At 71.3% G+C, this 57,332-nt stretch carries 48 protein-coding genes and 1 tRNA gene (2 of these 49 only partly in view); 30 read left to right on the top strand and 19 right to left on the bottom strand.

Features of this window, described 5'->3' with window-relative positions; all coding sequences use genetic code 11:
* The 6 genes from QRN23_RS03925 to QRN23_RS03950 form a co-directional block, all read left to right on the top strand.
* Nucleotides 1-322: the 3' end of a GNAT family N-acetyltransferase gene (locus QRN23_RS03925; RefSeq protein WP_056048986.1), read on the top strand. It extends 326 nt beyond the left edge of the window; 322 of the gene's 648 nt are visible here — the last part of the coding sequence; its start codon lies off the left edge, out of view; the stop codon is at nt 320-322.
* Between the two features lie 113 nt (nt 323-435).
* Nucleotides 436-1,488, top strand: coding sequence for a hypothetical protein (locus QRN23_RS03930; protein ID WP_285062637.1), 1,053 nt, complete (start codon nt 436-438; stop codon nt 1,486-1,488).
* 67 nt (nt 1,489-1,555) lie between these two features.
* Nucleotides 1,556-1,631: transfer RNA gene (locus QRN23_RS03935), tRNA-Ala, on the top strand.
* A gap of 126 nt (nt 1,632-1,757) precedes the next feature.
* On the top strand, nt 1,758-1,961 hold the full coding sequence (locus QRN23_RS03940; RefSeq protein WP_056048981.1) for a hypothetical protein: 204 nt from the start codon (nt 1,758-1,760) through the stop codon (nt 1,959-1,961).
* A gap of 130 nt (nt 1,962-2,091) precedes the next feature.
* A complete protein-coding gene (locus QRN23_RS03945; protein ID WP_159827272.1) occupies nt 2,092-3,096 on the top strand; it encodes a YybS family protein in 1,005 nt (334 codons plus the stop codon).
* A 110-nt stretch (nt 3,097-3,206) separates the two neighbouring features.
* On the top strand, nt 3,207-4,805 hold the full coding sequence (locus tag QRN23_RS03950; protein ID WP_200412951.1) for a DUF7059 domain-containing protein: 1,599 nt from the start codon (nt 3,207-3,209) through the stop codon (nt 4,803-4,805).
* A gap of 60 nt (nt 4,806-4,865) precedes the next feature.
* On the opposite strand, the gene QRN23_RS03955 is transcribed toward QRN23_RS03950, so the two are convergent.
* Entirely contained in the window at nt 4,866-5,456 is a 591-nt protein-coding gene (locus QRN23_RS03955; RefSeq protein WP_200412952.1) for a TetR/AcrR family transcriptional regulator, read from the bottom strand.
* 77 nt (nt 5,457-5,533) lie between these two features.
* Here QRN23_RS03955 and QRN23_RS03960 point away from each other — a divergent pair, with 77 nt between their 5' ends.
* Nucleotides 5,534-8,062 (top strand): beta-glucosidase family protein, encoded by a 2,529-nt coding sequence (locus QRN23_RS03960; RefSeq protein WP_285062641.1) that lies wholly within the window; start codon nt 5,534-5,536, stop codon nt 8,060-8,062.
* A 78-nt stretch (nt 8,063-8,140) separates the two neighbouring features.
* On the opposite strand, the gene QRN23_RS03965 is transcribed toward QRN23_RS03960, so the two are convergent.
* Nucleotides 8,141-9,043 (bottom strand): NAD-dependent epimerase/dehydratase family protein, encoded by a 903-nt coding sequence (locus tag QRN23_RS03965; RefSeq protein ID WP_285062643.1) that lies wholly within the window; start codon nt 9,041-9,043, stop codon nt 8,141-8,143.
* 236 nt (nt 9,044-9,279) lie between these two features.
* On the opposite strand from QRN23_RS03965, the gene QRN23_RS03970 reads away from it, so the two are divergent.
* On the top strand, nt 9,280-9,462 hold the full coding sequence (locus QRN23_RS03970; protein WP_056048970.1) for a hypothetical protein: 183 nt from the start codon (nt 9,280-9,282) through the stop codon (nt 9,460-9,462).
* Between the two features lie 21 nt (nt 9,463-9,483).
* Here QRN23_RS03970 and QRN23_RS03975 read toward each other — a convergent pair whose 3' ends face one another.
* On the bottom strand, nt 9,484-9,981 hold the full coding sequence (locus QRN23_RS03975; RefSeq protein ID WP_159827263.1) for a flavin reductase family protein: 498 nt from the start codon (nt 9,979-9,981) through the stop codon (nt 9,484-9,486).
* A 497-nt stretch (nt 9,982-10,478) separates the two neighbouring features.
* On the opposite strand from QRN23_RS03975, the gene QRN23_RS03980 reads away from it, so the two are divergent.
* Both QRN23_RS03980 and QRN23_RS03985 read left to right on the top strand, forming a co-directional pair.
* Nucleotides 10,479-13,049 carry a DEAD/DEAH box helicase gene (locus tag QRN23_RS03980; protein WP_277959653.1) on the top strand — a complete coding sequence of 857 codons (2,571 nt, stop codon included), beginning with the start codon at nt 10,479-10,481 and terminating at the stop codon, nt 13,047-13,049.
* Nucleotides 13,050-13,118: 69 nt separating this feature from the next.
* Nucleotides 13,119-13,880 carry an SDR family NAD(P)-dependent oxidoreductase gene (locus tag QRN23_RS03985; RefSeq protein ID WP_043596555.1) on the top strand — a complete coding sequence of 254 codons (762 nt, stop codon included), beginning with the start codon at nt 13,119-13,121 and terminating at the stop codon, nt 13,878-13,880.
* Between the two features lie 123 nt (nt 13,881-14,003).
* On the opposite strand, the gene QRN23_RS03990 is transcribed toward QRN23_RS03985, so the two are convergent.
* From QRN23_RS03990 to QRN23_RS04000, 3 genes are all read right to left on the bottom strand, one after another.
* Nucleotides 14,004-14,537, bottom strand: a complete 534-nt coding sequence (locus tag QRN23_RS03990) for a ribonuclease H family protein (RefSeq protein WP_056048966.1) — start codon at nt 14,535-14,537, stop codon at nt 14,004-14,006.
* 121 nt (nt 14,538-14,658) lie between these two features.
* Nucleotides 14,659-15,489: an aldo/keto reductase gene (locus QRN23_RS03995; protein WP_285062646.1), complete on the bottom strand. Its 831-nt coding sequence runs from the start codon at nt 15,487-15,489 to the stop codon at nt 14,659-14,661.
* 106 nt (nt 15,490-15,595) lie between these two features.
* On the bottom strand, nt 15,596-16,804 hold the full coding sequence (locus QRN23_RS04000; protein ID WP_056048960.1) for an MFS transporter: 1,209 nt from the start codon (nt 16,802-16,804) through the stop codon (nt 15,596-15,598).
* A 329-nt stretch (nt 16,805-17,133) separates the two neighbouring features.
* On the opposite strand from QRN23_RS04000, the gene nrdH reads away from it, so the two are divergent.
* The 4 genes from nrdH (at nt 17,134) to nrdF (ending at nt 21,103) form a co-directional block, all read left to right on the top strand.
* A complete protein-coding gene (gene nrdH, locus QRN23_RS04005) occupies nt 17,134-17,367 on the top strand; it encodes a glutaredoxin-like protein NrdH (protein WP_043596549.1) in 234 nt (77 codons plus the stop codon).
* Between the two features lie 78 nt (nt 17,368-17,445).
* Nucleotides 17,446-17,865, top strand: coding sequence for a class Ib ribonucleoside-diphosphate reductase assembly flavoprotein NrdI (gene nrdI / locus QRN23_RS04010; protein ID WP_056048957.1), 420 nt, complete (start codon nt 17,446-17,448; stop codon nt 17,863-17,865).
* Nucleotides 17,866-17,897: 32 nt separating this feature from the next.
* Nucleotides 17,898-20,003, top strand: coding sequence for a class 1b ribonucleoside-diphosphate reductase subunit alpha (nrdE, locus tag QRN23_RS04015; RefSeq protein WP_123571747.1), 2,106 nt, complete (start codon nt 17,898-17,900; stop codon nt 20,001-20,003).
* A 98-nt stretch (nt 20,004-20,101) separates the two neighbouring features.
* Complete coding sequence (gene nrdF / locus QRN23_RS04020; protein WP_056048952.1) at nt 20,102-21,103, top strand: class 1b ribonucleoside-diphosphate reductase subunit beta; 1,002 nt, start codon at nt 20,102-20,104, stop codon at nt 21,101-21,103.
* A gap of 78 nt (nt 21,104-21,181) precedes the next feature.
* Here nrdF and QRN23_RS04025 read toward each other — a convergent pair whose 3' ends face one another.
* The 3 genes from QRN23_RS04025 to QRN23_RS04035 form a co-directional block, all read right to left on the bottom strand.
* Nucleotides 21,182-22,444, bottom strand: coding sequence for a kynureninase (locus QRN23_RS04025; RefSeq protein WP_285062651.1), 1,263 nt, complete (start codon nt 22,442-22,444; stop codon nt 21,182-21,184).
* Nucleotides 22,441-23,547, bottom strand: coding sequence for an amidohydrolase family protein (locus QRN23_RS04030; RefSeq protein WP_285062653.1), 1,107 nt, complete (start codon nt 23,545-23,547; stop codon nt 22,441-22,443). The genes QRN23_RS04025 and QRN23_RS04030 overlap by 4 nt, the downstream gene beginning before the upstream one ends.
* 100 nt (nt 23,548-23,647) lie before the next feature.
* Nucleotides 23,648-24,442, bottom strand: coding sequence for a class I SAM-dependent methyltransferase (locus QRN23_RS04035; protein WP_285062655.1), 795 nt, complete (start codon nt 24,440-24,442; stop codon nt 23,648-23,650).
* A 72-nt stretch (nt 24,443-24,514) separates the two neighbouring features.
* On the opposite strand from QRN23_RS04035, the gene msuE reads away from it, so the two are divergent.
* The gene (gene msuE / locus QRN23_RS04040) at nt 24,515-25,231 is read left to right on the top strand and encodes an FMN reductase (protein ID WP_200412891.1); all 717 of its coding nucleotides are present in this window, start codon (nt 24,515-24,517) and stop codon (nt 25,229-25,231) included.
* 32 nt (nt 25,232-25,263) lie between these two features.
* Nucleotides 25,264-25,692, top strand: a complete 429-nt coding sequence (locus QRN23_RS04045; protein WP_056048939.1) for a hypothetical protein — start codon at nt 25,264-25,266, stop codon at nt 25,690-25,692.
* Nucleotides 25,693-25,774: 82 nt separating this feature from the next.
* Here QRN23_RS04045 and arfA read toward each other — a convergent pair whose 3' ends face one another.
* The 6 genes from arfA to hrpA all read right to left on the bottom strand — a co-directional run bounded on the left by arfA (nt 25,775) and on the right by hrpA (nt 35,885).
* On the bottom strand, nt 25,775-27,310 hold the full coding sequence (arfA, locus tag QRN23_RS04050; RefSeq protein WP_123571634.1) for an arabinosylfuranosidase ArfA: 1,536 nt from the start codon (nt 27,308-27,310) through the stop codon (nt 25,775-25,777).
* 87 nt (nt 27,311-27,397) lie between these two features.
* Entirely contained in the window at nt 27,398-28,309 is a 912-nt protein-coding gene (locus QRN23_RS04055; RefSeq protein WP_285062659.1) for a carbohydrate ABC transporter permease, read from the bottom strand.
* On the bottom strand, nt 28,306-29,163 hold the full coding sequence (locus QRN23_RS04060; RefSeq protein ID WP_043593482.1) for a carbohydrate ABC transporter permease: 858 nt from the start codon (nt 29,161-29,163) through the stop codon (nt 28,306-28,308). The genes QRN23_RS04055 and QRN23_RS04060 overlap by 4 nt, the downstream gene beginning before the upstream one ends.
* Nucleotides 29,164-29,389: 226 nt before the next feature.
* Nucleotides 29,390-30,775 carry an extracellular solute-binding protein gene (locus QRN23_RS04065; protein ID WP_123571746.1) on the bottom strand — a complete coding sequence of 462 codons (1,386 nt, stop codon included), beginning with the start codon at nt 30,773-30,775 and terminating at the stop codon, nt 29,390-29,392.
* Nucleotides 30,776-30,909: 134 nt separating this feature from the next.
* Nucleotides 30,910-31,965 carry a LacI family DNA-binding transcriptional regulator gene (locus QRN23_RS04070; RefSeq protein ID WP_285062662.1) on the bottom strand — a complete coding sequence of 352 codons (1,056 nt, stop codon included), beginning with the start codon at nt 31,963-31,965 and terminating at the stop codon, nt 30,910-30,912.
* A 26-nt stretch (nt 31,966-31,991) separates the two neighbouring features.
* The gene (gene hrpA, locus QRN23_RS04075) at nt 31,992-35,885 is read right to left on the bottom strand and encodes an ATP-dependent RNA helicase HrpA (RefSeq protein ID WP_285062664.1); all 3,894 of its coding nucleotides are present in this window, start codon (nt 35,883-35,885) and stop codon (nt 31,992-31,994) included.
* Between the two features lie 154 nt (nt 35,886-36,039).
* Between hrpA and QRN23_RS04080 the strand changes: the two genes are divergently transcribed.
* The 9 genes from QRN23_RS04080 to QRN23_RS04120 all read left to right on the top strand — a co-directional run bounded on the left by QRN23_RS04080 (nt 36,040) and on the right by QRN23_RS04120 (nt 47,504).
* On the top strand, nt 36,040-37,059 hold the full coding sequence (locus QRN23_RS04080; protein ID WP_285062666.1) for a phosphotransferase enzyme family protein: 1,020 nt from the start codon (nt 36,040-36,042) through the stop codon (nt 37,057-37,059).
* 130 nt (nt 37,060-37,189) lie between these two features.
* Nucleotides 37,190-38,482 carry an ABC transporter substrate-binding protein gene (locus QRN23_RS04085; protein ID WP_123571629.1) on the top strand — a complete coding sequence of 431 codons (1,293 nt, stop codon included), beginning with the start codon at nt 37,190-37,192 and terminating at the stop codon, nt 38,480-38,482.
* A complete protein-coding gene (locus QRN23_RS04090) occupies nt 38,482-39,393 on the top strand; it encodes a carbohydrate ABC transporter permease (protein WP_277959643.1) in 912 nt (303 codons plus the stop codon). The genes QRN23_RS04085 and QRN23_RS04090 overlap by 1 nt, the downstream gene beginning before the upstream one ends.
* Nucleotides 39,394-39,406: 13 nt before the next feature.
* Nucleotides 39,407-40,333 carry a carbohydrate ABC transporter permease gene (locus tag QRN23_RS04095; protein WP_233568495.1) on the top strand — a complete coding sequence of 309 codons (927 nt, stop codon included), beginning with the start codon at nt 39,407-39,409 and terminating at the stop codon, nt 40,331-40,333.
* Nucleotides 40,334-40,458: 125 nt separating this feature from the next.
* Entirely contained in the window at nt 40,459-42,066 is a 1,608-nt protein-coding gene (locus QRN23_RS04100; RefSeq protein WP_285062668.1) for a long-chain-fatty-acid--CoA ligase, read from the top strand.
* Nucleotides 42,067-42,205: 139 nt separating this feature from the next.
* Nucleotides 42,206-43,315 carry a cell wall-binding repeat-containing protein gene (locus tag QRN23_RS04105; protein WP_123571627.1) on the top strand — a complete coding sequence of 370 codons (1,110 nt, stop codon included), beginning with the start codon at nt 42,206-42,208 and terminating at the stop codon, nt 43,313-43,315.
* Between the two features lie 25 nt (nt 43,316-43,340).
* On the top strand, nt 43,341-44,258 hold the full coding sequence (locus QRN23_RS04110) for a DMT family transporter (RefSeq protein ID WP_285062670.1): 918 nt from the start codon (nt 43,341-43,343) through the stop codon (nt 44,256-44,258).
* Between the two features lie 85 nt (nt 44,259-44,343).
* On the top strand, nt 44,344-45,528 hold the full coding sequence (locus tag QRN23_RS04115) for a bifunctional 2-methylcitrate synthase/citrate synthase (RefSeq protein WP_056048917.1): 1,185 nt from the start codon (nt 44,344-44,346) through the stop codon (nt 45,526-45,528).
* Between the two features lie 17 nt (nt 45,529-45,545).
* Entirely contained in the window at nt 45,546-47,504 is a 1,959-nt protein-coding gene (locus QRN23_RS04120) for a thioredoxin domain-containing protein (protein ID WP_285062672.1), read from the top strand.
* A 132-nt stretch (nt 47,505-47,636) separates the two neighbouring features.
* On the opposite strand, the gene QRN23_RS04125 is transcribed toward QRN23_RS04120, so the two are convergent.
* The 4 genes from QRN23_RS04125 to QRN23_RS04140 all read right to left on the bottom strand — a co-directional run bounded on the left by QRN23_RS04125 (nt 47,637) and on the right by QRN23_RS04140 (nt 52,429).
* Nucleotides 47,637-48,593: a sulfurtransferase gene (locus tag QRN23_RS04125; protein WP_285062674.1), complete on the bottom strand. Its 957-nt coding sequence runs from the start codon at nt 48,591-48,593 to the stop codon at nt 47,637-47,639.
* A 111-nt stretch (nt 48,594-48,704) separates the two neighbouring features.
* Entirely contained in the window at nt 48,705-49,271 is a 567-nt protein-coding gene (locus QRN23_RS04130; protein ID WP_056048910.1) for a CoA-binding protein, read from the bottom strand.
* A 6-nt stretch (nt 49,272-49,277) separates the two neighbouring features.
* A complete protein-coding gene (locus QRN23_RS04135; RefSeq protein WP_056048907.1) occupies nt 49,278-50,570 on the bottom strand; it encodes an O-acetylhomoserine aminocarboxypropyltransferase/cysteine synthase family protein in 1,293 nt (430 codons plus the stop codon).
* A gap of 119 nt (nt 50,571-50,689) precedes the next feature.
* Nucleotides 50,690-52,429, bottom strand: a complete 1,740-nt coding sequence (locus tag QRN23_RS04140) for a dolichyl-phosphate-mannose--protein mannosyltransferase (RefSeq protein ID WP_285062677.1) — start codon at nt 52,427-52,429, stop codon at nt 50,690-50,692.
* A gap of 46 nt (nt 52,430-52,475) precedes the next feature.
* On the opposite strand from QRN23_RS04140, the gene rsmI reads away from it, so the two are divergent.
* From rsmI to rsmA, 5 genes are all read left to right on the top strand, one after another.
* Nucleotides 52,476-53,303 carry a 16S rRNA (cytidine(1402)-2'-O)-methyltransferase gene (rsmI, locus tag QRN23_RS04145; protein ID WP_285062678.1) on the top strand — a complete coding sequence of 276 codons (828 nt, stop codon included), beginning with the start codon at nt 52,476-52,478 and terminating at the stop codon, nt 53,301-53,303.
* 93 nt (nt 53,304-53,396) lie between these two features.
* Nucleotides 53,397-54,389 (top strand): NADP-dependent oxidoreductase, encoded by a 993-nt coding sequence (locus tag QRN23_RS04150; protein WP_285062679.1) that lies wholly within the window; start codon nt 53,397-53,399, stop codon nt 54,387-54,389.
* Between the two features lie 96 nt (nt 54,390-54,485).
* Nucleotides 54,486-56,054: a methionine--tRNA ligase gene (metG, locus tag QRN23_RS04155; RefSeq protein ID WP_285062681.1), complete on the top strand. Its 1,569-nt coding sequence runs from the start codon at nt 54,486-54,488 to the stop codon at nt 56,052-56,054.
* A complete protein-coding gene (locus tag QRN23_RS04160) occupies nt 56,051-57,028 on the top strand; it encodes a TatD family hydrolase (protein WP_082460596.1) in 978 nt (325 codons plus the stop codon). The genes metG and QRN23_RS04160 overlap by 4 nt, the downstream gene beginning before the upstream one ends.
* Nucleotides 57,028-57,332, top strand: the 5' end (the start) of a protein-coding gene (gene rsmA, locus QRN23_RS04165; protein ID WP_056048901.1) for a 16S rRNA (adenine(1518)-N(6)/adenine(1519)-N(6))-dimethyltransferase RsmA. It continues 598 nt past the right edge of the window; the window shows 305 of its 903 coding nt (coding positions 1-305); its start codon is at nt 57,028-57,030; its stop codon lies beyond the right edge, outside the window. Before QRN23_RS04160 ends, rsmA begins: the two co-directional genes overlap by 1 nt.

Raw genomic sequence — 57,332 nt, forward strand, 5'->3', positions numbered from 1 at the left:
CAACGCGACGCCGATCGCGGTGGCACTCGCGACCGACCACTGCTTCCGGGCGCTTGGGCTCCACCGCATGGAGATCTGCATCCGGCCCGAGAACGCCCCCAGCCTGCGCGTCGTCGAGAAGCTGGGCTTCCGCTACGAGGGTCTGCGGCGGCGGTACATCCACATCAACGGTTCGTGGCGCGACCACTTCTGCTTCGCGCTGGTCGCCGAAGAGGTCCCCGAGGGCGTCCTCCGTCGCTGGACAACGGGCACCGTGCCGGTCGGGCAGGGCAGCGTGCCCGCCGACGCCCTGGCCGAGGCGGGGCGCGCGCTGCCGCTCTAGCGACTCCGCCGCGGGGTCGCCCGTCGGGTCGCGAGGCACATCCGTGCCGCGACACGCGGACACACCTGTCGATCAGCGGCCTCCGGGGCCCGCCCGCTCATACCTTGGTCACCATGAACATCGAGTCGTGGGGTGGAGGCGTCGTCCTCGCTCTCGTCGCCGCGCTCTGGCTCGTCTACCTCGTGCCCACCTGGCAGCGCCGACGCGAGTACCTCGCGACCGAACGCAACGCCGTGCGGCTGCAGCAGACCCTTCGCATCCTCGCCCAGACGGCCGAGGTCCCCGACGAGGTGCGCATCGAGGCGAACGCCCGCTCGGTCGCCGACGCGCAGAAGATCCTGCGACACGAGGAGGCGCGGCGCGAGGCCCTGAGGCGTGCGCACGAGGCGGCGCGGCAGCGTGCCGTCACCCGCGAGCTCGCCGCGGCCGCCCCCGTGTTGCGTGCCGCCGACCGCGACCCGGCCCTCGCCGCCCGTCGGCTCCGACGCTCGCGCCTGGTCTCGACCGTGGTGCTCGCCGTCAGCGTCGTCGCCGTCGTCGGCGGCGTCGCCGCGGGCCTGACGTCGTCGTGGGTGCTCGTCGTCGCCGGCCTCCTCTTCGGCGCCGGCGCGGTCGCGATGCTGACCCAGCTCGCCGCCGTGTCGCGGGCGCGCGCCCGCCGGGCGGTCGTCGCCCCCGTCGCGCAGCCGCTCAAGGACTTCTCCGGCGTCATGGGCGACGGCGTCGTCATCCGCGACGAGCAGGCCTCGGCCGAGTCGCGCCTCTGGACGCCCGTGCCCGTCCCGAAGCCCCTCTACCTGCGGCGCGGCCGCCAGCGCCCCGTCCCCGACGCCTCGGTGGACGCCGCGTCGGCCGACGACGCGGCGGCCGAGCTGCAGCGGGACTCCCGTCGCTCGGTCGAGTCCCTCCGGTCGGCCCAACACGACGCCCTGCGCGAGGCCGCGCGGGCAGAGGCCGCGCTGCAGTCGACGCGACGGGCGTCGGTGGCCCGCGCTGTGCCTCCTGCACCCGTCGCGGCTCCCGCCGTCCCCGCCGAGGAGGCGCGGGTCGAGCCGGTCGCGCCCCCTCGCCCCCCGAGTCGCTTCGCCCGCATGGGCATCATCGACGACCTGCCGCAGTCGGACTTCTCACTCGACGAGGCCCTGCAGCGTCGCCGCGCCGTCTGACCCGCGGAGCGTCCGGCCCGGGTTCATGCGGGTGTCGACGAGGTGCTATCGTGGCAGAGCAGTTTCTGGGGCTATGGCGCAGTTGGTAGCGCGTCTCGTTCGCAATGAGAAGGTCAGGGGTTCGAATCCCCTTAGCTCCACCACATCAGGCCCGGGTCGATCACGACCCGGGCCTTCCTCATGCCGGCGCCGCCGTCGTCGGCCCGGGTGACCTGATGGATCCGCTGTGAGCGGGTGCGGCGGGCCGAGGGCGGTCGTAGCATCCGGGCATGTCACTCGCAGTCAGCATCGTGCAGCACGACGAACACGACCACCCGGTCTGGTACCTGCAGTACTCGTACGCCCGCGCCCTGCCCGGCGCGCCGGCCCGGGGGCCGTACCACTCGCGATCCGAGGCCGAGGAGGCGCTGCGCCACCTGCGCGACGCCGCCCACATGTACGGCGAGTTCGAGATCTCGGTGCTGCCGGCCTGACCACCCCGATTCGGCGCATGACCGCCGAGAGGTTGCGGAGGGTGAATCAATTACGACAGATCGGTAACGAAAACCGGTCGCGCAGCCTGTTCGACCCTCGGGGACGTCGAGATCACGACATGCTTGCCTGATGAGCACTCCGCAGCCGCCCTACGGCTCGTCCGACGAGCCCCGTGACCCTCGCGACGAGAACGGACGCGGCGACCAGACGCCTCCGCCGTCGGCACCCCAGCCCCCGCAGCCGGCCTACGGCACGACGCCCCCGCCGAGTGCTCCCCAGCCCGCCTACGGAGCCCCGCAGCAGCCCTACGGCGGGCAGCCGCAGGGCGACCGCTCGCAGCAGCCCTACGGCGGACAGCCGCAGCAGCCGTACGGCGGCCAGCAGCAGCCCTACGGTGGCGCCCCGACCGGCGCTCCCGCCTACGGTCAGGCCCCGCAGTCGCCGCAGGGCGGCAACGGCCTGGGCATCGCCTCGATCGTCGTCGGCGGCGTCGGACTGCTGCTGTCGTTCGTCGGGTTCGGCGTGATCCCTGCGATCGTCGGCCTCGTGCTCGGCATCATCGCGCTCGTGAAGAAGAAGGGTGCGCGCATGCTCGCCCTGATCGGCACGATCGTGTCGGGGCTGGGCGTCCTGATCGGCATCGCCGTCGTGATCTTCGGTGTCATCGTCGGGCTCGCCTCCGTCCAGGCCATCAACGAGTCCCTGCCCACGAGCGGCTCGATCGACTCGGGTGACACCGGGACGGCCGACGGCGACGCCTCGGCCGAGAACAACGCCTTCGGCGACACCTTCACCTACGACGACGGCATCGCCCTGACCGTCTCGGCCCCCGAGGCGTACACGCCCGGCGAGTACTCGAGCGGCGCCGACCAGGCGGCCTCCGTGGTCTTCACCGTGACGATCGAGAACGGCACCGACGCCAACTTCGACCCGATGCCCTACGAGACGGCCACCTCGGGCGGCGTCGAGGCCAGCAAGGTCTACGACTCCGACATCGAGAGCTCGCCCACGACGGTCGTCCCGGCCGGCCAGTCCATCTCGTACCGAATCGTGTTCTCGGTGGCCGACGCCGACCAGATCGTGTTCCAGATGTCCCCGTCGTTCGACTACGACGACGTGGTGTTCACCAGCTGACGCGTTCCGCGTCCACCGGCCCGTGTCGGGCGGAGCCCCCGTCGTCCGCGACGGGGGCTCCGTGGCGTCCGGGGCGACCGGTGTCGCGCCTCCTGCACCATGATGGTCGGGTGCCTCCGACGACCCCGACCGATGCCCCGACGCCCCACCTCTCGACCGATCCCGAGCTGCTCGCGCGGCTGAGGGCCGACCTGGCGTCGTCCGGGTTCACGGTCGAGCGGCTGCAGGGTGCCGACGCGTGGGGCTCGCACGCCGGGGCCGCACTCTTCCGCGGCGAGCGGGTCGCGGCCCGTCGTGCCCTCGCCCGCAGCGCGGCTCGCGACGAGTCCGTGCGTCCGGCCGCCACCCTCGCGTCGCTCTTCGTGCTCGGCTACCCGCAGGCCGTCGAGGCGGTGGCCGGTGCCCTGCCGACCCTGGGCGCCGAGGGCGCGGTCGCCCTCGGGCTCGTCGCGAGGGAGGGCGACTCGGTCCGTGCGCTCGTCGACCTCCGTCCGTACGCCTTCGTCGACGCCTCGGGCGAGGCGAGCTGGTGGATCGCCTCCGACCTCGGCGAGCTCGTCGTCGAGGGGGCGCTGCGAGAGGACCACGTGCTCGGCGTCGGGGGAGCCTCGGCGACGCTCGCCGGCCTGATGATCTCGCGCCAGGTCGACCGGGCGCTCGACCTCGGCACCGGCTGCGGCATCCAGGCGCTGCACGCGGCCCGGCACGCGCGGCACGTCGTGGCCACCGACATCTCGCAGCGGGCCCTCGACTACGCGGCGTTCAACGCCGCGCTCAACCTGGTCGACGGCATCGAGCTGAGGCTGGGCAGCCTGTTCGAGCCCGTCGCCGGCGAGACCTTCGACCACATCGTCTCGAATCCGCCCTTCGTCATCACGCCGCGAGCCGAGGGCGTGCCCGAGTACGAGTACCGCGACGGCGGCATGGTCGGCGACGACCTCGTCGCCTCGGTCGTCGAGGGCCTCGGGCGACACCTCGCGCCGGGCGGCATCGCACAGCTGCTGGGCAACTGGGAGTCCGGAGGCGCGGGTGCGGTCGCCGGCAAGAAGGGCGCGTACTCGGTCGCCGACTGGGCGGCCCGGGGTGGCGTGCCCGTCGACGTCTGGGTCGTCGAGCGCGAGGTGCAGGACCCGACCGCGTACTCCGAGACCTGGATCCGCGACGGCGGCACCCGACCCGGTTCCGCGGACTTCGAGCGTCTGTACGAGGCGTGGCTCGGCGACTTCGAGGCCCGGGGGGTCGTCGAGGTCGGGTTCGGCTACCTGACGGTGCGTCGGCCCGCAGGCGACGCGAGCCTGCCCGTGGTGCGCACGGAGCGCCTCCTCGGCGGTCTCGGCCAGAACGACGTGGGACTCGGTGCCCACCTGCTCGGCACGCTCGACGCGATCGACCTGCTGCGCGACCTCGACGACGAGCAGCTGGCCGCGCGTCGGCTGGTCGTCGCGGGCGACGTCACCGAGGAGCGCCACTACTGGCCGGGCAACGACGACCCCACGGTCATCTCGTTGCGGCAGGGCGGCGGCTTCGCCCGCACGGTCGACTCGGGCACGGCCCTGTCGGCCCTGGTCGGTGCCTGCGACGGCGAGCTCAGCGTCGGGGCGATCGTCGGTGCCCTGGCCCAGCTGCTCGGGGCCGACGAGGCCGCTCTGCGGGCGGAAGTGCTGCCCCAGGTCCGCGAACTGGTGACGACGGGCATGCTGCGGGCCTGAGCCGGACGGGCGTGTCCCGTCCCGGGCTCGGAAGACGTGCCGGGCGCCGGCCGGACGGGGTCAGGCGGGGGTCGTCACCGTCGCCAGCGCGAGGCGCCAGACGAGCTCGACGTGCTCGGCCATGTCGGTGGCGGGGTCGAGCATCCACTGGATCTGCATGCCGTCGCTGACCGCGAGCAGGACGGTCGCGAGGCGGGTGGGGTCGACGCTCGCCGGCACCTCGCCCCGTCGCTGTCGGGCGGTGATCGCCTCGGCGACCTGGGCGCGGATCGACGCGTAGCGCTCGACGAAGTACGCGTGGGCGGCATGGCTCGGGTCGCTCGTCGCGGCCGTCGACATGCTCGCGAACAGCTGGACCAGCCCGGGCACGTCGGCGTTGTGCCGGATGACGGTGATCAACTGCTCGACGATGTCCGCCTGCGGGTCGGCGAGGGCGAGGTCGACCTCGTCGCGTCGACGCAGGATGGCCGTGAACAGCTCGTCCTTGCTGTCGAAGTAGTGCAGCAGCCCGGCCTGGCTGAGGCCGACCGAGTCGGCGAGTTCCCGGACCGACGTGCCGCGGAAGCCGTTGCGGGAGACCACCTCGAGCGCCGTGTCGAGGATCTCCGTGCGCTTGGCCACACCCTTCGCGTACGAACCCCGTTGTGCCATGCGGTCAGGCTAGCGCGACCGTCGGCGGTCGGGCCCGAAACCCACCGTCACTCGGTTTTCGCTGGTAGCGTCACGTCATGACCCTCCATCACGACGGCGACGCGGCCGACGACCAGTTCCGAGACGACCAGGCCCGGGACGACCAGGCCCGGGACGACCAGGCCCGGGACGACCAGGCCCGACTGACCGAGTTGCTCGGGCGACTCTCGCTCGACGAGAAGGTGCAGCTGCTCACCGGCCGCGACTTCTGGACGACCCACCCGAACGAGAAGATCGGCCTGCGGCGCATCCTGGTCAGCGACGGCCCCAGCGGGGTGCGCGGCGAAGTGTGGGACGAACGCTCGCCGTCCCTGAACCTGCCCAGCGCCTCCTCGTTGTCGTCGTCCTGGGACCCCGACCTGGCCCGTCGTTACGGTGCCGCGGCCGCCGTCGAGGCCCGCCGCAAGGGCGTCGACGTCGTGCTCGGCCCGACCATCAACCTGCACCGGTCACCCCTCGGCGGTCGGCACTTCGAGGCGTTCAGCGAGGACCCGGTGCTCACCGCCGAGCTCGCTGCCGCGTACGTCCACGGCGTGCAGGACAACGGCGTCGGCGCGACCCCCAAGCACTACGTCGCCAACGACTACGAGACGGACCGCTTCACCGCGAGCACCGTGGTGAGCGACCGGGCCCTGCGCGAGCTCTACCTGCTGGCGTTCGAGAAGGCCGTCACCGAGGCGCACGCCTGGCTGGTCATGTCGTCGTACAACTCGATCAACGGCGTGACCGCGACCGAGAACGAGCTGCTCGAGACGCCGCTGAACAGCGAGTGGGGCTTCGACGGCGTCGTGGTCAGCGACTGGACCGGCGTGCGGAGCGTCGAGAGCGCGAAGCACTCGCAAGACCTCGTGATGCCCGGCCCGGACGGTCCCTGGGGCGACGCCCTCGTCGCCGCCGTGCGGGCGGGAGAGGTGCCGGAGGCCTCGATCGACCGCAAGGTGCTGCGCCTGTTGCAGCTCGCCGCCCGCGTCGGAGCCCTCGACGGCTTCGAGCCGATCGCCGCGACGCCGACCACGGTCGAGGACGGCATCGCCTTCGTCCGCGAGGCCGCGGCCGCCGGCACCGTCCTGGCCCACGACCGGGGAGGCGCGGTGCCGGTCGACCCCGCGATCGTCCGGTCCGTCGCCGTCGTCGGCCACAACGCGAGGTTCGCGCGGACCCAGGGCGGCGGCAGCGCCACGGTGCTGCCCGAGAAGGTCGTCACGCCCGTCGAGGGCATCGAGCAGGCCTTCCCCGACGCGACCGTGACCTACTCGGTCGGCGCCGTCGTGCAAGAGGGCGTGGCCGAGCTGCCCCTCGACCGCATCACCAATCCCGAGACGGGCGAACCCGGCGTCCGTGTGTCGTTCCGCTCGGGCGACGACGAGCTGTTCTCGGAGGACCGTCGGGCCACCGCGCTCGTCTGGTTCGGTGGCGACGCCCCCATCGAGCGCAGCGACACGGTGCGCTTCTCGACCCGCTACACGCCGGAGGTCACGGGCGAGATCCTGCTCGGCGTGGCCTCGGTCGGCCACTCGGTCATCCGCGTGGACGGCGAGGTCGTGCTCGACGGCACGAGCGAGGCCGTCGGCGACGACCTCGGCGCGGCGTTCCTCGCACCGCCGTCGCAGTCGGCGGCCGTGGCGGTCGTCGAGGGGCGACCGATCGACGTCGTCATCGACCACACCATCGGGGCGAGCGCACTCGGCGGAGCCCTGAGCTACACCTTCGGCATCGAGCCCGACGACGCCGACCCGTCCGGGCTGATCGACGAGGCCGTCGCGGCCGCGGCGGCCGCCGACCTGACGATCGTCGTGGTGGGCACGAACAGCAAGGTCGAGTCCGAGGGCTTCGACCGCACCTCGCTCGACCTGCCCGGCCGCCAGGACGAGCTCGTCTCGCGCGTGGCGGCGGCCGCGGCGACGACCGTCGTGGTCGTCAACGCGGGATCGCCGGTGACGATGCCGTGGCGTGACGAGGTCGACGCCCTGTTCCTCACCTGGTTCGGTGGTCAGGAGTACGGCCACGCGCTCGGCGACGTCCTCACCGGTGCCGTCGAGCCCGGCGGCCGTCTGCCCACGACGTGGCCCGCCACGCAGGCGGACGTGCCCGTGATCGACGTCACCCCTGTCGACGGCGAGGTCGTCTACGACGAGGGCATCCACGTCGGCTACCGCGCCTGGCTGAAGGCCGGCACGACCCCGGCCTACCCGTTCGGGCACGGCCTCGGCTACACGACCTGGTCGCTCTCGGGCCTCGACGTGACCTCGACGGTGAGCGCAGGAGGCGCGGTGCAGGTGGCCGTCGACGTCACCAACACCGGCGCCCGCGAGGGCAAGCACGTGGTCCAGGTCTACGCCTCGCGCCTCGACTCCGTGGTCGACCGTCCGGTGCGGTGGCTCGTCGGGTTCGCGCCCGTCGTGGTGCCGGCCGGGGGGACGAGCCGCGTCGAGGTGACCGTCCCGGCCCGGGCGTTCGCCGACTGGCGCGACGGGTCCTGGGCCCACGAGCCGGGCGCCTTCACGGTGCACGTCGGGTCGTCCGTCGCCGAGCTGCCGCTCGAGGCGACGGTCGTGCTCGAGGGGTGAGGCGCGCCGCGTGACGCGACCCGCGCCTCCTGGTCCGTCGGATCAGGAGGTGCGGGTCGTCGGTGCGCGGAGCGGGCGTCAGCCGCGGTGGTTGCCCGTGCGCTCGCCCCACTCGCGCCACGAGTACTCGGGCACGAAGCCGAGCAGGTCGCGGGCCTTGTCGCTGCTGAGCAGCGGCTCGACGCCCTCGACCGCCCGGCGCTTCTCGACCTGCGGCCAGTACTGCTCGGCGAGCACGGCCGTCGGCGTGTTCATCACGGTGTCGGACGCCGCGATGATGAACGCCTCGAAGCCGACGAGGTCGCTCTCGAGCGCCTTGCGCACGGCCTGGGCGCCGTCGCGGGCGTCGATGTACGAGAACAGGTTGAAGGTGCGCTTCTCGGGGGTCTCGTCGAAGGGGTACTCCGAGTAGTCGCCGTCGTCCATCACGTTCGAGAAGCGCAGGCCGATCAGCTTGAGCTGACGGTCCCACCGCGTGAAGTGCCGCGCCATCTCCTCCTCGACGGCCTTGCCCAGCGAGTACGACGACTCGGGGCGCACGGCGTACTCCTCGTCGAGCGGCAGGTACGGCGGATCGATGTCGAACGGGATGCCGAGCAGGGTCTCGCTCGAGGCCCAGACGACGTTGCGGATCTTCGCGGCACGGGCGGCCGCGAACACGTTGTAGCTCGACGTCACGTTGTTCGTGAAGAGGGCGGCGTTCGGCACCAGGCCGGGGGCCGGGATGGCGCCGAGGTGCACGACGGCGTCGATGTGGTCGTACCGGTCGTCCACGCTCGTGAGCGCCTGGGCGACCTGGCCGTAGTCGGTCAGGTCGACCTTGACGAAGACGACGCCGTCGACGGGGTCGGGGCTGGGGACGCGGTCGAGCAGGACGACCTCGTAGCCGTGTTCGGCGAGGTCGCGGACGACGGCACGGCCGAGCTTGCCGCTGCCGCCGGTGACGGCGACGCGGGTGGTGGGGGTGCGGGGAGACGACATCGTCGGCCCTTTCTGCCGGACGCCCGGCGGGTCTGGGGGTGCGCGGATCGGGCTCCGCGCCTCCGTCGTTTCTACTAGCCGGCGGGCCTCCGTGGTCGGACGCGGGTGGTCGGGCCGACTCCGTCCCGACGCCCGGGAGGCGCGGTGGGGGTCCGCATCCGCTGGGAGCCGTGTCGGACGTGCCGGGTAGCTTCGGCCTGACCGGGGTCGACCGTCGGCCCCCGAGAGAGGCCCTCATGAGCACGCCCACGAACCCCGCGAACCACGACGCCGACGAGCGCACCGACCCGGCGGCCGTGCACGGCGACAGCCCCGAGGAGGTCGAGCTGAACGGCGAGTCCCCGGCCGACGAGGCCGCCGTCGAAGGCGCCGTCGACCAGGTCGACGGGCTCCTCGGCGGCCCGGGACGCGTCGCCTGAGCCGTCGGGCCGGTCGACGCGTCAGCCGATCGGCTGCAGCGAGTGGAAGGCTGTGCCGTGGTAGACGAGCGGCGCCGCCGTGTCGTCGACCCGGGCGCCGAGCACCTGCAGGATGACCACGACGTGGTCGCCGGCGGGCACCTCGCGGTGCACCACGCACTCGAGCCGCAGCGGGGTGCCCGACACGAGGACGGCCCCGTCGTCGGTGACGACGTGGTCGACGTCGGCGAACCGGGCGGCGCGCGTGCGCGACGAGAGCTGACGGCAGAGCAGGCCCTGGTCGGCGGCGAGCACCGAGACGCCGAGGCGCGGCGCCGTGCGCAGGCGGGCCCAGGTCGCCGAGTCCTGACGTGCGGAGAACGTCACCATCGGCGGGTCGAACGAAGCCCCGACCGTGAAGCTCGAGACGACCATGCCGTCCGGGCCGTCGACCCCGGTGGCGGCGAGCGCGGCGACCCCGCTCGGGAAGGCGGCGAACGCCGAGCGTTCGACCGGGTCGAGCGACGTGGTGCGGGTCATCGGGGCTCCCGTCGAGAGATGTGAACCAGTTGGTTCATCGGGACGTTAGCCGTCCGGTGTTTCATCCGGATTACGAGGTGTTCCAATCACCTGGAAGTCACCCACCACCTCGGGCATCGTCCGAGGTACGGTGTAGTGCGCTCACCGGCTGGTTACCGGGGCGCCCGTTCCCGTCAAGCGGCCGACGAACGCAGCGTGGTCTCCTGATCCGACTTCGTGAGGTCCTCGGTCGTGGGTCCGGTGGGCACGCCCTGGTCCGAGCTTCGCTCGTCGACCGGGGCGTGCCCTCTTCTCGTCCCGGAGGTCGTCGCAGACCGGTCGTCCTCGGGGTCGCGAGTCGCGCCTCCTCGTGATTTACTTGAGGCCCCCTCACCTCGTGGAGGTTCAGGGCACGAGGCGGGGGACCGGCCGCGGGGTCGTCGACGCGCTCCCGCGGCCGGACGACCCGTCCGTGGTCGTCGCCGTCGGACCGGTGGATGGTGCAGGGTTGACTCATCATGTCGCCCGCTCCCGTCGCCCCCCTCGCCGCCCTGCTCCCCTCGACGCCGGGCGCCGACTCGTACGACGCCGACGCGGCGTACACGGCCTTCGCCGAGTGGGCCGAGTCGCGGGGGCTGCCCCTCTACCCGGCCCAGGACGAAGCGATGATGGAGCTCGTCGGAGGCGCGTCGGTGGTCCTCAGCACGCCGACCGGCACGGGCAAGTCGCTCGTCGCGGCCGGCGCCCACTTCGTCGCCCTGAGCCAGGGTGGGCGGTCGTACTACACGGCACCGATCAAGGCCCTGGTCAGCGAGAAGTTCTTCGCGTTGGTCGAGCTCTTCGGGCCCGAGAACGTCGGCATGGTGACCGGCGACTCGTCGGTGAACTCCGACGCGCCGATCATCTGCTGCACGGCCGAGATCCTCGCGAACCTGGCCCTGCGGCACGGGGCCGACGCCGCCGTCGACCAGGTCGTGATGGACGAGTTCCACTTCTACGGCGACCAGTCGCGCGGGTGGGCCTGGCAGGTGCCGCTGTTGCTGCTGCCGCGTGCGCAGTTCCTGCTGATGTCGGCGACGCTGGGTGACGTCACCCGCATCACCGACGACCTCGCGCGGCGCACCGGTCGGCCCGTGGCTCGGGTCACGGGTGTCGAACGTCCCGTCCCATTGCACTACTTCTACGCGCAGACGCCCGTGCAGGAGACGGTCGAAGAACTGCTCTCGACCGGCGAGGCGCCCGTCTACGTCGTGCACTTCTCCCAGGCCGCGGCGCTCGAGCGGGCGCAGGCGCTGTCGAGCATCAAGGTCGCCAGTCGCGAGCAGCGCGACGAGATCGCCGAACTGATCGGCGGTTTCCGGTTCAGCACCGGGTTCGGCAAGACCCTCAACCGCCTGGTGCGCTCGGGCATCGGCGTGCACCACGCGGGCATGCTGCCCAAGTACCGTCGCCTCGTCGAGCAACTGGCGCAACGCGGCCTGCTGCGGGTCATCTGCGGCACGGACACGCTCGGCGTCGGCATCAACGTGCCGATCCGCACGGTGTTGCTGACGGCGCTGACCAAGTTCGACGGCACCCGCATGCGCCAGGTCAGCGCGCGAGAGTTCCACCAGATCGCCGGGCGGGCCGGTCGCGCGGGCTACGACACCTCGGGCACGGTCACGCTCCAGGCGCCCGAGCACGAGATCGACAACCTCAAGCAGATCGAGCGGGCGGGCGACGACCCGAAGAAGAAGCGCAAGATCGTCCGCAAGAAGGCGCCCGACGGCTTCGTGTCCTGGGGCGAACCCAGCTTCACCAAGCTCATCGCCGCCGAGCCGGAGGCCCTGACCTCGCACATGCAGGTCACCCACGCCATGCTGCTCAACGTCATCGGGCGCGGCGGCGACGTCTTCGCCAACGTGCGCTCGCTGGTCTTCGACAACCACGAGCCCCTCGCCAAGCAGTACGCCATGGCCCGGCAGGCCATCTCGATCTACCGCACGCTGCGCACCGCCGAGGTCGTCGTACAAGAGGCCTCGCCCGACGGAGGCGCTCCGACCATCCGCCTGACCGTCGACCTGCAGGCCAACTTCGCCCTCAACCAGCCGTTGTCGCCCTTCGCCCTGGCGACCTTCGAGGTGCTCGACGTCGAGTCGCCCACCTACGCCCTCGACATGGTGTCCGTGGTCGAGGCGACCCTCGACGACCCCCGGCCGATCCTGTCGCAGCAGCAGTTCAAGGCCCGCGGCGAGGCCGTGGCCGCGATGAAGTCCGAGGGCATCGAGTACGACCAGCGCATGGAACTCCTCGAGGAGGTCACCTGGCCCAAGCCGCTCGACGAGTTGTTGACCGCCCTGTTCGAGACGTACGCGGCCTCGCAGCCCTGGATCGGCGACTTCGCGCTCAGCCCCAAGTCGGTCGTGCGCGACCTGTACGAGCGCGCCATGACCTTCGGCGACTTCGTGGCCTTCTACGGGTTGGCCCGCTCCGAGGGGCTCGTGCTGCGCTACCTGTCCGACGCCTTCCGCGCGTTGCGGCAGACGGTGCCGGACGAGGCGAAGACCGACGAGCTGGTCGACGTCATCGAGTGGCTCGGCGAACTCGTCCGGCAGGTCGACTCCAGCCTGCTCGACGAGTGGGAAGAGATGGTGAACCCGAGCGAGCTCGAGGCCCACGACGAGATCGTGCCCCCGACGCTCCGCAACCTCACCGCCAACGCGCGGGCCTTCCGGATCATGGTGCGCAACGAGCTGTTCCGTCGCGTCGAACTCGCCGCCCGCGACGACGCGGACGCCCTCGGGGCCCTCGACGCGGGCTCGGGCTGGGACGCCGACCGCTGGGGCGAGGCCCTCGACCGGTACTACGACGAGTACGACTCCATCGGCACGGACGCCGCGGCCCGGGGCCCACAGATGCTCCAGGTCGAGCAACTGCCCACGGTGTGGCGGGTACGGCAGATCCTCGCCGACCCCGAGGGCGACCACGACTTCGGCATCTCGGCCGTGGTCGACCTCGCCTCGAGCGACGAGCGAGGCGAGGCCGTCGTGACCGTCACGGCCGTCGGGCCGGCCTCCGAGCGGAGCCGACCGTCACCCGTCGAGGGGTAATCTCGTAGGGTCGCGCCCCACCCCGGCAGCCGACCAGCTCCACCCGCGTTCCACCACGAAGAGGTCGCCATGTCTCGTCTGTCCGGCAAAGTCGCCATCGTCACCGGGGCAGCCTCGGGCATCGGCGAGGCGATCGTCCGCCGGTTCGCCGACGAGGGGGCCCGGGTCGTCGCGACCGACATCGTCGACGGGGCGGCCGTGGCCGCCGAGACGGGGGCCGAGTTCGTGCAGCACGACGTCGCCAACGGCGGCGACTGGAAGCGCGTCATGGACCGCATCGCCGAGCACTACGGCCGACTCGACGTGCTGGTCAACAACGCCGGCATCGTCTCGGGGCAGTCGATCGACGTCACCCAGCTCGAGAGCTGGAACCGCGTCTTCGCGGTCAACGTCACCGGCGTCATGCTCGGCACGCGCTTCGCCATCGAACAGATGCGCGCGAACCCCGACGGCGAGGGCGGGTCGATCATCAACCTGGCTCCGGCGACGTCCTTCCTCGGCTTCGGTGACGACGCGGCCTACACGGCGAGCAAGCACGCGCTGGTCGGGCTCACCCGGTCGAGTGCCGCACACGCCGCCCAAGAGGGCTGGAACATCCGCATCAACTCGCTCCACCCCGGCCCGACCGACACCGCCCTGTTCCGCCGTCAGGTCGAGGCCCAGCCGCAGGTGCTCGACGCGTTCCGCGCGATGAGCCCGCGGGGTCGACTCGCCAAGCCCGACGAGGTCGCCGGGCTCGCCCTGCACCTCGCGAGCGACGACTCGGCCTTCTCGACCGGCGCCCAGTTCGTCGTCGACGGCGGGCTGTCGAGCACGCACCCCTCGATGTAGCCGCGCGGCGCTGCGCTGCTTGCCTCGCGCGGTGCGGCACCGCGACTCGTGCACGGCACCGCGTCTAGATCAGGTGCGGTGCCTGATTCGCGGTGCGGTGCGGTGCGGTGCGGGTGGGGCGCGTCAGAAGAGCGTCGCCGGAGGCGCGGGCGGGGTCGCCGGCGCCGCGATCGGGTCGGTCGTGGCGACCGGTGCCCCCGGCCAGCCGGGCCCGGACGGCACGTCGGTGCGGTTCTGGAACGCCGTGGCCGCGCCCCGGGCCCGCACGTCGGCCGCCTCGTTCATCTCGTGGCCGACGTGGCCGCGGACCCACTCGAAGCGCACCTTCCGCCCGGCCAGGGCGGCATCGAGCTCCTTGAGGATCTCGACGTTGAGCACGGGCTTGCCGTCGGCCTTCCGCCATCCCTTGCGCTTCCAGCCGGGCATCCACTCGGTGCAGGCCTTGATCGTGTACTGGCTGTCGCACAGGATGTGCAGGTCGTCGTCGGTTCCGGCCGTGGCGCGCAGCAGCTCGAGCACGGCGGTGAGCTCGCCCTGGTTGTTGGTGGCACGCGGCCAGCCGCCGGCCGCCCACCGCTCGTCGTCGACGTACCAGGCCCATCCGGCGGGACCGGGGTTGCCGAGGGCCGATCCGTCTGCTGCGGCGGTGATGGTCATGCGGGGTGCTCCTTGCGTCGACGGGTTGCCGGTCCACGGTAACGTGCCGGGCGCGACCGACCGGACCCGCGCCTCCTGCGGGGGCGTCGGCGATCGCCCGGTGGGGTGGCGCCCGCCCGTGTCAGCCGTTGTGGTCGGGGTGCGACCCGGTGCGCTCGCCCGTCTCGATGCCCGCGACGGCGGCGAGGTCGCCGGCGTCGAGCTCGAAGCCGAAGACGTCGAGGTTGGCGCGGATGCGCGACGGAGTGACCGACTTCGGGATCACGACGAGGCCCTGCTGCAGGTGCCAGCGGATCGTCACCTGGGCCGGGGTGACCCCGTGCTTCGCGCCGATGCGCACCAGGGCGGCGTTGTCCAGGATGCGCCCTCGCGCCAGCGGTGACCACGCCTCGGTGACGATGCCGTGGGCGGCGTCGAAGTCGCGCAGCTCGCGTTGCTGCAACCACGGGTGCGCCTCGACCTGGTTGATGGCCGGCACGACGTCGGTCTCGGCCATCAGGCGCTCGAGGTGCGCGATCTGGAAGTTGCTCACGCCGATCGAGAGCGCGCGGCCTTCGGCCCGGATCGTCTCGAGCGCGCGGTAGGTCTCGACGTACTTGTCCTGCCGCGGAGCCGGCCAGTGGATGAGGTAGAGGTCGACGTGGTCGGTGCCGAGCTTCGTCAGGCTCTCGTCGAACGAGCGGAGCGTCTCGTCGTAGCCGTGCGCGGTGTTCCAGACCTTGGTCGTGAGGAACACCTCGTCGCGCGGCACTCCCGAGGCCTGCAGGGCCCGTCCCACGCCCCGCTCGTTGGCGTAGAACTCGGCCGTGTCGAGGTGGCGGTACCCCTCGGCGAGGGCGGTCTCGACGACCCGCTCGGCCTCGTCGTCGGCGACCTTGTAGACGCCGAGGCCGAGCTGGGGGATCGTGCGGCCGTCGTTGAGGGTGATCTGGGGCACGTCGATGGAGGGCATGCCCCAACTCTGCCAGCGACCGGCCGACGCGTGTCGCACGCGGCGGGCGACCGTCCGGTGAACGGTGCGTGCCGGGCCCGTCGCCCGATGGACGAGGAGGCGCGGGTCAGCTCGTCTGGACCGGCACCGGTTCGGTGTCGGGCAGGGGGCTCGCGTCGCGGCCGCGGAGGTCGGGCAGCGCCTTGTGGAACGCGGCCCCGACGATCATGCCGACGAAGGCGAAGCAGGCGGCGACGATGAGCCCGCCCTGGCCGCCGACGTGGTCGATCGCGAAGCCGGCGATGGCCGAACCCAGGGCCGAGCCGATCAGCTGGCCGGTGCCGGCCCAGCCGTAGGCCTCGGCCGTGTCGCTGAACTTCACGCTCGACGAGACGATCGCGAACATCACGGCCAGGGCGGGTGCGATGCCGACGCCCGCGATCAGCAGCGTGATGCTGATGGGCCAGAGGCCGGTCGCGAAGATCGCGAGGGTCATGCCCACGAACACGATGGCGATGCGGCGGGCGAGCGCCCACGGGCCGACCGGGACGTGCCCGAGGGCGAGACCGCCGACCAGCGAGCCCGCGGCGAAGATCGCCAGGGCGATGCCCGAGTCGGCGCTCCCCTCGCCGAAGAGCGCGACGACGCCGGCCTCGACCGCGGCGCAGGCGCCGATGAGCAGGAACCCGGCGACGGTCGCGAGCAGCACGGTCGGCCGGGCCAGCACCTTGCCGAAGGCCCGCTTGCTGCGGGGGATGCGGACGCGTCCGACCTCGGGCGAGGCGATGAACCAGATGCCGCCGCCGACCAGGAACGCGGCCGCGAGCCAGATCGCCTCTCGCGTGCCGACCTGCGTGCCGACGAAGGTCGTGATGACCGGACCGGCGACCCAGATGATCTCTTGCGCGGACGCGTCGAGGGAGAAGAGGGGGGTGAGCTGGTTCGAGGTGACCATCTTCGGGTAGATGGTGCGGACGGCCGGCTGGACGGGGGGCACGCTGAGGCCCGTCACGAAGCCGAGCGCCATGAACACCGGCACCGAGAAGTCGTACAGGGTGAAGGTGACCATCGTGATGAGGCAGACCACCAGGGTCAGGGTGAGCACGGGGCGCATCGCCCAGCGGCCCATCCACCGGCTGGTGAGCGGCCCCGAGATCGCCTGGCCGATGCTCGTCGCCGCGAGGACGAGACCGGCCGCGGCGTACGAGTGGTGGACGTGCTCGACGTGCAGCAGGAACGCGAGCGACAGCATGCCGAACGGGAAGCGCGCGGTCAGCTGGGCCGCGATGATGCGCGAGACGCCGGGCGTCTTCAGCAGGGTCGAATAGGTGCTCACGAGGGGACAAGTCTACGAGTGGGTCCGCGGTCCGCGACACGCCGTGGTCCCGAACTGGGGACATCCGTCGACGAGTGTCGGTGGTGGGGACGAACATGTGGAGAACGGCCCAGAACCGGGGAGAACCGCCCCCGTTCTGTGCAAAACGTGTGCGGTTCCCTGTGGACAACTCCGCGAGACGAACTACAGGCGTGTAACACCGCATCTAGTTGTGGGGACAACCCCGGGCCACTAGATGTAGTATCGAGGAGTCGCCACGGGCACCACGACCCGCAGGCTCACGAACCACCGATCCGGCCTCAGGGGCCGGCCAGAACACAGGGGATCCCATGGCCATCACCGTCTACACCAAGCCGTCCTGCGTCCAGTGCACGGCCACCTACCGAGCCCTCGACAACAAGGGCATCGAGTACGACGTGCTCGACGTCACGGCCGACGACGCCGCCCTCGAGAAGGTCCGCGCCCTCGGCTACATGCAGGCCCCCGTGGTCATCGCCGACGACGACCACTGGAGCGGTTTCCGCCCCGACAAGATCGCCGCGCTGGCCGCCAAGGTCGACTAGTCGACCGGGCGCGCAGCGCCCCACCAGTCGGATGACCCGGGGCTCGGGCCCACACCACGTCGGAGGCGAGGACTCGTCATGACGAACGAACTCGTCTACTTCTCGAGCGTCTCGGGCAACACTGACCGCTTCGTCAAGAAGCTCGGCCTGCCGGCCCGGCGCATCCCGCTGTTCCCGTCCGAGCCACCGCTCCACGTCCGTGACCCCTACGTCCTCGTCCTGCCGACCTACGGTGGCGGCGAAGGACGAGGCGCCGTCCCGAAGCAGGTCATCCGGTTCCTCAACGACGAGGGCAACCGGCGCCTCATCCGAGGCGTGATCGCGGCGGGCAACACCAACTTCGGAGAGGGCTACTGCCTGGCCGGTGACATCGTCGCCGCCAAGTGCGACGTTCCCCTTCTCTACCGTTTCGAAGTCTTCGGAACACCAGACGACGTACAAGCCGTACACACAGGATTGGAAGAATTTTGGACGCAGCAGTCGATGACCTCGAAGTGATCGCCGCCCCGGGGCAGGGTCTCAGCTCGGGGATGGACTACCACTCCCTGAACGCGATGCTGAACCTCTACGGTCCGTCCGGCGAGATCCAGTTCGAGAAGGACCGCGAGGCGGCGAAGCAGTACTTCCTGCAGCACGTCAACCAGAACACGGTCTTCTTCCACAACCTGCGTGAGCGTCTCGACTACCTCGTCGAGAACGAGTACTACGAGCTCGCCACCATCGAGCAGTACGACTTCGCCTTCATCGAGAAGCTGAACGACCTCGCCTACTCGAAGAAGTTCCGCTTCCAGACCTTCCTCGGCGCGTTCAAGTACTACACCTCGTACACGCTCAAGACGTTCGACGGCAAGCGCTACCTCGAGCGCTTCGAGGACCGCGTCGTCATGACCGCCCTCGGCCTCGCCCAGGGCGACGAGAAGCTGGCCGTCGACCTCGTAGAAGAGATCATCGCGGGCCGGTTCCAGCCGGCCACGCCGACCTTCCTCAACACGGCGAAGGCCCAGCGCGGCGAGCTCGTCAGCTGCTTCCTGCTGCGCATCGAAGACAACATGGAGTCCATCTCGCGCGGCATCAACTCGTCGCTGCAGCTGTCGAAGCGCGGTGGCGGCGTCGCCCTGTCGCTCTCGAACATCCGCGAGGCCGGCGCCCCGATCAAGCAGATCGAGAACCAGTCGTCGGGCATCATCCCCGTCATGAAGCTGCTCGAAGACAGCTTCAGCTACGCCAACCAGCTCGGTGCCCGCCAGGGTGCCGGTGCGGTGTACCTCAGCGCACACCACCCCGACATCATGCGGTTCCTCGACACCAAGCGTGAGAACGCCGACGAGAAGATCCGCATCAAGACGCTGTCCCTCGGCGTCGTCGTGCCCGACATCACGTTCGAGCTCGCCAAGAACAACGAAGACATGTACCTCTTCTCGCCGTACGACGTCGAGAAGGTCTACGGCGTCCCCTTCGGCGACGTCGCGATCAGCGAGAAGTACCGCGAGATGGTCGCCGACTCGCGCATCAAGAAGACCAAGATCAAGGCGCGCGACTTCTTCCAGACGATCGCCGAGATCCAGTTCGAGTCGGGCTACCCCTACATCGTGTTCGAGGACACGGTCAACAAGGCGAACCCGATCAAGGGTCGCATCAACATGTCGAACCTGTGCTCCGAGATCCTGCAGGTCAACACGCCGACGACCTTCAACGAAGACCTCTCGTACAACGAGATCGGCAAGGACATCAGCTGCAACCTCGGCTCGATGAACATCGCCCTGTCGATGGACGCCCCCGACCTCGGCAAGACCGTCGAGACCGCGATCCGTGGCCTCAGCGCCGTCAGCGACATGAGCCACATCACGTCGGTCCGCTCGATCGAGGTCGGCAACGACCAGTCGCACGCCATCGGCCTCGGCCAGATGAACCTGCACGGCTACCTCGCCCGCGAGCGGGTGCACTACGGCACGCCCGAGGCGATCGACTTCACGAACATCTACTTCTACACGGTGCTGTTCCACGCCCTGCGCGCCTCGAACACCATCGCGATCGAGCGTGGCGTCACCTTCGGCGGCTTCGAGGACTCGACCTACGCGTCGGGCACCTTCTTCGACAAGTACACCGAGACCGAGTGGAAGCCCGAGACCGAGCGGGCGGCGGCACTGTTCGCCGACGCTGGCGTCGCGATCCCCACGCAGGACGACTGGCTCGCGCTCAAGGCCAGCATCATGCAGCACGGCATCTACAACCAGAACCTCCAGGCCGTGCCGCCGACCGGGTCGATCTCGTACATCAACCACTCGACGTCGTCGATCCACCCGATCGCGTCGAAGATCGAGATCCGCAAAGAGGGCAAGCTCGGTCGCGTGTACTACCCGGCGCCGTTCATGACGAACGACAACCTCGAGTACTACACCGACGCCTACGAGATCGGGCCCGAGAAGATCATCGACACCTACGCCGCGGCGACGCAGCACGTTGACCAGGGCCTGTCGCTCACGCTGTTCTTCAAAGACACGGCGAGCACGCGCGACATCAACAAGGCGCAGATCTACGCATGGCGCAAGGGCATCAAGACGATCTACTACATCCGCCTCCGCCAGCTCGCGCTCGAGGGCACCGAGGTCGACGGCTGCGTCAGCTGCATGCTCTAGGCCCTGCGCCTCGAGTCCTTGCGCCACCCGGCGCGGGCCGGTCTCGACGACCGGCCCGCGCCTCCTGAACTCACACTCCTGCTCCTGAAAGGCACGTCATGACCCTCACCGATCCGGTCCACGCCACCGGCAAGTCGGTCCCGCTGATCTCGTCGGTCAGTGCGATCAACTGGAACCGCATCCACGACGACAAGGACGTCGAGGTCTGGAACCGGCTGGTCAACAACTTCTGGCTGCCCGAGAAGATCCCGCTGTCGAACGACGTCCAGTCGTGGAACACCCTCACGCCCGAAGAGCAGCAGATGACGATGCGGGTCTTCACCGGCCTGACGCTGCTCGACACCATCCAGGGCACCGTCGGCGCGATCAGCCTGATCCCCGACGCGATCACCCCGCACGAAGAAGCCGTCTACACGAACATCGCGTTCATGGAGTCGGTGCACGCCAAGAGCTACTCGTCGATCTTCTCGACCCTCGCGTCGACCCCCGAGATCGACGACGCCTTCCGCTGGTCGACCGAGAACGTCAACCTGCAGAAGAAGGCCCAGATCGTCCTCGACTACTACACGGGCGACGACCCTCTGAAGCGCAAGGTCGCCTCGACGCTGCTCGAGTCGTTCCTGTTCTACAGCGGCTTCTACCTGCCGATGTACTGGTCGTCGCGCGCCAAGCTGACCAACACGGCCGACCTCATCCGCCTCATCATCCGCGACGAGGCCGTGCACGGGTACTACATCGGCTACAAGTTCCAGAAGGGTCTCGAAGGCGCCTCGGACGAGCGCAAGCAAGAGATCAAGGACTACACGTTCAACCTGCTCTTCGAGCTCTACGAGAACGAGATCCAGTACACGCAAGACCTCTACGACGGCGTCGGCCTCAGCGAAGACGTCAAGAAGTTCTTGCACTACAACGCCAACAAGGCGCTGATGAACCTCGGCTACGAGCCGATGTTCCCCAAGGAGACGACCGACGTGAACCCGGCGATCCTGTCCGCGCTCTCGCCGAACGCCGACGAGAACCACGACTTCTTCTCGGGGTCGGGTTCGTCGTACGTCATCGGCAAGGCCGTCAACACCGAAGACGAGGACTGGGACTTCTGACCCACCCCCGCACCACGCAGCAGGCGTCGCCCATCCCGGGCGGCGCCTGTTCTGCGTCCGGTCCGACCGCGTGCGGGCTCAGTCGGCGAGCAGCGCCGCACGGATCGCGGCGATGCCGATCCGCACCTCGGCGAACGAGGTGCTGAGCGGCGACAGTCCGATGCGCAGGGCGTCGGGGTTGCGGAAGTCCGGCACGACACCGGCCTCCCAGAGCCGCGCCACGATCGACCGGAACGAGTCGTGCGTGATCGTGACGTGGCTGCCGCGGCGGTCCGGTTCGCGAGGCGTCGCGACGGTCACCCCGAGCGGCACGAGCCAGGCGTCGACGAGGTCGAAGGCGTAGTCGGTCAGGGCGAGCGACTTCGACCGGATGGCATCGATGCCGGCCTCGTCGATGAGGTCGAGCATGTCGTGCATCGCGAGCATGCCCATCACCGGGGGAGTGCCGCTGATGAACCGCCGGATGCCGGTCGCCGGCTGGTACCCGTCGGCCATGGCGAACACGTCGGCGGCGCCCATCCACCCCTGGATCGGCTGGTCGAGCTCGGGCAACAGCGAGGCGCGGGCGTAGACGAACGCGGGAGCTCCCGGCCCACCGTTCAGGTACTTGTAGGTGCAGCCGACGGCGAGGTCGACGCCCCACTCGTCGAGCTGCATCGGCACGACGCCGACGCTGTGGCAGAGGTCGGCCAGCACGAGACCGCCCGCCTCGTGCACGAGCGTCGTGATCGCGGGCAGGTCGACCAGCCAGCCCGATCGATACGACACGTGGTTCACCAGCAGCAGTGCGGTGTCGGGCCCCACGACGTCGCGCACCTGCGACACGGTCACGCCGGTCGCCTTGTCGACGGCGATCCAGCGGATCGTGGCCCCGTGCTCGCGGGCGATGCCCTCGACGACGAAGCGGTCGGTCGGGAACTGGTCGTCGTCGATGACGATCTCGTGGCGGTCGGGCCGGGCCCGCAGGCCCGCACGGATCGCCTTGTAGAGCAGCACGGTCGTCGAGTCGGCCACGACCGTCTGGCCCGGGCCGGCACCGAGGCAGGCCGCCGCGATGCGGTCGCCGAGCTCGGTCGGCAAGGCCATCCAGCGTTCGTCCCACGAGCGGATCAACCGCGTGCCCCAGGCGCCCTCGACGAACTCGGACAGTCGCGACAGCGTGGCGGTCACGGGCCGCCCGAGCGAGTTGCCGTCGAGGTACGACACCACGTCGACGGCCGGCACGAACCGGTCGACGAACGACGCCAGCGGGTCGGCGGCGTCGAGCGGGCCGGCGGGGTGCGCCGAGGCCTGCTCGTCGGGGTCGGTGGCGTCGACGGGGTAGGCGAGCGGATCGGTCATCGGGTCTTCTCCTCGAGGGCGACGGCGAGCAGCTCGTCGGCGGTCAGTGCGGTCGCGCGGGCGAGCCAGGCGGCCCGTTCGTCGGAGGACGCGGAGGCGCGGGGCGCGTCGGCGATCCAGGTCACGCGGGTGAACGGCAGGCGCGCACCGCCGGTGGGCCCGGCGACGTCGGGGGCGAGGGCGTCGAGCAGGCCGGCCAGCCCGAAGCCGGCCCGACCCATCGCGCGCAGCTCGCGTTCGTTCACCCCGAGCGGAAGGTCGCCGTTCCCGAGGTCGGTGCCGTAGAGCACCCGGCCCCCGGCGGCACGGAACCGCGACAGGTTGTCGACGGCCGTCTCGTGCGCGACCCCACCGAGACCGTAGCCATGGATGTCGAGCGTGCTCACCCACGTCGTGGACGCGACCAGCCGGGCGATCAGGTCGTCGTCGAGCCGTTCGCTGAAGGGCGTGTGGGCGAGCCGGTCGACCCCGGCGTCGGCCGCGCGTGCCGCCTGGCCGACGCCCTGGACGTGGGCGACCACGGGCAGGTCGAGCCCGTGTGCGGCGTCGACGACGGCGGCCAGCATCGCGTCGTCGAGGACGGGGCCGACGTCGGAGTTGAGGGCGACCTTGACGATCGAGGCGCCGAGGGCGTGCTGCTGCTCGACGAGCCGGGCCGCGCGGCGCAGCCGGGTTGAGACGCGGAGGCCGCCGACCGGGAGGGAGGCGCGGGACGGCGCCCAGCCCGCCCGGCTCGGGTACCCGCCCGGCGCCGTGATCAACCCGCCGGCGATCGCCACCTCGGGCCAGCCGTCGCGACCCGACCGGCCGAGCCAGCCGGAGGCGACCGTCGGGTCCCACCCGAGGTCGACGACCCGCGAGATGCCGCCGACGGGCAGCTGCGTGGCGTCGATCAGGCCGAGGTGGACGTGCGAGTCGGTGAAGGGGGCGAGCACGGTGCCCGGCACGTGGGGCAGCTCGGCACCGGCCAGGGTGTCGGCGTCGTGCGCGTCGGCCGATCCGGCGAAGACCACGCCGTGGGCGTCGAGGCGCAACAGGCTGCGACCGGACCACCGGCCCGACCAGGCGTGGTCGACCGTGACGAGCCGCGCCTCCTGGTCCATGACCCGACCCTATTCGTGCGTGCTGCCCGTGCCCTGCAGGCCCGCCCGCGTCCGGGGACGACGAGGCGGGCTCGCAGGGTGGGTGCCGAGGAGGCGCGACTCAGGCGGGCAGGACGGCCCGCGAGCACCGCGCCACGTAGGGCAGTCGGATCAGGTCGGCGCCGCGGGTGTCCGGGTGCGTGTCGAGCAGCCGCTCGACGTCGCGCAGCAGGGCCGCGCGGTCGTCGGGCGAGAGCGTGATGACGTAGCTGCGCGACGCGATCATGGCGAGGAACTCGTCGCGACCCAGCTCGTGCACCCAGGGGACGTCGTACCGCTCGACGGTGCCGAACGGGGCACCGACGACGGGGGCGTCCGACCCCATGTCGCGCTCGCGGGGTTGGCGCATCACCCGGCTGAGCTCCGCCAGCCACGGCACGGACTCGTCGCGGATGTTCCAGACGAGGCCGAGGGTGCCGCCGGGACGCAGGACGCGGGCGATCTCGGGCACGGCGCGGGCGGGGTCGACCCAGTGCCAGGCCTGCGCGACGAGGACGGCGTCCACCGAGTCGTCGCCGAGGGGGATGTCCTCGGCCGACCCGGCGACCGACGTCGCTCCGGGGACGACCTGCTCGAGGGTCGCGCGCATGCCCGGCGACGGCTCGACGGCCGTGACCGACGGGGCACGGTCGAGCAGCAGACGGGTGAGCTTGCCCGTGCCCGCCCCCAGGTCGACCACGTGACAGGCGCCCTCGGGCAGCAGCCAGTCGACGGCGTCGAGGGGGTACGACGGGCGACCCCTCTCGTAGACGTCGGCGGCCAGCCCGAACGAGGCGGCGAGGTCGGAATCGGGTCGTGCGGGGTCGAAGCCGTGGGCGGCCGGATCGAACCCCTCCTGCAGTGGTTGATGTGTCACCGGAACACTGTCGCACGTCACGATCCGTCACACACCCTCTGTTACGTCGGCCTCGGGCGCAGCATGGAGGGGATGACTTCCTCGCTGCCTCCGACCCCTTCGTCCCCGCGTCCGACCCGTCCCCTGCGGGTCGTCGCGGTGTCCGGCACCCTCAGCACGCCGTCGAAGACCGACGCCCTCGTGCACGAGATCGTGACGGCGCTGGGCGACGTCCTGCCGATCGAGGCGCACGTCATCCGGGTCAGCGAACTCGGCCCCCTGTTCGCCGGCGCGCTCACCCGGGACCAGCTCGACGAGCGGGTCGAGCGCGAGCTGGTCGCCATCGAGACCGCCGACCTGCTGATCGTCGCCTCGCCCGTCTACCGCGCCTCCTTCACCGGGCTGTTCAAGCACCTGTTCGACTTCGTCGAGCAGTACGCGCTCGTGGACGTGCCCGTGCTGCTCGCCGCGACGGGGGGGAGCGAGCGCCACGCGCTGATCATCGAGCACGCGTTGCGACCGCTGTTCGGGTTCTTCCAGGCCCTCACCCTGCCGCTGGGCGTCTACGCGCACACGACCGACTTCACGGCGACCGGAGGCGCGGAGAAGTACGCGGTCACGGCCCCTCTGCTGCAGGAGCGCATCCGCCACGCGATCCAGCGCGGCCTGCCGCTGATCCGCTCGAGCATCGCCGAGAAGGGGCGCATCGAGCAGACCCTCGACGACGGCGACGCGCGCGACGAACTGACGGTCGGCGACCTGCGCGCCGACGAGCTCGACGTCACGACCCCGACGCGCCTGTTCAGCTGAGCGCGACCCGAAGGCGGGGCAGCCGCTCCGGGATGCCCACCGGTATCGTGATCGTCGTGAACCCCGACCCGACTCCCCGTGGCCCGTCCGTCGCCCGCGCCGAGATCCGCGACAGCGAGGCACAGCGCCGTCTCGGCCTGTTGCCCTCCGGCGTGCTGCCGGGGCGTGCGGCCCGATGGGTGGACGACGGCGTGGACGACCTGTCCGTGCTCGCGCTCGCCGAGGCACAGACCAGCACCGACGACGCCCGTGAGGCGCTCCTCGCCCAGGCGGCCGTCGACCTCGGCCTCGGCTTCGGCTCGGTGCGCGAGGCGCGTGCCCATCACGGTCAGCGCGTCGTCGAGTCGATGACGGCCGCGTCGGCCCCTGCCGACGCCCTGGGCTTCTCGAACGGCTTCACCGACACCATCGAGGAGTCGGTGCGCGACAGCATCGCCCGCCTCTTCAAGCCCCGCGGCTGATCCGGGGCGTCGACGCGACCGGACGCAGGAGGCGCGGTGCCGGTCGTGACCGGCACCGCGCCTCCTGCGGTCGTGCCGTGGGTCAGGCCTTGCCGACCTCGAGCTCGACGACCGCCCACGAGAGGGCGGGCAGGCGGAGGCGCGCGGTGCCGCCGTCGACCGTGACGCCGGTCAGCGGCACGAGGCCCACGGTGTCCTGCGCGCCCTCGGTGTTGGACGAGAAGCGGTCGCCGCCCTCGGGGACGGCCAGGACCTCGGCACGGGTGACGCGTCCGCCGCTGAAGCCGCGCAGGGCGACCTCGACGTCGGCCGCCTCGTCGAGACCGCGGTTGGCGAGGAAGAACGCGACCGTGCCGGCCTCCTCGTCGTAGGTGGCGCTGACGTCGACCAGGTCGGCGTCGCCGTACTTCTCGGTGTCGACCTTGTCGCTCGTGACGAGGGTGCGCAGGATCTGCCCGGTGGCGAGCGCGGCCATGCGGGCGAACGGCCAGAAGATCGACTGACGCCACGCGGGCCCGCCGGCCTCGCTGCGGATGGGCGCGATGACGTTGACGAGCTGCGCCTGGTTGGCGATCTTGACCCGGTCGCCGTGACGCAGCAGCGAGTTGAGGAAGGTGCCGACCACGACCGCGTCGGTGACGTTGTACTGGTCCTCGATCAGCCGGGGGTGCTCGCGCCAGCCCTTCGACACGTTGTGCGGCTGGTCGTCCGAGTCGAGGCCCGTCTGGTACCAGACGTTCCACTCGTCGAACGAGATGTCGACCTGCTTCGTGTGCTTTCCGGCGGCCTTGACGCCGTCGATCGTCGACACGACCTCCTCGATGAACGCGTCCATGTCGACGGCCGTCGCGAGGAAGCTCTTCGCGTCGCCGTCGTGCTCCTGGTAGTAGGCGTGCATCGACACGTAGTCGACCTCGTCGTAGGCGTGCGTCAGGACCTCGTGCTCCCAGGTGCCGAAGGTGGGCATGCCGCGGCCCGAGCTGCCGACGGCGACCAGCTCGATCGAGTCGTCGACGAACTTCATGGCCTTGGCGGCCTCCTGTGCCAGGCGGCCGTACTCGGTGGCCGTCTTGTGGCCGATCTGCCACGGGCCGTCGAGCTCGTTGCCGAGGCACCAGAGCTTGATGTCGAAGGGGTCCTTGGCGCCGTTGGCGATGCGGCGGTCGCTCAGCGCGGTGCCGCCGGGGTGGTTGGCGTACTCGACGAGCTCCCGGGCGGCGTCGACGCCCCGGGTGCCGAGGTTGACGGCCTCCATCACCTCGGTGCCGGCGAGCTTCGACCACGCGACGAACTCGTGCAGGCCGAAGGCGTTGGTCTCGACGGTGTGCCAGGCGCCGTCGAGGCGACGGGGGCGCTGGTCGACCGGTCCGACGCCGTCCTCCCAGTTGTACCCCGAGACGAAGTTGCCTCCGGGGTAGCGGATGACGGTGGCGCCGAGCTCCTTGGTGAGGTCGAGGACGTCCTGGCGGAAGCCGTTCTCGTCGGCGGTGGGGTGACCGGGTTCGTAGATGCCGGTGTAGACGCAGCGGCCCATGTGCTCGACGAACGAGCCGAACAGGCGGCGGGGGACCGGGCCGATGGTGAACTCGCGGTCGACGGTGATGCGGGCGGTGGACATGGGTCTCCTAGGTGAGGGGATCGGCGTGCGTGCGGTGGGGACGAGGAGGCGCGGTGCGGCAGGGCGGTCGCGTCCGGGGCGGTCGGATCACTGACCTCCGAACCCGGTGGTCGAGATGCCCTTGATGATCTGCCGCTGGAAGAACAGGAACACGAGGATGAGCGGCAGGGCGGCGAGGACCGCGGCGGCCATGTTCTGCGCGTACTGGATGCCGTAGGCGCTCTCGATGGTCTGCAGGCCGACCGGCAGGGTGAGCAGCGACGCGTCGTTCGTGACGATGAACGGCCACAGGAAGTTGTTCCAGGCGCCGATGAACACGAAGATCGACACCGCTCCGAGGATGGGGCGCGACAGCGGCAGCAGGATCGTGAAGAAGACCCGGATGCGCCCCGCGCCGTCGACGCGGGCGGCGTCCTCGAGCTCGATCGGCACCTGGTCGAAGAACTTCTTCAGCACGAACACCATCGCCGGGGCGATCGCCTGCGGCAGGATGATGCCCCAGTACGTGTCGACCATGTCGAAGGCGAGCATCTGGTAGAACAGCGGCACGATCAGCACCTGCGGCGGGATGATGATCGACGCGATCGTCGCGACGTACAGCCACTTCTTGCCGCGGAAGTCGAGGCGCGAGAAGGCGTAGGCGACGAGGGCCGAGGTGGCCACGACGATCAGCGTGATGACGATCGAGGTGAACAGGCTGTTGAACAGCCACACCGGGATGTTGCCCTGTTCGAGCACCCCGCGGTAGGCGTCCAGCGTGAAGCCGCCGGCCGGGATCCAGGTCTGCGGCGTCGCCGCGGCGTCGGTCTCGCTCTTGAACGAGGTGGCGAGGGACCACAGGAACGGCAGCAGCCAGAGGACGGCGAGCACGACCAGGATGGCCACGCTGAGCACGGCCATCGGGCCGAACGGCTTCTGGCCGGGCTTGTGGCCCTTCCGGCCCCGGCCGGCGGTGGGGGCCCGCAGGTCGGACGTGGGGGCGAGGGCGGGGGCGGTCATTTCTGGGCTCCCTTGCGGTTGCGGGCCGTGATGCTGAACTGCGCGATCGAGATGACGACGATGACCGCGAAGAAGATGTACGAGATCGCCGACGAGTAGCCGAAGCGGTAGCCGGTGAAGCCGGTGTCGAAGATGTACTGCACGGCCGAGCGGGTGCTGCCCGCCGGTCCGCCGGTGGTCATCTGGTAGATCTGGTCGAAGACCTTCAGCGAGGCGAGCACCTGGAGGATGACGATCAGGCCGGTGGTCGGGCCGAGCTGCGGGATGGTGATCGACAGCAGCGACCGCCAGCGTCCGGCGCCGTCGAGCGACGCGGCCTCGTACTGCTGGTCGGGGATGTTCTGCAGGGCGGCGAGGTACAGCAGGAAGTTGAAGCCGACCGTCCACCAGACGGTGGTCGCGACCACGGCGATCATGGCGGTGTCGGGGTCCTGCAGCCAGGCGGGTTGCGGCAGCCCCAGCGTGCCGAGCACGTTGTTGATCGGGCCGAGGGTCGGGCTGTAGAGCTGGATCCAGAACAGCGAGACGACCGTCGAGGCGAGCAGGTACGGCAGGAAGAAGCTCAGCCGCCAGAGCCACTGACCCGGCAGACCGGTGTTGACGAGGATGGCGAGCACGAGCGCCACGACGACGAGCGGGATCGTGCTGAGCACCGTGAACCACAGCGTGTTGAGCATCGAACGCCACATGTCGCCGTCGGCGAAGGCCTCGGCGTAGTTGGCGACGCCGATCAGCTCGCCGCCCTGGCCGGTCAGGCTCTGGCCGGTGAAGCTCAGGTAGAAGCCGTGGAGCAGCGGCCAGACCAGGAACACCGCGAAGAGCACGGTGAACGGAGCGGCGAAGCCCCAGCCGATGCGGTTGTCGGAGGGGCCGGTCCGCTTGCGGGAGGCGCGGCTGCGGTCGGTCGCGCGGGCGTCGGACCGCGCGCGCTCGGCGGTGGCCCGGGGGGCCTTGACCGTGGTGGAGGTCACAGATCGACTCCTTCGTCGTCGTGATGGTCGGGTCGTGCGGAGGGGGAGGAAGGCGGTGTCGGGCGGACGGGGCGGCGGTGCCGCGTCGGCGTGGGGGAGGGCACGACGGTCACACCGGAGCCGGCCGCGACAGCTGCGTGTTGACTCGCGCGACGAACCGACGCATGCCGTCGGCCGCGTCGTCCTTGGCGAGGATCACGGACTGGATCGAGTCGAGGAAGTACGTCTGGAAGTCCGAGCCCGAGCCGGTGAACCAGGCGGGCGGGTCGTAGTTCAGGTAGTCCGCCGCCTCGGCGTAGTTCGCCTGCGGTCGCAGCTCGGCGTACTCGGGGCTCTCGACGATCGGCAGGTAGGCCGGGATGTGCCCGGCCGCGGCCCAGGAGATGGAGTCCTTCAGGATGGTCGAGACCATCTTGTAGACGTCCTCGCGCTTGACGTCGTCGACCTCGCTCTGCCTCGGCAGCACGAACGCGTGCGAGTCGGCGTAGACGGCCGGCGTGCCGAAGAGCGTCGGGATGATGCTGCCGTCGAACGGGATGCCCGCGTTCTCGGCGCTCGGGACCTCCCACACGCCGGTGAAGAGCATGCCGCTCTCGCCGCTGACGAACTCGGCGATGCCCGACTGGATGTCGCTGGCCGTGGCCATCGCCGTGCCGTCGGTGAGCTGCTGCATGAACTGGAGCGCGGTGACGGCGGCCTGCTCGTCGTACTCGACCGTGCCGCCCTCCTTCAGCACCATGTCGGCGCCCTGCTGCTTGTAGAACGTGTAGAACATGCGCCACAGCTGTGCGCCGTCGTTGAGATAGCCCCACGAGGCGCCGTGCTTGCCGGTCACCTGCTGCATGGCGTTCGCGACCTCGAGGAACTGCTCGGGGCTGGTGATCTCGACGAGCTTGCCGTCGGGGCCGAGGGCACCCGCCTGGGCGGCGATGTCGGTGTTGTACAACAGGATGAACGGGTGCGAGTCGAGGGCGACCGAGTACAGGTCGCCGCCGTTGAAGCCCTTCTTCCACACGGCCTCGGCGAAGTCCTCTTCGCGGACGCCGTACGACGCGAGCTTCTCGACGTCCCACGGGTCGAGCAGGCCGCCGGGGGCGTAGCCGGGCACGCGCGAGGCGTGCATGATCGCGACGTCCGGCGCGCGACCGCCGGCCGAGGCCATGGCGAGCTTCGTGTAGTACGGCGTGCCCCAGGCGAGCACGGTCTGCGTCGCGTGGAACCCCGGGTTCTGCTCGTTGGCCTGGTCGATCAGCGCCGACATCTTGATGCCGTCACCGCCGCTGAGCAGGTGCCAGAACTTCAGCTGCGCGACGTCCGTGCCCGAGCCGGTGACCGCCCCGGGCGCACAGCCCGAGAGGCCCGTGGCGACGAACGCCCCGCCGACGAGGGCGGCCGAGCCGAGCAACATGCTGCGGCGGCTGAGGCCGCGGGGGGTGGCGGTGCCGGCGGTGGTGCCCGGACGCGGTGCCGGGGTCGTCCGATGGTTCTCGGTCATCTTCACTCCTTCGTGATGCGTGACGAAAGCGACTATTCCATCGTTGTAACGGATGCGCAAGAGGTTTCCGGCACACCGCCAGGACAGGGCCACAGCGCCAGGCTCTCTTCTGGCGTCGTGCCCCTCTCGTGGTGTCAGGCGCGGCCGCGGGTGCTGGCGCGCACGACGATCTCGTGGGGGACGATCACGAGTTCGGCCGCGCCCTGCCGGTCGGCGATGCGGGCCGCGAGCAGTTCGAGGGTGCGGTCGACGAAGAGGCGCTTGTCGAAGGTGACGGTCGTCAGCGGCGGCACGGAGAACCTCCCGTCGACGATGTCGTCGAAACCGGCGACCGCGACGTCGTCGGGGACCCGCAGGCCCGCCGACGTCAGCGCGCTGACGGCGCCGATGGCGAGCGAGTCGGTGAAGCAGAAGATCGCGTCGGGCCGGTCGCCGCGCTCGACGGCCGCCCGGACGACCGAGAAGGCGTCGGCCGAGGTCCACTCCGGGCACGAGTACTGCAGGGCGTGGTCGAGGGGCAGCCCGGCCTCGGCCATGGCCTGCTCGAAGCCGCGGGTGCGGGCGCGGGCCGTGGCCGTGTCGAACTCGCCGGCCGAGTCGCCGAGGGTCGCGATGCGGCGGTGTCCGGCGGCGATCAGGTGGGCCGTCATGTCGCGGGCCGCGGCGACGCTGTCGACCCGCACCTGGTCGACGAGGGTCTGCTCGACCTCGCCGATGACGACCACGGGCGGCAGCGAGTCGGTGGCCCCCGAGCCGGAGCCGGAGCCGGTGCCGGAGCCGCTGCCGGCGGACGACAGGGCGCTGGCGTCGAGCGTGATCGGGTTGAGGACGAGGCCGTCGACGAGGTGTTCCTTGCCGCGCGAGAGCAGCTCGCCCTCGCGTTCGGGCCGCGAGCCGGTCTGCTCGAGCTGGATCGACCAGCCGCGCTCGTGCGCCTGCTCGACGAACCAGTGCGTCATCTCGGCGCTGTACGGGGTGCTCAGGTCGGGGAACGCCAGGGCGATCGACCCGGTGCGCCCGGTGCGCAGGCCACGCGCGCTGAGGTTCGGCACGTAGTCGAGTTCGGCCAGCGCGCTCTCGACGCGGGTGCGGGTGTCGGGCCGGACGAAGACGACGCCGTTGATGACGTTGGAGACGGTCTTCGGCGACACCCCGGCGAGTGCCGCCACGTCCTTCACCGTCGCGCGCATGCGTTCAGGCTAGTGGCGGCAGGCGCTCAGGCGGAGGCGAGCACCTTGACGATGCGTTGGAGCGAGACGCTCTCGCTCGGCCGCAGGTCTTGTGCGAACAGGCTGAGGCGGAACTCCTCGATCATCCACCGGGCGCGGACGAGTGCAGGAGGCGCGGTGTCGGCGGGCGGGAACGTCCCGCCCGCGGCCTCGTACCGCTCGGTCGCCTGCTGCACCTCGCTGAGCCAGACGCGGTCCCGCCCGGGGTTCTCGAGCAGTTTCGCCGTGCGCTTCGTGATGCCCACGAGGTACACCGGCACGCGCTGGAGCTGCTGGAGCCCGGTCTGCGACACGAAGCCCGGACGGATCAGGCGATCCCGCTGCTGCCGCATGTCGGTCAGCGCCGCGAGCAGGGTCATCGAGGTCGCACCCCTCAGGGCCTTGTCGGCGTCGCGGGCGGCGGTCAGCGTGCGGGCGACGAGCGAGACGGTCTGGAACATCTGGTCCATCACGGCCCCCGAGACCCGGTCGCGGGTCGAGAGGAACTCCTTCTTCGTCATGACCATGCCGTCGGGCTTCACGCGGAACAGCACGTCGTCGACGACGGCCACGAGGCAGTCCGCGAAGAGCGCCGACGTGTTCTGGTACGGGCTCGTCGCGAGGATGAGCTTCTCGGCGCTCGTCAGGTGCTGCTGCACGTAGGCCACGGGCGACGGGGTCGCCAGCATCAGCAGGCGCCGCACGCCCTTCGGCGTCGCGAGGGCCTGGTCGGCGGGCGTCGCCATCAACGTGATCGAGACCGAGTCGCCGTGGTCGACCAACGCCGGGTAGGCCCGGATCACGGTGTCGCCGTGGCGGGTGTCGACGACCGCGGGGAGCTCGTCGAAGTCCCACGACGTCAGGCCCTCGCGCTCGATCGAGCTCGTGGGGCGAGGCGTGACGGGCGTGGCGTCGCCCCCCGCGCCTCCTCGTCCGCGACCCCGGCCACGGCCGCGCTCGTCGCGCCCGCCGCCCTGCGTGACGCGCGCGACGCTGTCGCGCGTGGCGTCGCGCAGCCGGTGCTGGAGCGCGTCGAGATCTTTGTCGGCCCCGACCGTGCGGCCCCGCTCGTCGACCACGGCGTACGTGACCCGCAGGTGCGCGGGCACGCGGTGCAGGTCGAAGTCGTCGGTCGAGACGGGCGTGTAGGTGAGCTTCTTGATCGCCGCGGCCACGGTCGCCGTGAACGGCTCGTCGACGTCGGCCGGTGGTGCGTCGGGCAGCTCGTCCGTGATCTTCGACGCCCAGTCGGCGGCGGGCACCACGTTCTTGCGGATCTGCTTCGGCAGCGACTTGATGAGCGACGTGACGAGCTCGTCGCGCAACCCCGGCACCTGCCAGTCGAAGCCGACCGGACGGAGGCGCGGCAGCAGCGGCAGCGGAACGATCACGGTCACGCCGTCGTCGTCGGCCCCCGGCTCGAACTTGTAGCGCAGGGTCAACGTCTGGTCGCCCTGCTGCCACGTGCTCGGGAAACCCTGTTCGTCGACGTCGGGTTCGTCGTCCCCGAGCAGGTCGGCGGCGGTCATGGTGAGCAGGTCGGGCGTGTCGACCTTGGCCTTGCGCCACCAGCCCTCGAAGTCGCGCATGCTCGCGACGTCGGCCGGGATGCGCCGCTGGAAGAACTCGAACGCGGCGTCGCCGTCGACCAGGATGTCGCGGCGACGCGTCCTCTCTTCGACCTCGGTCAGCTCGCGGATGAGCTGCCGGTTCTTCTGCTCGAACGCCTGGTGCCCCTCCCAGTCGCCCTCGACCAGCGCGTGCCGGATGAACAGCTCGCGGGCGTACGCCGGGTCGATGCGCGAGAACTGGATGCGTCGTCGCTCGACGATCGGCACCCCGTAGAGCGTGACGCGCTCGTAGGCGACGACGGCGCCCTGCTTCTTCTCCCAGTGGGGTTCGCCGTAGCTGCGCTTGACCAGGTCGGGCGCCAGCGGTTCGGCCCACGCCGGGTCGATCGAGCCGGCGACGCGGGCGAACAGGCGACTGGTCTCGACGAGTTCGGCCGTCATCACGGCCGCCGGCGGCTTCTTCGCGAGGCTGCTGCCCGGGAAGATCAGGAACCTCGTCTGGCGGGCGCCGACGAAGTCCTTCTTCTGCGGGTCGAACAGCCCGATCTGGCTGAGCAGGCCGGCCAGCAGGCTGCGGTGGACGCCGTCGGGGTTCGCGCTGCGCTCGCCGATGTGCAGGCCGAGGGGCCTGGCCGCGCGGCTGAGCTGGCGGTAGACGTCCTGCCACTCGCGGATGCGCAGGTAGTTGAGGAACTCGTCGCGGCACAGACGCTTGAAGGCGTTGCCGCTGAGCTCCTTCTGCTTGTCCTCGAGGTACTCGAACAGGTTGAGCAGCGTGAGGAAGTCGCCCTTGGGGTCGCGGAAGCGCGAGTGCTTCTCGTCGGCCTGGGCACGCCGCTCGAGGGGCCGCTCGCGCGGGTCCTGGATGCTCAGGGCCGAGACGATGGCGAGCACCTCGCGCGTCGTGCCCTGCGTCTTGGACTCGACGACCATGCGGGCGAGGCGCGGATCGATCGGCAGTCGCGTGAGCTGCTTGCCGACCCGGGTGATCTGGCCGCCCTGGGTGACGGCGCCGAGCTCGCGCAGCAGGTCGAGTCCGTCCTTGATGCCGCGCGAGTCGGGCGGCTGGAGGAAGGGGAAGGCGGCGATGTCGCCGAGGTTCAGGGAGATCATCTGCAGGATGACCGCGGCGAGGTTGGTCCGCAGGATCTCGGGCTCGGTGAACTCGGGGCGCTTCTCGAAGTCGGTCTCGCTGTAGAGGCGGATCGCGATGCCGCTGCTCGTGCGACCGGAGCGGCCCGACCGCTGGTTGGCGCTCGCCTGCGAGATGGCCTCGATCGGCAGGCGCTGCACCTTGGCCCGGGTCGAGTAGCGGCTGATGCGGGCCGTGCCGGCGTCGATCACGTACTTGATGCCGGGCACGGTGAGGCTGGTCTCGGCGACGTTGGTCGCGAGGACGATGCGGCGCCGGGTGCCCGCGGTCGTGCTGGGCTGGAAGACCCGGTGCTGGTCGGCGGCGCTCAACCGGCCGTACAGCGGCAGCACCTCGGTGAACGGCAGGTTGCGGCCGCGGATGCTCTCCTCGGCGTCACGGATCTCGTTCTCTCCGCTGAGGAAGACGAGGACGTCGCCGCTCGACTCGCGGGCGAGTTCGTCGAGGGCCTCGTTGATGCCCTGCAGGTAGTCCTTATCGTCGGCGCGTTGCCTGCGGTCGCCGGCCCGCGCCTCCTGACGGTCGCCCTGGCGACCCGCGGGGCGGTCGTCGTCGTCGAGGTCGCCGTCGTCGTCGCTCGTGGTGTCGTCGGCGACGAGCGGTCGGTAACGGACCTCGACCGGGTAGGTGCGACCCGAGACCTCGACGATGGGCGCGTCGCCGAAGTGCTTCGAGAACGACTCGGGATCGATCGTGGCGCTCGTGATGATGAGCTTGAGGTCGGGGCGGCGGGGCAACAGCTGCTTGAGGTACCCGAGCAGGAAGTCGATGGTCAGGCTGCGCTCGTGGGCCTCGTCGATGATGATCGTGTCGTAGCGCTCGAGCTCGCGGTCGAAGTGGATCTCGTTCAGCAGGATGCCGTCGGTCATCAGCTTGATCTGCGTGTCGGCACCGACCTTGTCGGTGAACCGCACCTGGTAGCCGACCACGCCGCGGACCTCGTCGCCGAGTTCTTCGGCGATGCGCTCGCTGATGGTGCGGGCCGCGATGCGGCGCGGCTGGGTGTGGCCGATCTTGGTCCGGCCGAGCTCGAGGCAGATCTTGGGCAGCTGGGTCGTCTTGCCCGAACCGGTGGCGCCCGCGACGATGACGACCTGGTTGTCACGGATCGCCGCGGCGATGTCGTCGCGCCTCTGGCTGACCGGCAGCTCGGCGGGATACGTGATGGTGGGGATCATGAGCCCTCCATCGTAAGCCGCCCGGGCCGGATCGGGCGCCGGGGGTTCGCCGTCGGGGTCCTTCCGCTCGTCGTGGTCGCCGGGGGATGTCCGGGAAACGAGTACCGCTCGGCTCCCACGGACCGATGTCGGTGGTGCGGACGATGATGGCCGCGTGTCCGCCCCGTCCTCGACGCTCCCGTCGCTGTCGTCCCGCCGCCCTCCGGCGCTCGGCGACTGGGGCCTCCACGTCGTCGACGAGACGATGATCGTCGGCGGGCTCGACCCCGACGCCGCGGTCTGGCAGGTGCGCGACCGGGCCGGCGACGAGTGGGCGGTGAAGGCCACCCGGCGCGACTGCCGGTTCGGGCTGGCCCTCGCCGCGGTGCTCGGCCCGGGGTCGGGCGTCGTCGCACCGCTGCCGACCCTCGCCGGCCACCACTGGGTCGAGCGCGGTGGGCTCCTCGTGTCGGTCTCACCGTGGGTCCTCGGCGACGACGCCGCCGAGGACGCGCGCGGCCTCGACCTCGCGCAGTGGGCCGAGCTGGGCGCCGTCGTCCGCCGGGTGCACGACCAACCGCCTCCGTCGTCCGTCGCGCCGCTGCGCCACGGCGTCAAGCGCACGGGCCGTCGGGCCCGCGTGCGCCTCCGCGACCTCGACGCCCGCTTCGTCGGCGCCGCTCGGGCCCCCGGGGTCGACCCCTGGCTGGCCGATCTCTGGCACGCCCACCGCGACCGTCTCCGGCTCCTCGAGACGACCGCGCTCCGACTGAAGGAGGCGCGGGGCGCGACCGCCCGGGTCTCCTGTCACGGCGATCCCCACCTCGGCAACGTCGTGGTCGATCCCGAGGGCCGCCCCTGGCTCATCGACCTCGACGAGGCCACCGTCGCCCCACGCGAGGTCGACCTCGTGCTCGTCGAGCTCGGCGTGCTGCCCGGGCTGCCCGTCGAGCCCGAGCACCGGGCGGCGTTCCGCACCGGCTACGGCGACGACGTGGTGCTCGACCACGACCGCATCACCCGGTTCGGCTGCGTCCGCGCACTCGAAGACGTCACGGCGGTCGTCCTGGCGCTCGAGGGAGCACACTCTGCGCAGCACGACGGCGACAGGGCCGGGGTACAAGCCGGTCTCGACGCCCTGCTCGGGCCACACGGCCTCGTGTCGTTGGTCGAGGCACGCCTGACCGCGTCGTGATGGTCGCCCGTCTCGTCGAGACGGGGACGCACCCTCCACAGCACCGATTCGCAGCACCGATCCGCACCGCACCGCACCGCATCGAGCACCCCAGCACCGATCACGACCGCACCGACGCCAGGAGACCCACATGACGACCCGACGCACGACCCGACGCACCACCGCCGCCGCTGCGGCGTCCCTCGCCCTCGCCGCCGGCCTCTCCGGCTGCAGCGGTTTCACCGGCGGTTCCGACGACGCCGCCGACGGCACCCTCACCTTCACGACCTGGGCCAGCGAATCCGAGCAGGACTCGTTCGAGAAGCTCGTCGCCCAGTTCGAGAGCGAGCACGACGGCGCGACGGTCGACCTCAACGTCGTGCCCTACGACCAGATGTTCTCGAACATCGACGCGCAGCTCTCGACGGGCGACGCCCCCGACGTCTTCCGGGTCGACTACGGCAACCTCGGCGTGTACTCGAGCCAGGGTCAGTTGCTCGACCTCACGGGCCGGATCGACGACGAGGACTCCTTCCAGCCCGCCATGCTCGAGGCCGTCTCGTACGAGGGCGCCCCCTACGGCGTGCCGCACCAGACCGACGTCTCGGCGCTGCTCGTCAACACCGAGCTGCTCGCCGCAGCCGGCGTCACCGACCTGCCGACGAGCCAGGCGGACGCGTGGACGTGGGACGAGTTCGGCGAGGTCGCGACGAAGCTCCGCGCGAGCCTCCCCGCCGACCAGTACCCGTTCGGGGTGAACTGGCAGCAGGGTGGCACGCCGCGCTGGCTCAGCTGGTTGTTCCAGGCCGGTGGCGCCCTGCTCGCCGACGACGGGACGACGAGCGAGATCGACTCGCCCGAGGCGGCAGAGGCGCTCGGCTTCACCCAGTCCTTCTTCGAGCAGGGGTGGGTGGCGCCGAGCAGCAGCGTGAAGTCGACGACGTACGCCGACACCGAGTTCGGCGAACAGACGACGGCGATGGCGTTCGTGGGCTCGTTCCTGGTGCCCGAGCTGGCCTCGACCGACTTCGACTGGACGGCCGTGCCGATGCCGGTCGACGAGCGCGGGGCGACCGACCTCGGCGGCAACGCCCTCGTCGCGACGGCCGACACCGACCAGGGCGAGCTCGCGACCGAGTTCCTGAACTTCATGGCCTCGGCCGACGCGATGACGGAGTTCTGCGCCGCGACCAACGAGCTGCCGACCCGGACCGACATCGACGCCTCGTCCATCGACTTCGCCGTGCGACCCGACGTGATGCCGGTGTTCGTCGACCAGGCCACGACCATCCAGCCGAGCGACGTCAAGCAGTTGACCTCGCCGTACCTGGCCGAGATCACCGTCGCGATGCAGGACCAGCTCGAGGCGGCCTTCACCCAGGGGCAGTCGGTCGACGACACCCTGAGCGCCCTGGACGAGGCCGTCGGCCAGGCCACCGACTGATGACGGCGATGCCGGGTGCGCGCCGTCCGGGACGACGCGCCGCCCGCCTCCGGGAGAACCTGGTCGGCTGGGCCTTCATCGGGCCGAACCTCGTGCTGCTGTCTGTGTTCCTGCTCGTCCCCATCCTCTGGGCCGTGCAGCTGTCGTTCCAGGAGACCCGCGGCTTCGGCGACCCAGAGTGGGTCGGCGGCGCCAACTACGCCCGCATGGTCGCCGACCCCGTCTTCTGGCAGACGCTCGGCAACACGGTGCTCTTCACCGTGGTCACCGTGCCGGTCGAGATGGCGTTGGGACTCGGGCTCGCGGTCCTGCTCGACGGGGTGCTCCCCGGTCGACGGACCTGGCGGACGATGCTCGTGTTGCCGATGGTCGTCTCGGGCGTCGCCAGCGCGATGATCGCCGTGATCCTGTTCACCGAGGCGAACGGTCTCGTCAACAAGGTGCTGCGCGCCCTCGGGCTCGGGGCCGTGCCGTGGCAGTCGGACGGCGCGTTCGCGATGGTCTCGGTCATCGTCACGATGATCTGGCTGCGCGTCGGCCTCAACATGATCATCTACCTGGCGGGCCTCCAGTCCGTCTCACCCGAGCTCTACGAGGCGGCCGAGCTCGACGGCGCCGGTGCCTGGCAGCGGTTCCGCTCGATCACCGTGCCGCTCGTCGGGCCGTCGACGTTCTTCCTGCTCGTGCTCAACGTGATCGCGTCGTTCCAGGTCTTCGACCTCGTCTTCGTGCTCACCGGCGGCGGCCCCGGCTACTCCACGTCTGTGCTGGGCACCTACGCCTACCGCAACGGCTTCCAGATCCGCGAACAGGGCTACGGCGCCGCGCTCGGCGTCGTGATCCTCGTCGTCACGCTGGCGTTCACCGTCGTGCAGTGGCGCACCAACCGCACCCGCGACCTCACCGAATGACGAGGAACAGAACGTGACCACACCCCAGTCCGTCGCCGACGTCCCCGCGGCCGGCGCGCCGCGGAGCACCGTCCGCGGCGCCGATCGCGTCGCCGGCGTCCGTGCCCCGCGCAGGCGACCACGTCGCCGTGGTGGCTTCGTCGTCCTCCGTACCGTCGTCGCCGTCGTGGCGTCCGTCGTCGTCGCGTTCCCGTTGCTGTGGATGCTCGTCGTGGCGTTCTCGCCGCGGGGCGAGGTCTTCGGACGTGGCCTCCGCCTCCTGCCAAGCGCCGTCACCCTCGAGAACTTCACCCGGGTGCTCGAGCGGTACCCCGTGGGCGCGTGGTTCGGCAACTCGATCGTCATCGGGGTCTTCGTCACCGTGCTGACGGTCGTCGTGAGCCTGCTCGCCGGGTACGCCTTCGCACAGCTCCGCTTCGTCGGGCGCACGGCGGTGTTCCTCGTGTTCCTCGCGACCCTGATGATCCCGGTGCAGGCGATCATGGTCGCTCAGTTCCGGCTGGTGAACGGGCTCGAGATCTACGGCACCTACTGGGCGGTGATCCTCCCGTCGGCCGCCACCGCGTTCGGGGTGTTCCTCGCGCGCCAGTTCATGCTCGGCATCCCGCAGGAGCTGATCGAGGCCGCCCGCCTCGACGGTGCCGGCCCGATCAGGGTCTTCACCCTCATCGTCCTGCCGCTGAGCGGTCCGTTGGTCGCGGTGCTCGTGTTGCTCACCCTGCTCGGCAGCTGGAACGATTTCGCCTGGCCGTTGATCGCCCTCAAGGACCCGGACCTCTACACGCTGCCCGTCGGGCTGCTCTACCTGAAGGGCCAGACCAACCCGGACTACAACGGCATCATGGCGCTCGCCGTCATCTCGGTGCTGCCCATGGTCGCGTTGTTCCTCGCGTTCCAGAGGTTCTTCGTGCAGGGCTTCGTCCGGAGCGGGGTGCGGTAGCAGGGCCCGCCGGCTCGGACCCGGGCCCGACCCGGGCCCGACTCGGGCCCGACGAGGGCTGGCTTCCCCGCACGGCGTCGTAGGATCGCGTCGAACTGCACGTCAACGGAGACGGAGAAGACACGATGTCATCAGCACCCAGCCCCCGAGGCCACGCCACCGCGTCGGTCGCGGCCATCCTCGCCGAGTCGGCCGGCCGGTACCCCGACGACGTCGCCGTCATCGTCGGGCCCACCTCGACCACCTACGCCGAGCTCTGGCAGCAGACCCTGGCCTACGCCGGGGCCCTCCGCGCCCGGGGCGTCGGCCCCGGGGACCGGGTCGCCATGCTCGTCCCGAACGTCGCGGACTTCCCCCGCGTCTACTACGCGACGCTCGCGCTCGGCGCGGTGGCCGTGCCCGTCCACGCCCTCCTCAAGCGACACGAGATCGAGTACGTGCTGCGCGACAGCGGCTCCCGCCTGCTCGTCTGCGCCGCACCGCTGCTCGGTGAAGGAGGCGCGGGAGCGCAGCTCGCGGGGGTCGACGTCCTGACCGTGCTCGCGCCTCCTGCCGGCCAGGAGGACGACGGGCCCGACCGCCTCGAGTACCTCGCCGCGGCCGCCGCACCCCTCGACACCTACGTGCCCCGCGACCCGTTCGACACCGCCACGATCCTCTACACGAGCGGCACGACGGGCCAGCCCAAGGGTGCCGAAGGCTCTCACCTCGCCCTGATCGAGCAGGTCAACACCAACCTGATGACGACGTTCGACATGCATCGCGGCGACGTGCTGCTCGGGGCCCTGCCGCTGTTCCACACCTTCGGACAGACCTGCACGATGAACACCGGGTTCCGGGTCGGCGCGACGATCGTCATGCTGCCGAAGTTCGACGGCGACGCCGCGCTCGCCGCGATGGTCGAGCACGGCTGCGAGGTGTTCATGGGCGTGCCCACGATGTACATGGCCCTCATCGCCGCGGCCACCCGCAGCGAGGCGCGCCCACCGCTGCGCTACGCCGTCTCGGGCGGGGCGTCGCTGCCGCTCGCCGTGCTCGAGAAGTTCCAGCAGGTGTACGACGCCCCGATCCACGAGGGCTACGGGCTGACCGAGACCTCGCCCGTCGCCACCTTCAACCACGTCGGGGTGCCACCGCGGCCCGGCACCATCGGCACGCCGATCTGGGGCGTCGACGTCGAGATCGCCGACCAGCACGTCGAGGACTCGATCGTGCTGCTGCCGCACGGCGAGATCGGTGAACTCGTCATCCGGGGGCACAACCTCATGAACGGCTACCTCGACCGGCCCGAGGACACCGCGAAGGCGATCGTCGACGGCTGGTTCCGCACGGGCGACCTCGGCACGAAGGACGACGACGGCTACCTGACGATCGTCGACCGCACGAAGGACATGATCATCCGCAACGGCTACAACGTGTACCCGCGGCAGGTCGAGGAGGTCCTCGCGCAGCACCCCGACGTCACGATGGCGGCCGTCTTCGGCGTGGCGCACGAACTCCACGGGCAAGAGATCGAGGCGGCCGTCGTCCTCCGTGACGGGGCCACGGCGACCCCCGACGAGTTGGTCGCCTTCGTCGCCGACGAGATCGCGGCCTACAAGTACCCCCGCGTGGTCCACGTCCTCGACGCCTTGCCGCTCGGCCCCAGCGGCAAGGTGCTCAAGCGCGAACTCGTGGACCGGTTCTCGGCCGCCGTCACCGGGGTCGGCGAGGGAGCCGCGGCGCCCCGCTGACCGGGTCGCGAGGGCACCCCCCGGACGGGGATCACCAGGACGGGGGCTGCCCGGACGGGGGCTGCCGGGCGGACGATCGGGCTTCTAGCCTCACAGCAGAACCTCAGCCCGATCTGACAGGACCCCCGTGAACCCTTCCATGTCCCGAGTCCTCGGCGTCACCGCCGCCGTGGGTGGCCTCGTCGCCCTGAGCCTGGCAGGCGTCACGGCGGCGACCGCCGAACCCGCCACCGGTTCCTTCACCGGGTCCGACGCCTCCGCGGCGGCGGCCCCCGCCCTCGACCGCTACCAGGGCGCCGACCGTTTCGCGACGGCCGCCGACATCGCCGGCCGGGCCTACCCCGACGGTGCCGGCACGGTCATCATCGCGAACGGCCTGCAGTTCCCCGACGCGCTGAGCGCCGCTCCGGCCGCCGCGCTGATCGAGGCGCCGCTCCTGCTGACGGCTCCGAACGCCCTCCCGTCGTCGGTAGCCGACCGCCTCGTCGCCCTCAAGCCGCGGAACGTCGTCGTCATCGGGGGCGTCAACGCCGTGTCGCCCGCCGTCGCCACCCAGATCGGCAAGATCACCGGGGCGACGGTCGATCGCGTCCAGGGCGCCGACCGTTACGCGACCTCGCGGGCCGTCGTCGACGCGTTCTTCGCCGAGACCGGCGTCTACCGCGCCTTCGTCACGACGGGCCTGAACTTCCCCGACGCGATCAGCGCCAGCGCCGCGGCCGGCGCCGGCAGCACCGACTCGACCGGTGCGCCGGACGCCGTGGTGCTCGTTCCGGGTTCGGCGGAACATCTCGACCAGGCCACGTCGACCCTGCTCGACGACCTCAACGTCCAGACGGTGGCGGTCGTCGGCGGATCGCTGGCGGTCTCCGACGGGATCTTCGCGGATCTCGACGCGCAGTTCCCGGGCGACGTCGCGCTGCTGGCCGGCGAGGACCGCTACGAGACCTCGGCCTTCGTCTCGTTCTTCGCCTTCAGCGACGCGAAGGGCGACACCCCCCGTACCGACGACTCGGGCACCGCGTACCTCGCCTCCGGGCAGAACTTCCCGGACGCCCTCGCCATCGCCGCGGTCGCCGGCGCCGAGAAGTCGCCCGTGCTCCTCACCCCGCCCGGCTGCACGAACTACTACGCCGAGGACCTCATCGCGGGCCTCGAGTCCGAGAAGGTCGTCACGATCGGTGGCACGGCGGCCGTCTCCGAGAACGCGGCCGCGTTGAACTACTGCCCGGGCCCGCCGCGCACCTGACCCGCGCCGTCGGTACCCTCGCACGATGATCGCCATCGTGCTCGCCGCGCTCCTCTGGGGCACGACGGGCACGGTGGCGTCTTCTCTTCCCGGCGACGTCGGCCCGCTCGCCACGGGCGCCGCGACGATGTGCGTCGGCGGCCTGCTGCTGGCGCTCACGGCCCCCCGCGCCACGCGCGCAGCCCTACGAGGTGGCCCGGCGGCGTGGCGCTGGCTCGTGCCGGGGGCACTGGGCGTCGTGGTCTACCCGCTGGCGTTCTACTCGTCCATGTCGCTCGCCGGCGTCGCCGTGGGCAACGTGGTCTCGCTCGGGACGGCGCCCGTCTTCGCGGCGCTGCTCGAACGCCTGCTCGACCCGCCCGGCCGGCGGCGTCCCCTCGAGCCCCGCTGGGTGGCGAGTGCGGCACTGGCCGTCGTGGGCGTCGGAGTGCTCGCGGCGACCGGGCAGCACGGTCAGGCGGGCGCGGCGGCGTCCCCCGGGTCGGCCCCGCTCGGCATCGCACTGGGCGTCCTCGCGGGTCTCGCCTACGCGACGTACACCTACACCGCGGCTCGGCTCATGGCCGAGGGTCACCCGTCGCGCGGGGCCGTGTCGGCCCAGTTCGGCCTCGGTGCGGTGCTCCTGCTGCCGGTGTTGCTGGCGACCGGGGCTCCGTTGCTGCAGTCGGGCGCCTCCGTGGGGGCGACGGCCTACCTCGCGATCGGGCCGATGTTCGTCGCCTACCTCCTCTTCGGCCACGGCCTGCGCACGGTGTCGAGTTCTCGGGCGACGACCGTGACGTTGCTCGAACCGTTCGTCGCGACCCTGCTGGCGGTGCTCGTGGTGGGCGAGCGGCTCGAGCCGCCGGGCTGGATCGGCCTCGCCCTCGTGCTGGCGGGTGTCGTCTCGATCGTGCTGACGAGACCCGTCCGCCCCTCCCGTCCCGAGGCGGTCGCCACCTAGAGTGGAGCCTCGACGATCGTGTCGCGGCCCCGTCCCGACACGACCGGCCCGCTCCGGCGGGCCCGCCTCATCACGAAGGAGTGACATGAGCGACACCATCACCGCACCCGCCCCGGCCGCCTCCGACGGTCCCGAGATCCACAAGGGCCTGGCCGGCGTCACGGTCGACCGGACGGCGGTCTCGAAGGTCGACGCGGCCAGCAACTCGCTGCTCTACCGCGGTTACCCGGTGCAGCAGCTCGCCGCCGAGCGGGACGTCGAGGACGTCGCCTGGCTGCTGCTGCACGGCGACCTGCCGACCGTCGACGAGCGACGCGACTTCGACGCCGAGCTGCGCTCGCACCGCACGCTGGCCCCCGGGCTGCAGCACCTCATCGACCTGATCCCCACCTCGGCGCACCCCATGGACGTCGTCCGCACCGCGGTGAGCGCCATCGGCGCCGCCCGGCCCGAACCCACGACGGGTGCGGGTGCCTACGACGTCGCCGACACGCGTCGACTCGCCACGCACCTCTTCGCCGTGCTGCCCGCCGTGATCGCCTACGACCAGCGGCGCCGCCACGACCTGCCGCCGGTTCCGCCGCGGGACGACCTCGGCTACAGCGCCGACTTCCTGCACCAGGTGTTCGACCGCGAGCCCGACCCGCTCGACGTGGACGCGTTCGACACCTCGATGACGCTCTACGCCGAGCACTCGTTCAACGCCTCCACCTTCACGGCCCGGGTCGTCGCCTCGACGCTGTCCGACCTGCACTCCTCGATCGTCGGCGCGATCGGGGCGCTCAAGGGCCCGCTGCACGGCGGCGCCAACGAGGCCGCGCTCGAGCTGCTCGACCGGGTCGGCCCCGCCGACGGGGCCGTGGCCTGGCTCGACGAGGCGTTCGCGCGCAAGGAGAAGATCATGGGATTCGGGCACCGGGTCTACAAGAACGGCGACAGCCGGGTTCCCACGATGGAGGACGCCCTCGGCCGTCTGGTCGACCGGGCCCGCGAGCGGGGCGACGACCGGGTCGACGGGCTCAAGGAGACCTACGACGTCGTCGCCGCGACGGTGTTCGAGCGCAAGGGCCTGAAGCCCAACGTCGACTACCCGTCCGGGCTCGCGTACCACCTGATGGGGTTCGAGACGCCGGTCTTCACGCCGCTGTTCGTCGCGTCGCGCGTCCTCGGCTGGAGCGCCCACGTCATCGAGCAGCGCGAGGCCAACTCGCTGATCCGGCCCCTGAGCGAGTACGACGGCGCACCCCTGAGGGACGTCCCCGCGCGCTGACGCCTACCGTGGCCCGCATGCCGAACCAGCTGCGAAACGCCGTCAGCCCCTACCTCAGGTCGCACGCCGACAACCCCGTCGAGTGGCGTGCCTGGGGGACGGGGCCGTTCGCCGAGGCCGTCGAGCGGGACGTGCCCGTGATGTTGTCGATCGGCTACTCGACCTGCCACTGGTGCCACGTCATGGCGCGCGAGAGCTTCTCCGACCCCGAGGTCGCGGCCCAGCTCTCGGCGGGCTTCGTCTCGGTCAAGGTCGACCGCGAGGAACACCCCGACGTCGACTCCAGTTACCTGGCCGCCGCCTCGGCCTTCACCGAGGGGCTCGGCTGGCCTCTGACCGTCTTCGTCACGCCCGAGGGTCGGCCGTTCTACGCCGGCACGTATTTCCCCCCGGTGCCCGTGCAGGGTCGGCCGTCGTTCCGACAGGTGCTCGACGCCGTCACCGACGCCTGGACCACCAGGCGGTCCGAGGTCGATGCGACCGCGTCGGCGGTTCAGGAGGCGCTGGCTGCGGGGCCCGCGTCGGTCACCGGCACCGCGCCTCCTGGTCCCGGTGCCGGGGTCGCCCTGCCGGGACGGCCCGAGCTCGCCCACGCCGTCGCCCGGCTCGTCGCCCACGAGGACCGCGAGCACGGCGGCTTCGGCGGGGCCCCGAAGTTCCCGACGGCGCCGGCCCAGCTGGCGCTGCTCGCCCTCGGCGCGGGAGGGGACGACGGCGCGCTCGAGCTCGTGTCGCGGACGCTCGCCCGCATGGCCGCGTCGCCGCTGCGCGACCCGGTCGAGGGCGGGTTCTTCCGGTACGCGGTCCGGCGCGACTGGTCCGAACCCCACTACGAGCGCATGCTCTACGACAACGCGCAGCTGCTGCTGGCCTACTCCCGGCTCTCGGTGCTCGACCCGGCCCCGGCCCCCGGCCCCGCGCCGACGTCGGCAACTCAGGAGATCGGCTCGGATCCGGCCCGGGTCGCCTCCGGCGTCGCCGATTTCCTGAGTTCCCGACTGCGCACGGCCGACGGGGCCTTCGGCTCGGCGCAGGACAGCGAGAGCACGATCGACGGCGTCCGTGACGAGGGCGGCTACTACCGGAGGGACGCCGCGGGCCGCGCGGCCCTCGACCCGCCGCCCGTCGACGACAAGGTGCTCACCGGCTGGAACGGCCTCGCGATCGCGGCGCTCGCCGAGGCGGGGTCACGGCACGGTCGCCCCGACTGGGTGGGCACCGCCCGCAGCGCGGCCGACCTGCTGCTCTCGCGTCACGTGACCGACGACGGTCGTCTGCTGCGCGCCTCCGTCGGGTCGACCGTGTCGGACGCCGTGGCGACCCTCGAGGACCACGGCCTGTTCGCGTCCGGCCTGCTGGCCCTCTCGCTCGCGACGGGCGAGGCCCGGTACGCCGTCGCCGCGCGGTCGTTCGTCGACGCCTGCCTGCTCGACGACGCCGACCCGCGGGTCGTCGCGGCCCCGTCGGGTGGCGACCCCGTGCTGGTCTCGCAGGGCGTGGCCCTGTCGAGCGACCCGAGCGAGGGTGCCTACCCGTCGGGACGCAGTGCGGTCGCGGCGGCCGCGCTCACCCTCCACCAGCTCACCGGGGAGGCGCGCTACCGGTCGGTGGCCGGACGGCTGGTCGCCGAGGTGGCCGGTTCGGCCCTCGACAACCCGCTCGCGTACGGTGCCGCCTTCGGGCTGCTCGTCGAACTCGAGGCCCCGCTGACGCAGCTGGTCGTGGTCGAGCCGTCCCCGGTGGACCGCGCCGACGACGGCCTCGCCCGCCGGGCACGCCGCGTCGTCCGCCCGGGCAGCGTCGTCGCCGTGTTGGACGAGGAGGCGCTGGTCGCCTTCGAGCACGCGGGCTTCGAGTTGTTCGCGGGTCGCTCGGCCCCCGGGCGCGTCCCCACCGCGTACCTCTGCCGCGACTTCGTCTGCCGACTGCCGGTCACGACCGTGGGCGACCTCGACGGACTGCTGCTCGAGGGGTGACGACACGACCGCGTCGATCTTCCAGGCTCCGGCGACGCACCGGGTAGGGGCACCCGCCCGGCGAAGCGCCGGGTAGGGGTGCCAGGCGGGGGCGCCCGGCGGGTGAACCGTGCGGGGCGCCGGGCGGGGGCGTCAGGCGGCGGCGGGCACGAGCGGTGCGGTCGGGTCGGCGACCCACTCGGCGAGCGAACCGTCGTACACCGCGACGTCCGAGCGGCCGAGGACGGCGAAGGCGAGGGCGTCGACGCTGGCCGACACCCCCGAGGCGCAGTAGACGACCGTGCGCGGTTCGTCGGGCACGACGGCGAGGCGGTCGCGGAGGACCGGGTCGCGGGCGAGCGTGCCGTCGTCGGCGAGGAGCGTCTCGGCCGGAACGTTGACGCTGCCGGGGATGTGCCCGGCGCGGGTGAGCGGGCTCGACGTGCCGTCGAACTCGTCGCGGGGCGAACCGGAGACGAGCGCCGCTCTCTCGTCGCCCGCCACCACGGACTCGACGAAGGCCTTGTCGACCCAGTGGTCGGGACGCTCGGTCGCGACGAACGGGGCGGGCGTCGGCAGGACGTCGCCGAGGTCGTACGGCTTGCCTTGCGCGAGCCACTGCGACCACCCGCCGTCGAGCACCGCCACGGCGTCGTGCCCGTAGGCGCGGAACAGCCACCACAGGCGGGACGCCCAGCGGCCGTCGACCGTGTCGTACACGACGACCGTGCTGTCGTTCGAGACGCCCAGCGCGGCCGCCGCCGCCTGGAAACGGTCGACCCCGGGCCGGGTGAAGGGCAGGTCGGAGCCGGGGTCGCTGAAGTCGACGAGCAGGTCGGCGAGGACCGCCCCGGGGACGTGACCGTCTCGCTCGAACCCGTCGCGGCCCGTGGTGAGGGCCGCCGGGCCGACGCCACGACCCGGGCCGACGCCGCGACCCGGGCCGACGCCGCGACCCGGGCCGACGCCGCGACCCGGATCGACGTCGAGGTCGACGTCGAGATCGAGGTCGACGAGCACCGTCGCGTCGACGATCGTCAGGTCGTCGGCGCCGAGGTGGTCGGCCAACCACTGTGTCGAGACGACGGGTGAGGTGAGGACGGGTGCCATGCGGGCCACGGTAACGCCGACCGGTGACATCGGACCCTGAGTCCGCAATGAAGCGTCACAACGTGTGCGCCTCGACGAACGGGGAAACCGCGACCCGCCCCGACGGTCGTGTCAGCGACCGGCCTTCTTCGCGGTGATGACGCCGGTGTCGAAGCCCATCAGGTTGAGCCCGCCGTTGAACCGGGCGTGCTCGACCTTCATGCAGCGGTCCATGACGACGGTGAGCCCCTGTTCTTCGCCGTACCGGGCGGCCTCCTCGTCGTAGATGCCGAGCTGGACCCAGATCGTCTTCGCGCCGATCGCGAGCACGTCGTCGACGACCGATCGGATGTCGGAGGCCTTGCGGAACACGTCGACGACGTCGGGCACCTCGGGCAGCGAGGCCAGGTCGGGGTAGGCCTTCTGGCCGAGGATGGTGTCGGCTCGGGGGTTGACGAAGTAGACGCGGAGGTCGGTCGACTGCTGCAGGTAGGTGCCCACGAACGAGCTCGACCGGCTCGGGTTGGGCGAGGCACCGACGACGGCGACGCTCTTCGCCGAGCGCAGGATGGCCTGGCGCTCGCGGGCCGTGGGGCCGACCCACGTCCGCTGCGACTTGAGCAGCTTGGCCAGGGGAGACGACGCGGGCAGCTCGCAGGTCAGCCCGTTGGTCAGCTGCGTGGTGACGGTGTCGGTCACGTCGGGTCACTCGCCTTTCGTCGCCGCGGCCAGCGCCTGGTCGAGGTCGTGGATGATGTCGTCGGGGTCTTCGATGCCGACGCTGATGCGCACCGAGCCAGGCAGCACCCCCGCGTCGACGAGCTGCTGCTCGCTGAGCTGGGCGTGGGTGGTCGAGCCCGGGTGGATGACGAGCGTCTTCGCGTCGCCGATGTTGGCGAGGTGGCTGGCGAGCTCGACCGACTCGATGAAGGTCTTGCCGGCCGGACGACCGCCCTTCAGCTCGAACGTGAAGACCGAGCCGGGGCCCTTCGGCAGGTACTTCGCCGCGCGCTCGTGGTGCGGGTGCCCGGGCAGGCCGGCCCAGCGAACGCGCTCGATGCGCGGGTCGGCGTCGAGCCACTCGGCGACCTGGCGGGCGTTGTCGACGTGGGCCTGCATGCGGAACGGCAGGGTCTCGACCCCCTGGGCGAGCAGGAAAGCCGAGTGGGGAGCGAGGGCCGGGCCGATGTCGCGCAGCTGCTCGGCGCGCAACCGGGTGAGGAAGGCGTACTCGCCGAAGTTGCCGGACCAGTTGAGCCCGCCGTAGCTCGGCACGGGCTGGTCGAAGAGCGGGAACCGCTCGCTGTCCCAGTCGAAGCGGCCGGACTCGACGACGACGCCGCCGAGCGTGGTGCCGTGCCCGCCGAGGAACTTCGTGGCCGAGTGCACGACGACGTCGGCACCCCACTCGATCGGCCGGTTGAGGTAGGGCGTGGCGATGGTCGAGTCGACGATCAGGGGCAGGCCGTGCGAGTGGGCCACGTCGGCCAGCCCCTCGAGGTCGGCGACCTCGCCGGACGGGTTCGCGACCGTCTCGACGAAGACCAGCTTCGTCTCGGGACGGATGGCGGCGGCGTAGTCCGCCGGGTCGGAGGACTGCACGAAGGTCGTCTCGACGCCGAAGCGACGCAGGGTGACGTCGAGCTGCGTGATCGACCCGCCGTAGAGGTTCGCGCTCGCGACGATGTGGTCGCCCGCGCCGGCCAGCGAGGCGAACGTGACGAACTGGGCGCTGAGGCCGCTCGCCGTCGCGACGGCGCCGAGGCCGCCCTCGAGGCTGGCGACGCGCTCCTCGAAGGAGGCGGTGGTCGGGTTGGCGAGGCGGCTGTAGATGTTGCCGTACTTCTGCAGGGCGAACCGCGCCGCGGCGTCGTCGGTGTCGTCGAACACGAAGGCGCTGGTCTGGTAGATGGGCAGCGCCCGTGCCCCCGTCGCCGCGTCGGGGATGTTGCCCGCGTGGATCGCCCGCGTGCGGAAGCCGTACTCACGATCTGCCATGCCCCCACGCTAGCCGCTGGTCGTCACGCGGGGACCCGGGACGTCACACGGCGGAACACGGCCGACCCGCGCCTCCTGCGGGGGAGGAGCCGTCGGTCGGCCGACGGCGGCTCCGACGCCTACTTCCAGCTGGGGATCCAGTAGTGCAGCCGGATGAACTCCCAGTCCTCCAGTTGCGCCGTCCACAGGGGGTAGAAGAAGACGGACACGGCGACGGCGACCACGACGACGATCGCCGTGACGCCGATGCCGCTCAGCCGACGGGACCGGTCGTCGGTGCGTCGGCCGAGGACGATGCCGAACACTGCGGCCAGGCCGAGCACGAGATAGGGCTCGAAGGCGATCGTGTAGAACTGGAACACCGTCCGGTCGGTGAACGCCAGCCACGGCAGGTAGGCCGCCGCGACGCCGACGAGGATCGCCCCGTACCGCCACTCGCGGTACCGCGCGACGCGGTAGACGAGGTAGAGGCAGGCCGCGACCGCCGCGTACCAGATCAGCGGGTTCGCGACCGAGGTGATCGCCTCGCCGCACCGGGCCACGTCGCAGCCGCCCTGGCCCTCGTCGAACCCCTGGTAGTACATGCTCGTCGGTCGCAGCATCAGCAGCCAGGTGAGCGGGTTCGCCTGGTAGGCGTGCGGGGTGTGCAGGCCGACGTTGAACCCGTAGACGCCCGCCTGGTAGTGCCAGAAGTTCTGCACCACGTCGGGCACCCACGCCAGGGCTCCCGTCCACCGCGTGCCGCCGTCCTCGACCCAGCTGCGGTAGTAGCCGCCCGACGTCGCGAACCAGCCGGTCCAGCTCGCCAGGTACGCCACCACGGCGACGGGCACGGTCAGCAGGAAGCTCACCGGTGCCTGCCTGAACAGGGTGCCCGACAGCCAGAACTCCACGCCGGCCCGGCGGCGCGCCACCATGTCGACGACCACCGTGTAGACCGCGAAGAACGCCAGGAAGTACAGGCCGTTCCACTTCACGGCCGTCGCCAGCCCGCACAGGAGGCCGGCCGTCACCAGCCAGGGACGCGCCCACAGGGCGGGGCCCCAGGCGATGTCGCGACCGGCGCCGAGCCTCCTCGCCCGCCAGGCCTCGAGCCGGCGGGCGCTCTGCCGTCGGTCGAGCAGCACCGCCCCGAAGGCCAGCAGGCCGAAGAACATGACGAAGTTGTCGAGCAGGGCCACCCGGGACATGACGATCGCGTGCCCGTCGATCGCCAGGAAGAACCCCGCCAGCGTGCCGAGCAGCGTCGATCGCAGCAGCAACGACCCGATGACGGCGACCAGGGCGACGGCGAGGATGCCCACGACGGCCGTGCTGATGCGCCAGCTCGCCGGGTTCTCGGGACCGACCGCCGCCATGCCGAGGCCGATCAGCCACTTGCCGAGGGGCGGGTGCGCCACGAACGACGGTGCCGCGAGGAACCCGCCGACCCCGCCCGCGGCGAAGGTCGGGTCGTAGTCGGCCGGCCACGACCCCTCGTAGCCGAGGTTGAACAACGACCAGGCGTCCTTGACGTAGTACGTCTCGTCGAACACGAGGGTCGCGGGGGAGTTCAGGTGCCACAGGCGCAGCACCGCGGCCAGCAGCGTGACCGCGAGCGGGCCCGCCCAGGCCCAGACGCGCCTCCTGACCGGGGTCCGCAGCACGCGCCCCCACCAGGCGTCGAGCCGGGTCGGGGGAACCTCGCGGGCGTGGGCCGCGGCCGCGTCGTCGACCGGGGTGCCGACGGGCGGGACGGTCACCCGGTCGGTGAGCGGGTCGGCCGACGCGAGGCCCGGCTCGCCCGCCGTCGGACGGGCAGGAGGCGCGGTGCCGGCCTCGACGAGCGCGTCGAATTCGCGCTCGGGCCCGGTCGTCATCGGGCCATCGTAAGTGGGCGGTCCGGGACCGGGGGACAATGGGCGGGTGATCGTGCTCGCCGCCACCCCCATCGGAAACCTCGGCGACGCCAGCCGTCGCCTGATCGAGACGCTGTTGAACGCCGAGGTCGTCGCCGCGGAGGACACGCGCACGGCGATCCACCTGATGCGCGCCCTGGGCGTCGAGAACCGCCCCCGCCTCATCGCCCTGCACGAGCATAACGAGCGCGAGAAGGCGGGCGAGATCGTCGAGCTGGCCCGCGCCTCCGACGTGGTCGTGCTCACCGACGCCGGCATGCCCGCCATCAGCGACCCCGGGTTCCCGCTCGTCGAGGCCGCCGCGGCCGCGGGCGTCACCGTCACGGCGATCCCCGGCCCGTCCGCGGTGCTCACCGCGCTCGCCGTGTCGGGACTGCCCACCGACCGCTTCAGCTTCGAGGGCTTCCTGCCGCGCAAGCAGGGCGACCGTCTGCGCGTGCTGGGGGCGCTCGCCGACGAACGCCGCACCATGGTGTTCTTCGAGTCGCCCCACCGCCTGGCCGACTCGCTCGGCGACCTGGTCACCGCTCTCGGGGCCACGCGCCGCGTGGTCGTCTGCCGTGAGCTGACGAAGCTGCACGAAGAGGTGCGCCGCGGCAGCGCGGCCGAGCTCGCCGAGTGGGCGGCCGAGGGCGTCCGGGGCGAGATCTGCATCGTGGTCGAGGGCGCCCCCGAACGCGTCGTCGACCTGGCCGCCGGGCTCGCGCAGGTGCAGGCCCTGGTCGCCGACGGCACCCGCCTCAAAGAGGCCACCGCCGACGTGGCCGCCGCCACGGGTCTGTCGAGGCGCGACCTCTACCAGGCCGCCCTCGCCGCCCGCCCGCCCCGCGCGTAGGGCGTGGCGTACCCCGCCCAGCCCGGCGGGTGCAAGCTCGGAGGAGGCGCGTGCCCGGAGGAGGCGCGGCCCACCACGAGCAGGAGGTACGACATGAAGGCGGTCCGTTTCGAGCAGTACGGCGACATCGACGAGCTGAAGGTCGAACAGGTGGCGAAGCCCGAGGCGGGTGCCGGCCAGCTCGTGGTCGCCGTCAAGGCGGCGGGCCTGAACCCCGGTGAGGCGGCGATCCGCGCCGGACTGATGCACGACGCGTTCCCCGCGGCGTTCCCGTCGGGGCAGGGGACCGACTTCGCCGGCGTGGTCGACGAGGTCGGTGCGGGGGTCGACGAGTGGTCCGTCGGTGACGAGGTCGTCGGGTGGGCCAACCGGTCGTCGCACGCCGAGTTCGTCGTCGTCGACCACGACGAACTCGTGGCGAAGCCCGAGAACGTGCCGTGGGAGGTCGCGGGCAGCATCAGCGTGACCGGACCCACCGCCTACGCTGCGCTGCGTGCCGTGCAGGCCACCGAGGGCGACACGATCGTCGTCTCGGCCGCGGCCGGCGGCGTCGGCGTGATGGTGTCGCAGCTCGCCGTCCTGGGCGGGCTCACCGTGATCGGCACCGCGAGCGAGCGCAACCACGACTTCCTGCGGCAGCTCGGCGTCACGCCCGTGGAGTACGGCGACGGCGTCGTCGACCGCATCCGTGAGGCCGCCCCCCAGGGCGTGGACGCGTTCGTGGACTGCTTCGGCCAGGGCAACGTCGGGTACGCCCTCGAGCTCGGCGTCGCGCCGCAGCGCATCGACACGATCATCGACTTCGCGGCCGTCGAGCAGCACGGCGTCAAGGCCGAGGGCAGCGCCCAGGCGACGTCGCAGGCCGTGCTGTCCGAGCTGCTCGAGCTGATCTCGACCAACAAGATCATGGTGCCGATCGACGGGATCTTCCCCCTCGACGACGTCAAGGACGCCTACCGCGACCTCGAGGACGGCCACGCCCGGGGCAAGTACGTGCTCGGCATGGACGTCGTCGAGTACCCGGGCGAGCACGCCGGCGAGCGGGCGGGTTCCGACGACCGCACCGAGGAGCACGACGCGACCTGACCGGTCGACGCGACCCGCGCCTCCTCGTCCCCGGCGGCGGACGCAGGAGGCGCGGGTCGCGTCATCACGTCGGTGCCCCCACCTAAGATGGTCCCCATGCCCGCCGGCGACTCCTTCTTCATCGCAACGCCCATCTTCTACGTCAACGACGTGCCGCACATCGGTCACGCCTACACCGAGGTCGCAGCCGACGTGCTCGCCCGGTGGCACCGTCAGCGGGGTGACGACGCCTGGCTGCTGACCGGCACCGACGAGCACGGTCAGAAGATCCTGCGCACGGCCACGAGCCACGGCGTGACCCCGCAGGAGTGGGCCGACAAGCTCGTCACCGAGTCCTGGAAGCCCCTGCTCGAGACCGTCGACATCGCCAACGACGACTTCATCCGCACGACCGACGCCCGCCACGAGGCCGGCGTGCAGAAGTTCCTGCAGAAGCTCTACGACGACGGCTTCATCTACCAGGGCGAGTTCGAGGGCTTCTACTGCGTCGGCTGCGAAGAGTACAAGCAGCCGAGCGACCTGGTGCCCGGCACCGGCGCCTACGAGGGCGAGCAGGTCTGCGCGATCCACAGCATCCCGGTCGAGGTGCTGCAAGAGAGCAACTACTTCTTCCGCATGAGCGACTTCGAGCAGCGACTGCTCGACCTCTACGAGGCCCAGCCCGACTTCGTGCAGCCCGACTCGGTGCGCAACGAGGTCGTCTCGTTCGTCAAGCAGGGTCTGCGCGACCTGTCGATCTCGCGACAGAGCTTCGACTGGGGCGTCAAGGTGCCCTGGGACGAGAAGCACGTCGTCTACGTGTGGTTCGACGCCCTGCTCAACTACGTCACGGCCATCGGCTACGGCGTCGACGACGACGAGTTCCGGCGTCGCTGGCCGGCCGTGCAGCTCGTCGGCAAGGACATCGTGAGGTTCCACGCCGTCATCTGGCCCGCGATGCTCATGGCGGCCGGGCTGCCCGTCCCCAAGAACGTCTTCGGCCACGGCTGGCTGCTGGTCGGTGGCGAGAAGATGTCGAAGTCGAAGCTCACGGGCATCGCCCCTCAGCAGATCACCGACGTCTTCGGTGCCGACGCGTTCCGGTACTACTTCATGCGCGCCATCACCTTCGGTCAGGACGGCAACTTCAGCTGGGAAGACATCGCGGCCCGCTACCAGGCCGAGTTGGCCAACGGGTTCGGCAACCTGGCCTCACGCGTCGTGGCCATGATCACCCGCTACTTCGACGGCACCGTGCCCGTCGCCGGCGACCTCACCGAGGCCGACCTGGCCGTCCGCGAGACCGAACTGCGGGTCACGGCCGAGGCCGACGAGGCGATCGACCGGTTCGCCATCAACGAGGCGCTCGCGTCCATCTGGCAACTGGTCGACCAGCTGAACGGGTACATCACCGAGCAAGAGCCCTGGGCCATCGCGAAGGACGAGTCGCAGCGCGAGCGCCTGGCGACGGTCCTCGCCACCGCGCTGCGGGGTCTCGGCACCCTCACCGTGCTGCTGTCGCCGTTCATCCCGACGGCCACGCGCACCCTGTGGCAGTCGATCGGGCAGGGCGAGCTGACCAGCCAGCCCGTCGATCGTGCGGCCGAGTGGTCGAGCGCTCCCGACGTCCAGCCGCTCGCCGCCGGTCTCTTCCCGCGCATCGAACAGCCCGAGCCCGCGGCATGAGCGACGACACGTCCGGTGGCGGCGGCGCGACCTCCGGGCCGGCCGACGGAGTCCCGGCGACGCACGTCCGCCACCGCTCGTCGGGCGCGGACGGCCAGAAGCGCGACCTGACCTACCCCGCGCCTCCCCAGCCCCTCGTCGTGCCGGTCTACGACAACCACACGCACCTCGAGATCGCCGACGGCGTCGGAGACGACGGCGACGGCCCCCTCGACTACCGCGAGCACCTCGACCGGGCCTCGTCCGTGGGCGTGCGCGGCGTGGTGCAGGTCGGCACCGACCTCGAGACGTCCCGCTGGTCGGCCGAGATCGCCAGCCGCGAGCCCCGGGTGCTCGCCGCCGTCGCCATCCACCCGAACGAGGCCCCGGCCCTCGCGGCCGCGGGCACCCTCGACGAGGCGCTGTCCGAACTGGACGGGCTCGCCGCGAGGCCGCGCGTGCGCGCCGTCGGCGAGACCGGGCTCGACTTCTTCCGCACCGGCGACGACGGTCGGGCGGCCCAGCTCGAGGCGTTCCGCGGCCACATCGAGATCGCCAAGCGCCACGGCCTGGCCCTGCAGATCCACGACCGCGACGCCCACGACGACGTGGTCGACCTGCTGCTCGAGGTGGGCGCTCCCGAACGCACCGTCTTCCACTGCTTCAGCGGCGGGCCCGAGCTGGCGAGCATCCTCGCCGAGAACGGCTGGTACGCGTCCTTCGCCGGCACGGTGACGTTCAAGAACGCCCAGCCCCTGCGCGACGCCCTCGTGCAGTTGCCGCGCAACCTGATCATGGTCGAGACCGACGCGCCCTACCTGACGCCGGTGCCCTACCGCGGTCGCCCCAACGCGCCGTACCTGATCCCCTTCACGCTGCGGTCGATGGCCGAGACGATCGGCACCGACGTGTCCATGCTCGCGGCCCAGATCTCGTCGACGACCGAACTGGTCTACGGCAGCTGGGACAGCGAGCCCGTGACGGTCGAGGGCTGATGTCGCGCGCCACCCTGCTCGGCCCCGCCGAGATCCGTGACCTCGCCGACCTCCTCGGCGTGCAGCCGACCAAGAAGCTCGGGCAGAACTTCGTCCACGACGCCAACACCGTGCGTCGCATCGTCGCCGCGTCGGGTGTCTCGGCGGGCATGACCGTCGTCGAGATCGGCCCCGGGCTCGGCTCCCTGACCCTCGGCCTGCTCGAGGCGGGTGCCAAGGTCGTGGCCGTCGAGATCGACAAGCGCCTCGCCGAACAGCTGCCGAAGACCGTCGCGCAGCTGCAGCCGGCGGCCGACCTCACCGT

The organism is Frigoribacterium sp. ME-P-080 (assembly GCF_030209595.1).
In the GTDB taxonomy this organism is placed as follows: domain Bacteria; phylum Actinomycetota; class Actinomycetes; order Actinomycetales; family Microbacteriaceae; genus Frigoribacterium.

Excerpts from the sequence above, each read along its gene's own strand:
- QRN23_RS04025 (WP_285062651.1), bottom strand. The coding sequence starts at position 22,444 with ATGACCGATCCGCTCGCCTACCCCGTCGACGCCACCGACCCCGACGAG.
- QRN23_RS04065 (WP_123571746.1), bottom strand. The coding sequence starts at position 30,775 with ATGACCGAGAACCATCGGACGACCCCGGCACCGCGTCCGGGCACCACC.
- QRN23_RS03985 (WP_043596555.1), top strand. The coding sequence starts at position 13,119 with ATGTCTCGTCTGTCCGGCAAAGTCGCCATCGTCACCGGGGCAGCCTCG.
- QRN23_RS04055 (WP_285062659.1), bottom strand. The coding sequence starts at position 28,309 with ATGACCGCCCCCGCCCTCGCCCCCACGTCCGACCTGCGGGCCCCCACC.
- hrpA (WP_285062664.1), bottom strand. The coding sequence starts at position 35,885 with ATGATCCCCACCATCACGTATCCCGCCGAGCTGCCGGTCAGCCAGAGG.
- QRN23_RS04115 (WP_056048917.1), top strand. The coding sequence starts at position 44,344 with ATGAGCGACACCATCACCGCACCCGCCCCGGCCGCCTCCGACGGTCCC.
- QRN23_RS04070 (WP_285062662.1), bottom strand. The coding sequence starts at position 31,965 with ATGCGCGCGACGGTGAAGGACGTGGCGGCACTCGCCGGGGTGTCGCCG.
- QRN23_RS04110 (WP_285062670.1), top strand. The coding sequence starts at position 43,341 with ATGATCGCCATCGTGCTCGCCGCGCTCCTCTGGGGCACGACGGGCACG.
- QRN23_RS04100 (WP_285062668.1), top strand. The coding sequence starts at position 40,459 with ATGTCATCAGCACCCAGCCCCCGAGGCCACGCCACCGCGTCGGTCGCG.
- QRN23_RS04045 (WP_056048939.1), top strand. The coding sequence starts at position 25,264 with ATGCCCACCGGTATCGTGATCGTCGTGAACCCCGACCCGACTCCCCGT.
- metG (WP_285062681.1), top strand. The coding sequence starts at position 54,486 with ATGCCCGCCGGCGACTCCTTCTTCATCGCAACGCCCATCTTCTACGTC.
- QRN23_RS03990 (WP_056048966.1), bottom strand. The coding sequence starts at position 14,537 with ATGACCATCACCGCCGCAGCAGACGGATCGGCCCTCGGCAACCCCGGT.
- QRN23_RS04030 (WP_285062653.1), bottom strand. The coding sequence starts at position 23,547 with ATGGACCAGGAGGCGCGGCTCGTCACGGTCGACCACGCCTGGTCGGGC.
- arfA (WP_123571634.1), bottom strand. The coding sequence starts at position 27,310 with ATGTCCACCGCCCGCATCACCGTCGACCGCGAGTTCACCATCGGCCCG.
- QRN23_RS03930 (WP_285062637.1), top strand. The coding sequence starts at position 436 with ATGAACATCGAGTCGTGGGGTGGAGGCGTCGTCCTCGCTCTCGTCGCC.
- QRN23_RS03995 (WP_285062646.1), bottom strand. The coding sequence starts at position 15,489 with ATGCCCTCCATCGACGTGCCCCAGATCACCCTCAACGACGGCCGCACG.
- QRN23_RS04105 (WP_123571627.1), top strand. The coding sequence starts at position 42,206 with ATGTCCCGAGTCCTCGGCGTCACCGCCGCCGTGGGTGGCCTCGTCGCC.
- QRN23_RS03955 (WP_200412952.1), bottom strand. The coding sequence starts at position 5,456 with ATGGCACAACGGGGTTCGTACGCGAAGGGTGTGGCCAAGCGCACGGAG.
- QRN23_RS04140 (WP_285062677.1), bottom strand. The coding sequence starts at position 52,429 with ATGACGACCGGGCCCGAGCGCGAATTCGACGCGCTCGTCGAGGCCGGC.
- QRN23_RS04085 (WP_123571629.1), top strand. The coding sequence starts at position 37,190 with ATGACGACCCGACGCACGACCCGACGCACCACCGCCGCCGCTGCGGCG.
- QRN23_RS03980 (WP_277959653.1), top strand. The coding sequence starts at position 10,479 with ATGTCGCCCGCTCCCGTCGCCCCCCTCGCCGCCCTGCTCCCCTCGACG.
- QRN23_RS03960 (WP_285062641.1), top strand. The coding sequence starts at position 5,534 with ATGACCCTCCATCACGACGGCGACGCGGCCGACGACCAGTTCCGAGAC.
- nrdE (WP_123571747.1), top strand. The coding sequence starts at position 17,898 with ATGGACTACCACTCCCTGAACGCGATGCTGAACCTCTACGGTCCGTCC.
- nrdH (WP_043596549.1), top strand. The coding sequence starts at position 17,134 with ATGGCCATCACCGTCTACACCAAGCCGTCCTGCGTCCAGTGCACGGCC.
- QRN23_RS03945 (WP_159827272.1), top strand. The coding sequence starts at position 2,092 with ATGAGCACTCCGCAGCCGCCCTACGGCTCGTCCGACGAGCCCCGTGAC.
- nrdF (WP_056048952.1), top strand. The coding sequence starts at position 20,102 with ATGACCCTCACCGATCCGGTCCACGCCACCGGCAAGTCGGTCCCGCTG.
- msuE (WP_200412891.1), top strand. The coding sequence starts at position 24,515 with ATGACTTCCTCGCTGCCTCCGACCCCTTCGTCCCCGCGTCCGACCCGT.
- QRN23_RS04160 (WP_082460596.1), top strand. The coding sequence starts at position 56,051 with ATGAGCGACGACACGTCCGGTGGCGGCGGCGCGACCTCCGGGCCGGCC.
- QRN23_RS03965 (WP_285062643.1), bottom strand. The coding sequence starts at position 9,043 with ATGTCGTCTCCCCGCACCCCCACCACCCGCGTCGCCGTCACCGGCGGC.
- QRN23_RS04135 (WP_056048907.1), bottom strand. The coding sequence starts at position 50,570 with ATGGCAGATCGTGAGTACGGCTTCCGCACGCGGGCGATCCACGCGGGC.
- nrdI (WP_056048957.1), top strand. The coding sequence starts at position 17,446 with ATGACGAACGAACTCGTCTACTTCTCGAGCGTCTCGGGCAACACTGAC.
- QRN23_RS04090 (WP_277959643.1), top strand. The coding sequence starts at position 38,482 with ATGACGGCGATGCCGGGTGCGCGCCGTCCGGGACGACGCGCCGCCCGC.
- QRN23_RS04150 (WP_285062679.1), top strand. The coding sequence starts at position 53,397 with ATGAAGGCGGTCCGTTTCGAGCAGTACGGCGACATCGACGAGCTGAAG.
- QRN23_RS04125 (WP_285062674.1), bottom strand. The coding sequence starts at position 48,593 with ATGGCACCCGTCCTCACCTCACCCGTCGTCTCGACACAGTGGTTGGCC.
- QRN23_RS04120 (WP_285062672.1), top strand. The coding sequence starts at position 45,546 with ATGCCGAACCAGCTGCGAAACGCCGTCAGCCCCTACCTCAGGTCGCAC.
- QRN23_RS03975 (WP_159827263.1), bottom strand. The coding sequence starts at position 9,981 with ATGACCCGCACCACGTCGCTCGACCCGGTCGAACGCTCGGCGTTCGCC.
- QRN23_RS03970 (WP_056048970.1), top strand. The coding sequence starts at position 9,280 with ATGAGCACGCCCACGAACCCCGCGAACCACGACGCCGACGAGCGCACC.
- QRN23_RS03940 (WP_056048981.1), top strand. The coding sequence starts at position 1,758 with ATGTCACTCGCAGTCAGCATCGTGCAGCACGACGAACACGACCACCCG.